Raw genomic sequence first — 57,237 nt, 5'->3', positions numbered from 1 at the left:
TCGTGGAAAATAATAGCGCAAACATTTATCGACAGGGCTCCCTGATGGCGATAGGCATATTCCGCTCGCTACACCGGGTGGATTTCATTGGTGCCGGGCTTTTTTCGATGACTTAAAAGGCGCGCTCCGTCACAGCGTCTATACTTGCAGCTGATGTAAAACAACCGGAGAACAACAATGACCATTCATAAGAAAGGACAGGCACACTGGGAAGGCAATATTAAGCAGGGTAAAGGCACGGTTTCCACCGAAAGCGGTGCGCTCAGCCAGCAGCCCTATGGATTTAATACCCGTTTCGAAGGCAAGCCGGGTACCAATCCTGAAGAACTCATTGGCGCCGCACACGCCTCCTGTTTCTCGATGGCGCTTTCACTTATGTTGGGCGATGCCGGATATACGCCGGAAAGTATCGATACCACGGCCGATGTCTCACTGGATAAGGTGGACGGTGGTTTTGCCATTACTAACGTCGCGCTGCAAAGCAAGGTGAAGCTGCCGGGGATTGATACATCCACCTTTGATGGCATCATCCAGCAGGCAAAAGCGGGGTGCCCAATATCTAAACTGCTTAATACCGAAATTACCCTCGACTACCAGCTGGAAAACTAATCCTCGTCCGGGGAGATGAGGCAACGTATCGGGTAAGCAAACCGTTAAGACTGTGAAAAAAACGCGTTAATTTCCCTGCTTTCGGACTTGAAGAGATAGGGAATGATTGTGCTATCCCCGATAGTGGTCTTGCGGCAGCCAGAAGGCCGTGGGCTAAATGAGGATTTCACGATGAAAAAAATAATGCGGGCAGCCATGATTGGCGTTTTCACAGTAAGCAGTTTGTTTATTAACCTGTCTTATGCGCAAGGCCCCGGTGATGGCCCGGACTGGTCGAGGCACCAGCAGCAGGACAGACAGGATGACCGTGGTGGCGATCGCCACTTCCACGGTCACGGGCATGATGATCGGGGAGACCGCGGTGAGCGTAATCATTTCACCTGGCGAGGCGATGATTTTCGCCGTGGGCATCCGGCTCCCCCGCGCTATCGCGGCAACGACTACCGTGTTTACGACTGGCGCGAACGCGGGCTGGACATGCCTCCCCGCGGTGCGCACTGGGCTTACGTTGACGGCAACTATGTGCTGATAGCGGCGGCCACCGGAGTGATCACCGCTATCATCATCGGCAACCTGTTAGGTCAGCACTAAACTCTCTCCCGCCGGTGGCTTCCGCTGCCGGCGTTTTTTTATTTTCCTCAATCCCAGAATCACGCCGAGTAGCTCGACTTACTCGTTCAATTATCATTACTTTCAGCGAGTTAGTTTTCACGTCGTTACATTCCATTTCTTCGGCACAGGCCGAAGAATTTCGCCTGTGTCTGGCTTGTTCATTCCTCATCCTCTCAATTATGATTACCCACGTCGGATCGCATAATTAGTGTGCAAACGTAAACCTGACTAAGGACGGAACATGGAAAGTCGCATGGATAAACTGGAAGGGCATCTTGGCCTGTTACAGACCGATGTCGGCATGTTAAAAACGGACGTAGGGGGGCTCAAAATTGATGTTGACCGCTTGAAAGACGATGTCGGCACGTTGAAAGACGACGTGGGTAAGCTGAAGGATGATGTCGGCATCCTGAAGATTGATCTGGGGGTAATCAAGTCTAACTATGCGACCAAAGAGGATTTCTTCCGGCTTGAAGGTAAAATGGAGAGCCTGCGTAGCGAGCTTCACCAGTCTTTGGCCGCACAAACCAAGTGGTTTGCCACTTCGCAGCTCGGGCTGCTTGCGCTGGGTCTTGGGCTGGCGAAACTCCTTTTCTGAAAACCGGCGTGCCAAACTATCCTGCATTAATCCTTATGGACGTCTGGACATGTAGCCATCAACTTATGTAGCATGGCGACATCAGACTTTTCTTTACGGGAGCAGACCAATGACGCAGCAGATTAAGATCCTGGATGGGGGAATGGGGCGTGAACTGGCCAGAGTGGGGGCCCCCTTCCGCCAGCCTGAGTGGTCTGCACTGGCTCTGTATGAGGCTCCACAACGGGTACGGGAAGTTCACGATAGCTTTATTTCCGCCGGGGCCGACATCATTACCACCAACAGCTATGCCATCGTTCCCTTCCATATCGGTGAAGCGCGTTTTAAAGCGGATGCTGAGCGCCTGTCTACTCTGGCAGGTCAGTTGGCGCGTCAGGCTGCTGAAGCTGCCGCACATCCGGTGCAGGTGGCGGGCAGTTTGCCACCGGCTTTGGGCTCGTATCGACCAGATCTGTTTGATGCCAGAGAGGCGCTGAAAATCTATCAGATTCAGGTGGCGGCGCTGGCTCCTTACGTTGATATTTGGCTCGGGGAAACGATCAGCTCCCTGGCTGAAGTGCAGGCAATCCACCAGGCGGTAGTAAACCAGCCTCATCCTTTATGGCTGTCGTTCAGCCTGCATGATGATCCTGACCAGACGCGACAAAACAGCACCCTGCGTTCGGGTGAAAGTGTTTCTGATGCCGTTGCGCTGGCGGTGGAGAAAGGCGCGGCCACTATTCTGTTTAACTGTAGCAGTCCGGAAGTGATGCTCTCAGCGGTGCAGCAGGCTGCGGCCACCTTGGGTCGCCTGGGCTCCAGTGCTGGCATTGGCGTTTACGCCAATGCCTTTGAGCAAGGCAGCAACGAGGGGGGGGCCAACGAAGGGCTGAGCGGTATCCGTCAGGATACCCATCCAGAAGGGTATTTAGGCTGGGCGCAGGAGTGGGTGGCGGCAGGAGCCACTCTGATAGGCGGCTGTTGTGGCATTGGCCCCGAACATATCCAGCGTCTGGCAAGCGCGCTGAAATAAATATCCTTTACTCAACCGCGCCGCGGAAAAAAAATAAAAACCAGGAAACACAACATCATGAATCGTCGCAACTTTATCAAAACTACCGGTGCCTTTTCGGTTGCTGCTGCCTGCGGCGGCTGGCCTTTATCCTCGCTCTGGGCAGCTGAAGCTGCACCGGAGACCGCTAAAAAGGGCGGTCACCTGATCGTTGGCATCGATAATGCGTCCAGTACCGACCGCCTGGACCCGGCGTTCTGGTTTGAATCCTATATGTATTTCGTTGGTTCGCAGCTGTTTAACTGTCTGGTCGAGGTTGATGAGCAGGGAAAAATTATCCCCTCACTGGCGGAAAGCTGGGAAGCTCATGACGGCAGTAAAACCTGGATTGTGAATATCCGTCAGGGCGTACAGTTTCATGATGGCCGCACCTTAAGTGCGAAAGATGTGGTTTATTCGCTTAATCATCATCGCGACGAAAAATCCAGTTCTTCTGTCAAAGGCTACCTGGAGCCGGTGATATCTCTTGAAGCCGCCACGGCAAATCAGGTGGTCATCAAGCTGAAAGAGCCAAATGTAGAGTTTATCGCGCTACTCAGTGACGTTCATTTCGCCATTACGGCCGAAAATGAGAGCTTTGATAAAGGCATTGGCACTGGTGCTTTTATTCTTGAAAACTTTAAGCCCGGCGTGCGTACGCTGGTGAAGCGTAATCCTAACCACTGGAACCCGGCTCGTGGTCATGTTGATTCTGTTGAAACGTTGGCGATGAATGATTCCACTGCCCGCGTTGCTGCTCTGGCCAGCGGTTCCGCGCACCTGATTAACCGCGTCAACCCGCGTATTGTCGATCGTCTGAAAAAGATGCCGACCGTTCAGCTGCTGCGTTCACGCGACAGTCAGATCTTTACCTTCCCAGGCCTGGCCAACGCGGCCCCCTTTAATACGCTGGATGGACGCCTGGCGCTAAAATACGCTATTGATCGTCAGCAGATTATCAGCACCGTCCTCAGCGGCTACGGCACCGTGGCCAATGACAATCCGATTTTCCCATCGAGCCCGTACTTTGCTAAAGACATTCCGCAGCGGCCCTATGACCCGGAGAAAGCCAGGTATCACTGGAAGAAAAGTGGCTTTGATGGGCCTCTGGTGCTGTCGGTGGCCGAAGCCGGTTTCCCTGGAGCGGTTGATGCCGGGCAGCTATACCAAAACTCCGCCGCCCGTGCCGGTATTCCGCTGAAGGTCGAGCGCGTGCCGGACGATGCTTTTTGGGATAACGTCTGGATGAAGAAGCCCTTTGTCTCCTCCAACTGGGCGCTGCGCCCAACGGCGGATGCGCTGCTGTCGCTGGTATTTACCAGTAACGCCCCGTGGAATGAGTCACAGTGGAAAGAGCCCGCCTTCGATCTGCTGGTCAAAGCGGCGCGCGCTGAACAGGATGAGCAGAAGCGCCAACAGATTTACCATGATATTCAGGTAATGCTGGTGGAAAAAGGTAGCGAAATCATCCCGCTGTATGCCGATGCGCTGGATGCAGCCAGCAGTAAAATCCGTGGTTTCGTTGCCATTCCGGGCTTTACAATGAGCGGCAACCGCGCGGCGGAAAAAGTGTGGTTTGCATAATCTCCCATGAGTCTATTTTATGCACCTGGAATAAAAGGGCACTTTCCCCTGCTTAAACTGATCGGTCTGCGTCTGCTGGCTGGGCTGGCTATGCTGCTGGTGGTCTCAATGCTGATTTTCATCGGCATTCAGCTGTTGCCGGGCAATGCAGCAACCGCAATTTTGGGGCAAACGGCCACGCCGCAGGCTGTGGCGGCGTTAAATCAACAGCTGGGATTAGATCAGCCAGCGCTAAGCCGTTATATTGCCTGGCTGACTGGCGTATTACAGGGCGATTTCGGGCAAAGTTTCACCAGCCGTGAAGCGATTGCTCCGGTACTGCTCGACCGGCTGGCCAACACACTGTCACTGGCCTTCTTTACCGCGATTGTCGCGGTGCCGCTGGCGCTGGTAATTGGGTTTATCTCCGCACGTTACCACGGCAGCTGGATCGACCGGCTGCTTAACCTGTTTACGCGCGCCGCCGTTTCTTTACCGGAATTCTTCTCCGGCTATCTGCTGATCCTGATTTTCTCCATCACGCTATTCTGGCTGCCCAGCAACAGCAGTATTTCTGACGATATGCCGCTCGGCGACCGACTCCAGGCCGTTGCCCTGCCTTGTATGACGCTGATTCTGGCTATTCTTGGGCACATGAGCAATATGACGCGCGCGGCACTGGTCAGCGCGCAGAACGCCGCCTGGGTCGATACGGCCTTGATGAAAGGGCTGTCGCCTTCCGCGATCCTGTTCCGACATGTGTTGCCTAATGCCTGGGGGCCGATTATCAATGTGATTGTGCTCAACCTGGCATGGCTGATGGTGGGCGTAGTCATTGTCGAAAACGTCTTCGTTTATCCCGGTCTGGGCCAATATATGGTGGACAGCATCAGTAAACGCGATGTCCCGGTGATCCAGGACTGCGCGCTACTGCTGGCAGGTATCTATATTCTGCTGAACCTTCTGGCAGATGTGGTCGCCCTGTTGGCTAACCCGCGTTTGCGTCACGGCCGCTAACCAGCGGCGTGTTTTTTTATCTTGGGGCCTGACACGGGGCGCCGGGATGTTACCAGGAATTGTTGTGGATGTTGAGAGTAAAACTTGCCGTACTCCCCGGCATTATCGGGCTGAGTCTGTTTATTTTAGTGGCGCTGTTTGCCCCGTGGCTGGCCCCCTGGGCACCTGACCAGGTGGTCGGCAGCGCCTGGAGCGAGATGACGCCGCAAAACTGGCTGGGAACGGATAATCTTGGCCGCGACCTGCTTTCCCGGCTGATTTGGGGGACGCGTACCTCGCTGTGCGTCAGCGCACTGGCAACGCTACTGGCTTTTGTCATCGGTATTTTCCTGGGTTTTTTGGCCGGCTACGCCGGTGGATGGGTGGACACGCTGATTTCACGCATCAACGATATTCTGATGGCCATTCCGACCCTCATCCTCGCTTTAGTGATTTTGGCAATGCTGCCGAAAACCATGCCGGTGATTATTGCTGTACTGGGGATTCTGGAGTCAACCCGCGTGCTGCGCGTTGCGCGTTCTCTGGCGCTGGATATTTCGGCCCAGGAGTTTATTGAAGTGGCTCGCCTGCGCGGTGAACGGCTGGGCTGGGTTTTGTGGCGGGAGATCCTGCCGAATGCGTTCACCACGCTGGTCGTGGAGTTCGCCTTACGTTTTATCTTCATTCTGCTGTTTCTGTCGGCGCTTTCGTTCCTGGGGCTGGGGATCCAGCCGCCTACCGCCGACTGGGGGGGGCTGGCGCGGGATAACAAAGACGGCATCCTGTTTGGCGTATGGGCATCTCTCATCCCGGGCGCGGCAATTGCCCTGCTGGCGCTGGCGTTAAACAGCGTGGCCGACTGGCTGTTGAGCCAGCATACCCGTAGCTGGCAGGAGTAGAATATGAGCGAGCAACCGTTGTTAAGCGTGAAAAATCTGCGGGTGACCGCAGGGAGCGCAGTGCTGGTCGATGATGTCTCTTTTGCTCTGCGTAAAGGTGAGGTGCTGGGACTGATAGGCGAGTCCGGCGCGGGGAAATCCACCATAGGTCAGGCCATCCTCGGTCACTGCCGACACGGCATGACGTTGAGCGGAGGGCAGATCCTCTTTTCCGGCGGCGAGCTGACCGCGCTGTCAGAGCGGCAGTGGCGCAAGGTTCGTGGGGCAAAAATTGCCTACGTGGCGCAGTCAGCCAGCGCGGCGTTTAACCCGGCGAAAAAAATCGGTGAGCAGGTGATTGAAAGCGCCGTTCGTCACCGATTGCTGGGACGCCGTGAGGCAATCCGTCGCGCCATTGAGATTTTCTCCCAGCTACGGCTACCGCAGCCGGAGAGCTTCTTCCACCGTTATCCGCATCAGGTTTCCGGCGGTCAGCTACAGCGCGCCATGATTGCTATGGCGATTTGCGCCGGGCCAGAGCTGATCATTTTCGATGAGCCCACCACCGCCCTTGACGTGACCACCCAGCTGGAGGTGTTGAAGGCCATCCAGCAGGTTATCCAACAAACCGGCGTGGCCGCGCTTTATATCAGCCACGATCTGGCGGTTGTTGCCCAGCTCAGTCAACGTATTATGGTGCTGCGCCGTGGGCGACAGGTGGAAACGGGCGCAACGAAGGCGCTGTTGGCCCAGCCGCAGCAGGAATACACCCGCGAACTGCTGCACAGCCACGGCGAACCCCATCAGCCGCGTAGCGTTACGCCGCCGATACTGAAAGCCCAACAGGTCAGCGTTGAGTATCATGGCGATACGGTGCTGCATACGGTTTCTCTGGCCATTGGGCGCGGGCGTACGCTGGCGTTGATCGGGGAGTCCGGCGCGGGAAAATCAACGCTTGGGCGAGCGGTGTGTGGTCTGGTTGCCCCGTCTCATGGAGAAATTCATTTTAACGATCGGCAGCTCCCCCCCGTGCTGCGTCAGCGCACGCGCCAGCAGCTGCAAAGAGTGCAGATGATCCATCAGCATCCCGATACCGCGCTCAATCCGCGTTTAACCATCCGTCTGCAAATTGAGCGGGCGATGGTGTGCCTGACCGAACTCTCCGCGTCACGGCGGCAGACGCGTGTTGATGAACTGCTGGTGAAAGTGGGGCTTTCACCTTTGCTCGCTGACCGCTATCCTCACGCGCTGTCTGGCGGCCAGAAGCAGCGCGTCTGCATTGCCCGCGCGCTGGCGGTGGAGCCGGAACTGATCGTTTGTGATGAGCCAACCTCGGCGCTCGATCCGCTGGTTGGGCGTGAGGTGCTTATCCTGCTGAAAAAAATACAGCAGGAAACCGGCGTTTCCCTGCTGTTTATCACCCACGATCTGCATGTTGTGAAGGCCGTTGCGGACGAAGTTATGGTATTGCGTCATGGCAACGTGGTGCGGCAGGGGGGGCTGGAGCAGGTGTTCAGCGCTCCGCTTGATGATTACACCGCCCGGCTACTGAAATCGGTGCCGCAAATGCGCCCCGGTTGGCTACAGGAAGTCAGTGCTGACGATATATGAAAATAAAGTTCCTCGGAGGCTTTAACAGACTGATAAACCTTAGTTTCTACATCTGATGACCATCCTGGGGCCATGAATCAAACTCCTTTTGGGCTTCCCCTTGCCGTATGGCATTTGACGGACTGTTTGGGGTAGCTTAGAGGGAGTGGGGTAGGCTGGGCCTTAGGGTAAAGTATCTTCACTCAGTTTTATTTTTTTTCGACCTGCTGTAGGAGTGAGATAAAGCTGCCGCTTTAAGCCCCTTTATCAAGGGGGGAGTCGGATGAAATAATGTTACCCGACGGGTTTAATGCAAACTGTCTGAAATACGGCTGTTCACCAACGTCATGATTTGTACCACAGCGTCAAAATAGCTGCCACCGTTGGCAAACATTCAGTTTTATTTATTAGCTCTTTGAGTCAGCGTACCGGGGATGTACCGTCTTCCCCCTGCCATGAGCAAGTCAGCGTATTTTCGCCGCTATGCGGCCAGGCCAGGTTTTGCCTGTCCCCTTCCAGGTAATACTGCCCTCTGTCAGCCACTCAATAATGTCAACGCGTTGTGAATTTCTATCCTTCAGCTGAATTTCCGTTTTTTCACCCAGCACAACATCGACAAGATCGATTGGCTGGCGGATGAGACTCAACCGGGAGGCATTATCACTTAGTTGACTAATATCAGTAGGATGGTTGCTGCCAGCTTGGTCAATTCACTCTGGGATCCCATGCTTTTCATCTGTTCATTAGTTATGCCGGTATAATTGCAGATCAAACTAATGATTTTCTTGCATGATGATAAAGGCGAGAAATGAGTAATTTTAGAGCAATTTGTCAGCCCTGTTTGTTTCAGGTTTGGAGCTGTATTAACGCCTTCAATATTCGTCAATGCCTCGCAGTAAGATCAATTAATACGGCCAGGTTGGGAAGGTTAGTTGTTTTACTGAAAAAGGTGAGTGAATAGCTTGAGCCCAGGAAAAGCTACTGGAGTGAGGATAAGTCACTCAGCTTAATCATCTCCTCCATATGAATATCAGGATTAGAGAAAAGCCAGGGCGATAGAAATTGTCGAGACTTTCAACGGCTCCAAAGACGAACTGTTATTCTCAGGCAATGTCAGGATTTACAGGTTACTGGTATACCCCAGGCCAGATAGGTCGGTCATGTCTTTCCTCTCGGCCCGGAGAATCGTCAATTCCAGTATATCTCCATTAGTCACTTTTTCATTGTTTCCTAAATTTAATTTCTCCTTGATGATAGCTCCATGATGTTTATCATTGAATTCGATATTCTATTCTAGGTTTAAAAGGTAAGCAGCGTTTTTAGTATAGTCTGAAATGAAAAGTTCTTTATCTATTATGATGTATTCATTTCTTGAATGAGATGTGAGTTTTCCTTCCGTTAAAAATATAAGAGGCAAGGTGATTGGAGTAATGGATGTATTTAAATTAACTCATCATACTCTATTCATAACGAGTTAATTTTTCATTTTATATTTTATCAAATAGATGTCTCTGCCATGAAATACGATTATTAGAAAGAGGATCTTGGCACCGCGAGCGGCGGTGCCCGACGATCAGAATGGCGTTTCTACCACACCGCCGTCTACGCGTAGCGCCGCGCCAGAGGTGGCAGAAGAGAGCGGAGAGCAGACGTAGATCACCATGTTACTGACTTCCTCAACGCTGGCGGCGCGTTGGATCACCGAGGTGGGGCGGTTGGCTTTGACAAACTCAACCCCGAGATCTTCCAGCTTAGCTCCTTCCGCAAGCTGCTGTTTGTGGGTATCGGCAAAGCCGTCAGAGAGTGTTGGTCCCGGTAGTACGGCATTCACCGTTACGCCGGTTCCCGCTGCGGCTTTCGCCAGGCCGCGTGATAGCGCCAGCAGGGCGGTTTTACTCACGCCGTAATGGATCATATCTGCCGGAATATTGATGGCAGATTCGGAAGAGAGAAACACCACGCGCCCCCAGGCGGATTTGATCATCTGCGGCATATACGCGCGGCTGAGCCGCACTCCAGACATCACATTGACGTCCCAGATTTTTTGCCACAGCTCATCATCCGTTTCAAAGAAGTCGCCGCCGGGAAAGATACCCACGTTATTCACCAGGATATCGCACTGCGGCTCTGCTTTCAGCAAGGCTTTACAACCGGCATCCGTTGCCAGGTCAAATGCGTAACCGCGCGCATCGCCACCGAGTTCTGTAATTAGCCCATCAACCTGCTGCTGGCTACGCCCGGTTATTATCACCGTTGCACCGGCTGCGGCCAGCCCCTGTGCGATGCCTTTACCGATACCTTTGGTTGATCCAGTTACGATGGCCGTTTTGCCATGAAGATCGATCTGCATTTTTTTCTCCTGTTTTGACTTGAGCAGGATAAGTGTAGACAGGATCTGACTGCGGATTATCTCAAAGGGGAAAGTAACCGGTGCTGGTCAGAGCCGCTTGCTGAAAGTACGGGGCAGAGGAAAGTAATAGCCTGGTCGCCGGGTGCGTTAATGATGCTGAAACGGCGACTGGAAATACGTTGTGCCAGCCAGCCATCGCGGGTGACCGCCGAAGGGACATATCGCTGGGGGTCGTTAGAATGTAAGGGGCCGCTGTCGAGTTTCAGTGGCGGCATGAAAACGGTAAAGGAACTGAAGCGGTCAATCACACTTCCCTGTAGTGTTCCCAGGGGCTGGCCACTCAATGTCTTAACCTCGCCGATACATTTTTCCCCCCGTTGTTCGGAGGAACAGCCGTTAAGGACTAACGTCAGAACGGCCAAGAGTAGCCGCTGAACGACGGCATGAGAGAGGCCATATAGCATTGGCCGATGTCCTGAGCAGCGCATAGAACGTCCTGTTAGATTTAATTCCATCGAGTATAGCGTATTGTCATCATGCCATTTGGTGACCGCGTGTGAATACCTGTCCCCAATGTTTTCATGGATATAACAGTAACTGAATCAATTCAGCAAAATCGTTAACACGAGTTCGCAAGCTCATTAATGAGTGCTACAATCGCCAGCATATTGAGATCTCCATTACACAATTTAAGCAGGAGATCCCCGGCGTGACGCACTTTCTGGGGAGCTGCCGCTTGTAACAAGAAATATAAATATGGTGTTTTTTTGTGCAAGATGTTGCATTGGTTATATACTTTTTTGCAGCTTTGCCGGTGGATCTCAGGGAAAGAGGGGAGCTTATTTAGGCGATGCCGGATAAGCTTTTTTGGGGTGCTAATCAGACTTATCGAATCATCTCTGTGAATAATAAAATCTTAAGTTTATTTCTGACGTTTTTTTCGCTAGCACCTGCTGCTGTCAGCCATGCACAAGCCCATTCGGCCAGCGGTCAGGAACCGTCCCTGATGGTGATAAAACAACGTGACGGATTGTCCGAGCTGGACACGCCTGCTGCGGTCAGCGTGGTGGACGGCGACGAGCTGCGCCGTGCCAGCGCGCAGGTGAATCTCTCTGAAAATCTGGGCAGCGTTCCGGGGCTGCAAATTCAGGATCGCCAGAACTACGCGCAGGATCTGCAGCTGTCGGTGCGCGGTTTTGGCAGTCGTGCGATGTACGGGGTACGCGGCGTGCGGCTGTATGTTGATGGCATCCCCGCGACGATGCCGGACGGTCAGGGGCAGACGTCAAATATTGATATCAATTCGCTGGGTAGGGTGGAAGTACTGCGTGGGCCTTATTCCGCGCTATACGGCAATGCCTCCGGCGGCGTGGTCAATATTGATACCCTTTCTGGCAGCCAGCCCACCACGCTGGAAGCGGGGACGTATTTTGGCAGCTACGGTTCGTGGCGTAACAGCATAAAAGCCAGCGGTGCAACCGGCGACGGCAGCCAGGCCGGAGACGTTAATTACACCCTGTCCGGATCGCGTTTTACCACCCACGGCTATCGCGACCACAGCGGCACCCAGAAAAGCCTCGGTAATGGCAAACTTGGCGTAAGGCTGGATGATGTCAGTACCCTGACGCTGATGTTTAACAGCGTATCGGTCGATGCCAACGATCCCGGCGGACTGACAGCAGAAGAGTACCGGGCCAATCCTCGCCAGTCACCGCGTGGCGATGCGTTTAATACGCGTAAAAGCCTCGATCAAACGCAGCTGGGTTTGCGCTATCAGCGCGAGTTCAGCGACAGCGATCGGCTGACGCTGACCACCTGGCACGGCGAGCGCCACACTACCCAGTATCAGTCGATTCCGCAGGGGCCGCAGCTCAACCCGGCCTATCCGGGGGGCGTTATTGTACTGGAGCGCAAATATCAGGGCATTGATACCCGCTGGCAGCATGATGGCCAGCTGGGCGCAGTACCTGTGACGCTGATCGGCGGGGTTGACTATGAAACCATGACCGAGCGCCGCCAGGGTTTCCAGAACTACAATCTGGTGGGCGGCGTTCCGGCGTTCGGTGAGAAAGGGGCACAGCGGCGCAATGAAAAAAATACCATGTGGAATCTGGACCCTTATGTGCAGACCAGCTGGCGGTTAACGCCGCAATGGACGCTGGACGCCGGGCTGCGCTACAGCACCGTCAGTTTTGATTCCACCGACTACTACATCACGACGGGCAACGGCGACGACAGCGGCAGCGCGCGCTACCACAAGCTGCTGCCGATGGGCTCACTAAGTTATGCGGTCAGCGACGCGTGGAATGTTTATCTCTCCGCCGGTCGCGGCTTCGAAACGCCAACGATCAACGAACTGTCCTATCGTTCAATTAACGGCAGCGTTACCGGACTGAACCTCGGATTGAAACCGGCCACCAGCGATACGATAGAACTGGGCAGCAAAACCCGCATTGGCTATGGCCTGCTTACCGCTGCCGTGTTCCAGACCGATACCGATAACGAGCTGGTGGTGGACCAGAGTCAGTTCGGCCGCAGCGTATACAAAAACGCCGGGGAAACGCGCCGTCGTGGCCTGGAACTGGGCTTTGACCAGCAGTTTGCCACGGACTGGCGTGTGAAGCTGGCCTGGACGCTGCTGGACGCCACCTATCGCAACGAAACCTGTAATGCGAAAAACGTGTGTACCCCAGCGGGTAACCGCCTGCCGGGTATTGCGCGCAATATGGGCTATGCTTCACTGCAATATGCGCCGGAAAGCGGCTGGCACGCCGGGGCGGATATTCGCTATATGAGCAACATTCAGGCCAACGACGCCAATGACGCTCAGGCCCCGTCTTATGCTGTAGCCAGCCTCAATGGCGGCTACCGCTTTAACTGGCAGCACTGGTCGCTGGATCTGTTCAGTCGCGTCGATAACCTGTTCGACCGCCAGTACATCGGCTCTGTGATCGTTAATGAAGGCAATAAGCGCTACTACGAACCGGCACCGGGGCGTAACTGGGGCGGCGGTGCCAACATAAGCTATCAGTTTTAAATTTTCGCCGGGGCAGCCCGGCAACAAATCCAGCAGGTGCCTGCCAGGGACGCCTGCTTCAGTACCGTAATTACAATACTGGATGGATAAGTAAGCATACATGCGCGTTTTTCACCTGCGCTTTACGCTTCAACGACGACTTTCAATTTGGATAAGGTTCACACTATGCATAGTAAAGCATCAAGAATACTGATCCTGCTAACGGTTATATTCGCCGCGCTAAGCGGCTTATATCTGTTAATCGGCGGTATCTGGTTGGCTAAACTTGGCGGTTCTCTCTACTACATCATCGCTGGTGTGGTTCTGTTGGTCACCGCATTCCTGCTGCACCGCCGTCGCGGTTCAGCGCTGCTGCTGTACGCGCTGTTCCTGCTGGGTACGACCGTCTGGTCGCTGTGGGAAGTGGGCTCTGACTTCTGGGCGCTGACTCCGCGTCTGGATATCACCTTCTTCCTCGGACTGTGGTTGGTATTGCCATTTATCTGGCGTGAGCTGAACGGCACAGGGTCATTCTCCCGCGTGGCCCTTTCTGCCGTGCTGGTCTTTGTCGTCGCGGTCCTCGCCTATTCAATATTTAACGATCCGCAGGAAATCAACGGGTCACTGAATGCTGAACAGGCGGAAGCGGTGCCGGCTGAAGATGGCGTCGCACCGGGCGACTGGCCGGCCTATGGCCGTACCCAGGGCGGGACGCGCTACTCTCCTCTGAAGCAGATAAATGATAAAAACGTGGGTGAACTGCAGGAAGCCTGGACTTTCCAGACCGGTGACCTGAAATCCCCAAGCGATCCGGGTGAGATCACCAATGAGGCCACGCCGATCAAAATCGGCAATGCGCTCTACCTGTGCACCGCGCATCAGCAGCTGTTCGCGCTGGATGCGGCCACCGGTAAGAAGAAGTGGATGTTCGATCCGAAGCTGAAGCCGAATCCAACCTTCCAGCACGTCACCTGTCGCGGCGTTTCTTATTATCAGACCCCGCAGGCGGCTGCGACGCCGGCCGGAACCGAACCGGCTCTCTGCTCACGTCGTATTCTGCTGCCGGTCAATGACGGCAGCATGTATGCGCTGGACGCAGAAACCGGCGCGCTGTGCGAACAGTTTGGTGACAAAGGCAGACTGAACCTGCAGAGCAACATGCCGTATGCAAAAGTGGGTTCTTACGAGCCGACTTCACCGCCGATCGTCACGGCCACCAGCATTGTAATGGCGGGCGCGGTTACCGATAACTACTCCACTAAACAGCCGTCTGGCGTGGTGCGTGGTTTTGACGTGAACACCGGCAAACTGCTGTGGGCATTCGACAGCGGAGCGAAAGATCCGAATCTGCTGCCGCATGACGATCAGAAGTATACGCCGAACTCACCTAACTCGTGGGCACCGGCAGCCTATGATGACAAGCTGGACCTGGTCTATCTGCCGATGGGTGTGTCAACGCCGGATATCTGGGGCGGTCATCGTACCCCGGAAATGGAGCGTTTCGCCAACGGCGTGCTGGCGCTGAATGCCACCACCGGTAAACTGGCATGGTTCTATCAGACCGTGCATCACGACCTGTGGGATATGGACGTACCTGCACAGCCGACTCTGGCCGATATCGACGACAAAGACGGACACAAGGTGCCGGTGATTTATATCCCGACCAAAACCGGCGATATCTTTGTGCTGAACCGCACCAACGGCCAGCCCGTGGTGCCAGCGCCGGAAATGGTGGTGCCGGGTGGCCCTGCTAAGGGCGATCGTCTTTCGCCGACCCAGCCATACTCTGAACTGAGCTTCCGTCCAAAAGCCCATCTGGCGGGTAAAGACATGTGGGGTGCAACCATCTACGATCAGCTGGTCTGCCGCGTTATGTTCCACCAGCTGCGCTATGAAGGTCCGTTCACTCCGCCATCCGAGCAGGGTACATTGGTATTCCCAGGCAACCTCGGTATGTTTGAGTGGGGCGGTATCGCGGTGGATGGCGATCGTCAGGTTGCCATCACTAACCCAATGGCGCTGCCGTTCGTTTCCCGCCTGATCCCACGCGGGCCGGGCAATCCCATTGAGCCGGATGAAAATGATAAGGGCGGCACCGGTAGCGAGAAAGGTATTCAGCCGCAGTACGGTTTGCCGTACGGCGTGACGCTGAACCCATTCCTCTCTCCGATCGGCTTACCTTGTAAGCAGCCTTCATGGGGCTATATTTCTGCGGTTGATCTGAAGACCAACGAAATCGTGTGGAAAAAGCGTATTGGCACCGTGCGCGACAGCTCACCGCTTCCGCTTCCGTTTAAAATGGGCATGCCAATGCTGGGTGGGCCAGTTGCCACCGCGGGCAACCTGTTCTTTATTGCGGCAACGGCAGATAACTACCTGCGTGCGTTTAACGTGACTAACGGCAAACAGCTGTGGGAAGCGCGCCTGCCCGCGGGTGGTCAGGCAACGCCAATGACGTATGAAGTTAACGGCAAGCAGTACGTGCTGATTTTTGCGGGTGGACATGGCTCGTTTGGCACCAAGCTGGGCGACTATGTGAAGGCCTATGCACTGCCGGACAGCAAGTAAACGCTGACGGATGATAAAGGGCGACCCGCAGGGGTCGCCCTTTTTTTATGCCAGCGCTTTGAGCGCGTCGATCTGCTCGCGCCAGCGCGCCCTGGCGGCGGCTTCATCCTGCAGACAAAAAGTTAAGCCGTTGACCACCGTGGCATAGGGAGCGCGATGGAAACGAACCCGTTTAACATCGGCCTGGAATACCGCCAGCCTTAACGCCGTCAGGGCTTCCGCACGCAAAGTCGCCAATGCCTGGATCTCCAGCACGGCACCGTCCAGCACCAGTGCCAGGGTGATTTTACCGTCGCGCTTCAGATTGTAGGTTGTGGTTGAGTCTGGCCAGATGGCAAACAGCAATTGGCGAGGGGATTGGGCGATGATCTCGCCCAGGCTGAGTTGTGCCGCATAGGGCCAGCCGTTTTCACCCACGCTTGAAAGACGGATAGCCTGATACAGGTGGCTGTCGGGCAGCGAACCGTCGAGCAGTTCCATCAGTCTGGCAGGCAGAATGTTGTTATCGGTCATATATCGTTCCTTGCGCAATGAGGTGACCAGTTTATCCTGTGATGAAGTGACTTCGCATCATTGATTGACCCGATCGAGCATTCGCTATATCCGTCTTTGACTGCTGCACTTATGGGCAATGTCCGGCGGGCACCGAACCCAATAATCAGCAGAAAATGCAAGTTCAATCAAGGGTAAGGACCGCGAGAAGCCGAGGTCTGCCCGCATAAAATTAATGTTAAATTTTTTTTATAATTTAAGATTGTCCGCGCTCGACTGCCTGTGTATCTTCAGTATAGTTAAACAGCTATTAAACGATTTCGTAGTTTTTATTTGCCGAACCCAAAATCTTAATTTTTCCCTAAGCAATTTCATTTAGGCTACATATAACAGAATATTGCTAACCTGAATGGGTTAAATTTGGCTCTTATGCTGGAGGGATGCTCTTTTTATGCGCAGCATGAGGCAGGGGGGAGAATTTCCTCCTAACGGAATTGTTGTTGTCTTTTTCAGCACGAACAATTGAGAGCAGCAGAAAACCACTCTCCGTAAATGCTTTTAAATCTTTAAAAAGGTTAATTAATGTCGGAATTTTTGCCTTTCTCGCGCCCGGCGATGGGTTCAGAAGAGCTGGCCGCAGTCGAAGAGGTACTGCGGTCGGGCTGGATTACTACAGGTCCTAAAAATCAACAGCTTGAACAGGCGTTTTGTCGCCTTACCGGAAATCGCCACGCGATTGCCGTTTGCTCGGCAACGGCCGGTATGCATGTGGCGCTGATGGCCCTGGGGATTGGTCCAGGCGATGAGGTGATTACGCCGTCACTGACCTGGGTATCAACCCTGAATATGATTGCATTATTGGGGGCGACCCCGGTGATGATCGATGTTGACCGCGACACGCTGATGGTCACTCCAGAACTCATCGAGGCGGCGATCACCGAGCGCACGCGTGCGATTGTACCGGTGCATTATGCGGGGGCTCCGGCGGATATTGACGCTGTCCATGCGTTGGGTAAAAGGCACGGTATCGCGGTAATCGACGATGCGGCACACGCGGCGGGAACGTATTACCGTGGCCGTCATGTTGGTGAAAGTGGCACTGCAATCTTCTCCTTCCATGCGATCAAAAACATGAGCTGTGCCGAGGGCGGCATGATAGTCACCGATGATGATGCGCTGGCGGACCGCATGCGTAGCCTGAAATTCCACGGGCTCGGCGTGGATGCGTTCGACCGCCAGACGCACGGTCGTGCGCCGCAGGCCGAAGTCCTGACGCCGGGGTACAAATACAACCTGGCCGATATCAATGCGGCAATTGCGCTGGTGCAGCTGGATAAGCTGGCTGCACACAATGCCCGCCGTGAGCAGATCGCCCAGCGTTATCTGAGCGAACTGGCCGATACGCCGTTTCTACCGCTGGCACGCCCCGCCTGGCCGCATCAGCATGCCTGGCATCTGTTTATTCTGCGCGTCGATCGCGAGTCTTGCGGCCTGAGCCGCGATGAGCTGATGCAGCAACTGAAAGAGCAGGGCATCGGCACCGGTTTGCACTTCCGGGCAGCACATACTCAGAAATATTATCGAGACCGTTTCCCGCAGCTATCACTGCCGGAAACGGAATGGAACTCCGAGCGGATCTGCTCGATTCCGCTCTTTCCCGGCATGAGCGATGGCGACTGCGATCGTGTTATTGCCGCCTTACGCACGCTGGCGGAACGCTGATATGACAGAACAATCGATTAAAAAAGTTTCGGTAGTGATCCCGGTTTATAACGAGCAGCAAAGTTTGCCCGAACTGATGCGCCGCACCGATGCTGCGTGTGCCCAGCTGGCGCTTGACTATGAGATTCTGCTGGTTGATGACGGTAGCAGCGATGATTCTGCCGCCATGCTGGTGGCCGCTGCTGAAGCCCCCGACAGCCATATTGTGGCCGTGTTGCTCAACCGCAACTATGGTCAGCACTCGGCGATCATGGCTGGCTTCAGTCATGTGAGCGGCGATCTGGTGATTACCCTGGACGCGGATTTACAAAATCCGCCGGAAGAGATCCCGCGCCTGGTGGAAACGGCGCAACAGGGCTATGACGTCGTGGGCACCGTGCGCCAGAACCGTCAGGATAGCGGATTCCGTAAAATTGCCTCGCGGGCGATCAACCATCTTATTCAGCGTGCTACCGGCAAAGCGATGGGCGACTACGGCTGCATGCTGCGCGCCTACAGACGCCATATTGTGGATGCCATGTTGAACTGTCACGAGCGCAGCACCTTTATTCCTATTTTGGCAAACACCTTTGCCCGTCAGGCCACGGAAATTCCGGTACTGCACGCAGAGCGCGAATTTGGCGACTCGAAATACAGCCTGATGAGCCTGATCAATCTGATGTACGACCTGATCACCTGTCTGACCACCACGCCGCTGCGCCTGCTTAGCGTCATTGGTAGCGTCATCGCCCTGATGGGCTTTGCTTTTTCCCTGTTGCTGATTGCCCTGCGCCTGTTTCTCGGCGCGGAGTGGGCGGGAGACGGCGTGTTTATGCTGTTTGCCGTGCTGTTTATTTTTATCGGTGCGCAGTTCGTCGGAATGGGGCTGCTTGGCGAGTATATCGGACGCATCTATAACGATGTCCGCGCTCGCCCCCGCTATTTTATTCAACGCGTTGTTAGTCGCGACGCAGACTCCACAAAGGATAAGAAATCATGAAAGCTGTGGTATTTGCCTACCATGACATTGGTTGCACCGGGATCCGTGCGCTGGCCGAAGCCGGTTATGAGATCGCTGCTATTTTCACCCATGCGGACAATGCCGCAGAAAACCACTTTTTTGCTTCGGTAGCACGTACTGCTGCCGAGTTGGGCGTGCCTGTTTATGCGCCTGAAGACGCTAACCATCCGTTGTGGGTTGACCGTATTCGAGGGATGAAGCCGGATGCGATCTTCTCGTTCCACTACAGGCATATGCTGAATGACGACATCATCAACAGCGCCAGCCTCGGTGCCTTCAATCTGCATGCCTCACTGCTGCCTAAGTATCGCGGCAGGGCACCGCTGAACTGGGTCCTGGTCAACGGCGAGCAGGAAACCGGCGTGACGCTGCATCGCATGGTGAAGCGTGCCGATGCGGGGGCCATTATTGCCCAGAATACGGTGGCCATCGCCGATCGTGACGACGCCCTGACGCTGCATCGCAAAGTCTGTGCCGCGGCGGGCGAACTGCTAGCCGAAGCGCTGCCGGCCATTAAGATCGGCGAGTTTAGCGAGCATCAGCAGGACGAGAGCCAGGCCAGCTATGTGGGTCGCCGTACCCCGGAGGATGGGCGTATTGACTGGCATCTTCCTGCCCAGCGCGTCTACAACCTGGTGCGGGCGGTGACCGATCCGTGGCCGGGCGCTTTTGGCTACGTGGGAACCGGCAAATTTATTGTCTGGCAGTCGAAAATTCACTACGACCGTGCGGCCGCGAAGCCGGGGACGGTGCTCTCCGTTGCGCCATTCGTGGTAGCTTGCGCTGAAGGTGCGCTGGAAATCGTTACCGGACAAAGCGAAAGCGGCGTATATATGCAGGGCAGTCAGCTGGCGCAGACGCTGGGTCTGGTTGCTGGTGCCCGACTGTACAATCATCCTGCCGCCGTGGCGAAACGCCGTACCCGTGTTTTGATCCTCGGCGTGAACGGTTTTATCGGCAACCATCTGACCGAGCGCCTTCTGGTCGACGATAACTTTGAAGTGTTTGGCCTGGATATTGGTTCAGATGCTATCGGGCGCTTTATCGGCCATGAACGTTTCCATTTCGTCGAGGGGGATATCAGCATCCACTCGGAGTGGATCGAATATCACATTAAGAAATGTGACGTTGTGCTGCCGCTGGTGGCGATTGCCACGCCAATAGAATATACCCGTAACCCACTGCGTGTGTTTGAACTGGATTTCGAAGAAAACCTGAAAATCATTCGCGACTGCGTGAAATATAAAAAGCGTATTATTTTCCCTTCCACGTCTGAAGTTTACGGTATGTGCACCGACGCCAGCTTCGATGAGGATAGCTCTAATCTGGTGGTCGGGCCGATCAACAAACAGCGCTGGATCTACTCGGTATCCAAACAGCTGCTTGACCGGGTTATCTGGGCTTATGGCGATAAAGAAGGGCTGCGCTTTACCCTGTTCCGTCCATTTAACTGGATGGGGCCACGTCTGGATAACCTGAATGCGGCTCGTATCGGCAGTTCGCGCGCGATTACCCAGCTGATCCTCAATCTGGTGGAAGGCTCGCCGATCAAACTGATCGACGGAGGGCGTCAGAAGCGATGCTTTACCGATATCCACGACGGTATTGAAGCCTTGTTCCTGATTATCGAGAACAAGCAGAAAAACTGTGATGGGCAGATTATCAACATTGGTAATCCTGAAAATGAAGCCAGCATCAAGCAACTGGCTGAACAGCTGTTGGAAAGTTTTGAACGCCATCCGCTACGCGATCGTTTCCCACCGTTTGCCGGTTTCCGCGAAGTGGAAAGCAGCACTTACTATGGTAAGGGTTACCAGGATGTCGAACATCGTAAGCCTTCAATCCGCAATGCGAAGCAACTGCTGAACTGGCAGCCGACTATCGCGATGGATAAGACCATTGACGATACGCTTGACTTCTTTTTGCAAAGCGTTGAACCAGGGGACGCTGAAGAATGATCGATGTTGGCCTGCGTATCGATGTCGATACCTGGCGCGGTACGCGTGACGGGGTGCCAAACCTGCTTTCAATACTGCAACGTCAGCAGACGCGCGGCAGCTTTTTCTTTAGCGTCGGGCCGGATAATATGGGCCGCCATTTATGGCGGCTGTTAAAACCGCGATTTCTGTGGAAGATGCTGCGTTCAAACGCCGCCTCGCTGTACGGCTGGGATATTCTGCTGGCCGGCACGGCCTGGCCCGGACGGCGTATTGGCCAGGGGCAGGCTGAGGTGATCCGTGCAACCGCACGGCAGCATGAGATTGGATTGCATGCCTGGGATCATTTCGCCTGGCAAACCTGGGCAGGGGTTTGGCCCGCTGAACGCCTTAGCGCAGAGATTCGGCGCGGCGTGGAGGCATTGGCCGACATCGTGGGTCAGCCGGTTGATTGTTCGGCGGTAGCGGGCTGGCGTGCCGATGGTCAGGTGGTTGCAGCCAAGCAGCCGTTTGATTTTACCTACAACAGCGACTGTCGCGGCGTTCGGCCGTTTCGGCCGCAGTTGCCGGATGGCAGTCTGGGTACGGTACAAATCCCGGTGACTTTGCCGACATGGGATGAGGTGATCGGCAGCAGCGTGACGCGCGAGGGTTACAACGATTTCATTCTTGATCAAATCACTCAACATCAGGGCGTGCCGGTCTACACCATACATGCAGAGGTGGAAGGCATTGTGCTCAGCGAGATGTTTGAGCGTTTGCTGGTCGAGGCTGGACGGCGGGGCATTCGCTTTTGCCCGCTGGGCGAATTATTGCCGCAGGACGTTACGCAGCTGCCGGTGGGTAAAATTGTACGGGGTCATAACCCTGGTCGAGAAGGTTGGCTTGGATGCCAGCAACTATCCTGAGTAATTGAGAATGAAATACACCCGCTATGCTCTTTTATTTTCACTTTTCTATGCGCTGTATTACTTAATTCCGCTGGAATTGCGTGCGCTGTGGCAGCCAGATGAAGTTCGCTATGCCGAGATCAGCCGTGAAATGTTGGTCAACGGTAACTGGGTCGTACCGCACTTTCTTGACCTGCGTTATTTCGAAAAGCCGATAGCCGGCTACTGGATTAACAATATTGGGCAGTGGTTGTTTGGCAGTAACAACTTTGCCGTGCGTATCGGCTCGGTATTTTCTATCACGTTGAGCGCGCTGTTGGTTTACTGGCTGGCGCTGCGTCTTTGGCAACAGCGCAGCACCGCACTGCTGTCAGCGGTGGTGTTTCTGACCTGTCTGCTGGTCTATGGCGTGGGCAGTTATGCCGTGCTCGATCCGATGGTCACGCTGTGGCTGGTGGCGGCAATGTGTAGCTTCTGGCTTGCGGCGCAAAGTGCCAGCAGGCTTCAGAAGGTATCGGGCTGGCTGTTGCTTGGGCTGGCCTGTGGCATGGGGTTGATGACCAAGGGCTTCCTGGCGCTGGCTGTGCCCGTGGTGGCTATTGTGCCGTGGATGATTTGGCAACGGCGCTTTAAAGAGCTGCTGCTGTTCGGGCCGCTGGCGCTGGTTAGCGCGGCGTTGATCACTGCACCATGGGCAATCAGTATCGCTCGTCAGGAGCCCGATTTCTGGCATTACTTCTTCTGGGTGGAGCATATTCAGCGCTTTGCGCAGAGCGATGCACAGCATAAGGCGCCTTTCTGGTACTACCTGCCGATGCTGCTGGCCGGGGCGCTGCCCTGGGTCGGTCTTTTGCCGGGGGCCCTTCAGCGCGCCTGGCGCGAGCGTAGCGAAAACAGCGGTTCGCTCTATTTGCTCTGCTGGACGGTCATGCCGCTACTGTTTTTCAGCCTGGCAAAAGGCAAGCTGCCGACCTATATCCTGCCCTGCTTTGCGCCGTTAGCGATATTGCTGGCACATCACGGCATTAAAATCGCGGGCACCGGAAGTAAAGCGTTAAAAGCTAATGCGCTAATCAACGTTGCTTTCGGCGTGATAGCGGCACTGGCGGTGATACTGGTGCTTGCGCCGTGGGGATTGGTCCATCATCCGCTGTATGCCAAGTCGGAAATCTCTAAGGTCCTGTTGGGGGCGAGCGCGTTTCTGTTCTGGGCGGCGGTCGGTCTGGCCTGTCTGGTCGCTGGCGCAAAGCATTGGCGGCTGGCGGCGCTGTGTCCACTGGGACTGGCATTGTTAGCTGGCGCGGTTATTCCTGATAAGGTTATCGACTCAAAGCAACCACAGTCGTTTATTAGCGCTGTCGATAACACTCTTAAGCACAGCCGCTTTGTGTTGGCCAATGAAGTTGGCCTGGCTTCAACTCTGGCATGGGAGCTGAAACGCAGTGATATCCAGCTTTTCGATCGTCATGGCGAACTGGAATATGGGCTCAGTTATCCTGATGCGAAAGGGCGGTTTATCAACCTCAATGATTTTAGCCGCTGGTTGAGTGAGCATCGCCGCGAAGGCAGCGTTTCTCTGGTGATGAAGCTGTCTGATGATGACCAGTATATTGATGAGCGTATACCGGTGCCCGATCAGAAGTATCATCGCGGTCGGCTGGTGCTCTGGTACTATTCGCAGCAGCCATGAACATCCTGCTGATTATTCTCGCCAGTCTGTTCAGCTGCGCCGGGCAATTGTGCCAAAAGCAGGCGACCACCGTAAGCGGTGGTCGCCGCCCTCTGCTGCTGTGGTTGGGGGGCAGCGTGCTGCTGCTGGGAATGGCCATGCTGGTGTGGCTGCGGGTATTACAGACGGTGCCGGTTGGCGTAGCCTATCCGATGCTGAGCCTCAATTTTATCTTCGTGACTCTCGCCGCACGCTGGTTATGGCGTGAAACCCTGTCACTGCGCCACGCGTTGGGGGTGATACTGATCGTCGCTGGCGTAGCCATCATGGGGAGCTATACCTGATGGGGCTATTGTTTGCGTTAGGCAGCGTCGTGCTGGTGAGCGCCGCACAGCTGTTACTCAAATGGGCGATGATCCAGCTGCCGGATATCAGCCAGCTGCCGCAGTTTCTTTCATCATTAAGCCAGTTTCCTCTACCGACGGCGGCCCTGTTCCTGGGGTTGCTGGCCTATGCGCTGTCGATGCTTTGCTGGCTGCTGGCGCTTAAGCGCTTACCGCTAAGTCGGGCTTACCCGTTACTCAGCCTGAGCTATCTGCTGGTGTGGCTGGCCGCGCTTTGGCTGCCTGGCCTGAACGAAGTCTTTCGCTGGGGAAAGTTGGCGGGAGCGGGTTTGATCGTCAGCGGGCTGCTGCTGATATGCTGGCCTGCGGCAAAAACGCGCTGAAAATGGTACTATCCTACCTTCAACCACCAGGATTAAGTGGCAACAAATGAATGCTCCTTTCCCTCTCCTGCAGGTCAGAGAGGCCTCTTTTATCCAACAGGGAAAGCGCCTGTTGGCACCCGTCTCGTTAACTCTGAACAAAGGCGAACTTCTCTGGCTGACCGGGCCTTCCGGTGCAGGAAAAAGCACGTTGTTGAAGATTATCGCTTCCCTACTCAACCCTTCATCCGGTGACGTTTGCTTGAACGGGCAGCGCGCGTCCGGAATAAAGGCAGAAATCTGGCGTCAGAGCGTATCCTATGTATTTCAGACGCCACAGCTGTTTGGCCGCACGGTCTTTGACAACCTGGCGTTTCCCTATGAGATCCGTCAGCAGCCTGTCGAGCGACGGAAATTATATGACTGGCTGGAAAAGCTCAATCTGTCGGCAGAGATGCTCGACAAGCCGGTTGACCAGCTTTCGGGCGGTGAAAAACAGCGCGTGGCGCTGCTGCGTAATGTTCAGTTCTCGCCGCAGATTTTGCTGCTGGATGAAGTGACCAGCGCCCTGGACGACGCGAATAAACAGGCGGTGCAGCAGCTTATTGAACAACAGTTGCAACAGGGGGTTGCTGCTATCTGGATAAGTCATGATGGCCATCAGATCAGCAGCAGGCATCGCGTGCTGACTCTGGCCCCCGTTGCTAACAGGAGGGATGATGGATCAGCATAATATCAGTAATCAGTCTCTTGGGATGGCGCTGGCGCTGGTGCTGATTGCGCTGGTGCTCAGCAACCGTGAGCGTCTGGGGCTGGAAAAAGATATCGTCTGGGGTGTGCTGCGGGCGGTCGTTCAGCTGGTCATCGTCGGCTACGTGCTGAAGTCTGTTTTTGACCTCGATAACCGCTGGCTAACGCTGCTGATGGTGCTGTTTATCTGCGTGAATGCGGCGCTGAATGCGAAAAAGCACAGCAGGGCCATCGACAAGGGCTTCCTTATTGCCTTTATTGCTATCACTCTGGGCACGACCCTGACACTGACAATCCTGCTGCTGACTGGCTCCATTGCCTTCATACCGATGCAGGTGATCCCGATTTCAGGAATGATAGCGGGTAATGCCATGGTGGCGGTTGGTTTATGTTTCACGCATCTCAATCAGCGCGTCAGCGATAATCGCCAGAGAATTGAGGAGATGCTAAGTCTTGGAGCCAGCCCCCGGCGTGCATCGGCAGCGATCGTGCGTGACAGTATTCGTGCCGCCCTGATCCCAACCGTCGATGCGGCCAAAACCGTTGGTCTGGTGAGCTTACCGGGCATGATGTCCGGACTTATTTTCGCCGGTATCGACCCGGTTAAAGCCATTAAATATCAAATTATGGTGACTTTCATGCTGCTGGGCACCGCCAGCCTGTCGACCATGATTGCCGGCTATATGGCGATTAAGCGTTTTTTCAATTTGCGGGCGCAGCTTCAACAGCGCTAGCCGAGCGTTATAAAGAAAATGAGGAAAACGATCCCCGCCGGATGTCGGGTAAAAAAGGCAAAAAAAAACGCCCGTAAGAGGGCGTTTGGTGTCATAACGTTTTAAGCTTAACGGCGACCAAGCAGTTTAGCTGCCAGGAAACCTACGCCTGCGGCGATAGCCAGCGAAACCAGCGGTGCGTTCTGAGTTTTACTCTTAACACAGTCCAGCGCGTCATCAACGGCATAGGAGGCTTTCGCCGCGTGCTGGCGTACTTTGCCTTTAAGTTCATGCTCTGGCGAGTCTACGGCTTTACCCAACTCTTCCTGACCTTTGCCGACGGCTTCTTGTGCTTTATCGTTAGCTTTATCAAACAAACTCATGGTCTCTCCTTAAATGGCATGACTTCTTCAATTCAGAACTATAAGCGTAGACCACTGAAGGAATTTTGCCGCGCGGTTTTGTGTAAAAATATGAATAGATAGGAAAACTTCGGTGGTCGGGCGAGTTGTTGCAGGGAAATATCGTGGCAGAAAAAAGGCAGACCTTGCGGCCTGCCCCATAACAATCAGTGATAGCCTTCGTCAGGCTTAATTTTGCCCCGGAACACGTAGTAGCTCCAGAAGGTGTACACCAGGATAACCGGAATGATCAGCAGCCCACCCACCAGCATAAAGCCCTGACTCTGCGGCGGGGACGCGGCATCCCAGATGGTGATGACCGGTGGAATGATAAACGGCCAGATGCTGATGCCCAGCCCGGTAAAGCCGAGAAATACCAGCGCCAGCGTCAGCAGGAACGGCGTATAGTGCGCGTGGCGCTCGAGCGCGCGCCACAGCCCCCATGCTGCCGCCAGTACCAGTACCGGCACCGGCATAAACCAGAACAGGTTGGGGCGGCTAAACCAGCGCTGCATAATCTCCGCGTGCGCCAGCGGCGTCCAGATACTGACGACGGCAATCACCACCAGCAGAGCGATCAGCAGGGGTTTGGTGAGCGCGGTCATTTTACGGTGCAGCTCATTTTCCGTTTTCATGATCAGCCAGGTACTACCCAGCAGGGCATACGCCAGTACCAGGCCCACGCCGCAGAACAGGTTAAACGGCGTCAGCCACACCAGCTCCGGGCCGCTGTAGGTGCGGTCCGTGACTTCCAGACCATTAATGACGGCACCTAATACGATACCCTGGCTGAAAGTGGCAACAAAAGACCCGCCAATAAAGGCTTTATCCCAGAAGGGACGGTGCTCTTCGGTGGCCTTAAAACGAAACTCAAATGCCACGCCACGGAATATCAGGCCTATCAGCATCATCGTCAGTGGGACGGCCAGCGCGTCGGTGATCACCGCGTAGGCCAGCGGGAAAGCGCCAAACAGCGCTGCACCGCCGAGGATGAGCCAGGTTTCGTTACCGTCCCATACCGGAGCAACGGTATTCACCATCATATCGCGCTCGACCGGATCTTTGTTGAATGGAAACAGAATACCGATCCCGAGATCGAAGCCATCCATGATGATATACATCAGGGTGGCGAAGATGATGATAGTAAACCAGATAACTGAGAGATCGATGCCCACTTTACTTATCCTCCTGCGGCGAATTTAATTTTTCCTGCACCGCAGATAGCGGGCGTGAAGGGGTATGGGAAGTACCTGGACCACCTTCTGGCGTGTGCTCACCTTCGCCTGCCTGCGGCCCTTTTTTGATCAGGTTAGCCAGGTAGGTGTAGCCGACACCGAATACGCAGAAGTAGACCACCAGGAATACGATCAGGCTGATGGCCATTTGCAGATCGCTGTGCAGGGATACGGCATCCCGGGTGCGCAGCAGGCCATAAATGACCCACGGCTGACGGCCTATCTCGGTCGTTATCCAGCCTGCTACCAGTGCAATCAGACCCGATGGCCCCATCAGCAGCACGAACCAAAGGAAAGGACGCGATGTATAAATGCGTTGACCACGGCGCATCCACAGGCTAAGTACCCCGACCAGGATCATCAACATTCCCAGGCCGACCATGATGCGAAACGACCAGAACACCACGGTAGAGTTGGGACGATCTTCTGGCGGGAAGCTTTTCAATGCCGGAACCTGCTTATCCAGGCTGTGGGTCAGGATCAGACTGCCCAGATACGGGATCTCCAGCGCGTACTTGGTGCGCTCTTCCTTCATATCCGGCACGCCAAACAGGATCAGCGGAGTGGGTTCACCCGGTGGGTTCTCCCAGTGGCCTTCGATTGCCGCGATTTTCGCCGGCTGATGTTCAAGCGTGTTCAGGCCGTGAGCATCGCCCACCATCGCCTGAATGGGGGCGACGATCAGCGCCATCCATAAAGACATTGACAGCATCTTACGCACTGCCGGCGTATCGTTTTTGCGCAGCAGATGCCATGCGGCAGAGGCTCCGACAAAGAAAGCGGTGACCAGGAATGCCGCAATCGACATATGGAACAGGCGATACGGGAAGGAAGGGTTGAAGACAATGGCCAGCCAATCAGTCGGTACCACGATGCCGTTTTGCAGGGCATAACCCTGGGGAGTTTGCATCCAGCTGTTCGATGCAAGTATCCAGAAGGTAGAGATAATGGTGCCGAGTGCCACCATGCAGGTAGCAAAGAAGTGCAGGCCACGGCTGACACGGTTCCAGCCGAACAGCATAACGCCGAGGAAGCCGGCTTCAAGGAAGAACGCGGTAAGCACTTCGTAGGTCAGCAGCGGCCCGGTAATGCTCCCGGCAAACTGTGAGAAACCGGCCCAGTTGGTGCCGAACTGATAGGCCATCACCAGCCCTGAAACCACCCCCATGCCGAAGTTGACGGCAAAGATTTTCGACCAGAAATGATAGAGGTCGCGATAAACCTCATTTTTCGATTTCAGCCAAAGACCTTCCAGCACGGCCAGAAAGCTGGCAAGGCCGATGGTGATGGCCGGGAAGAGAATGTGGAAGGCCACAGTGAAACCGAACTGTATCCTGGCGAGATGAAACGCATCTAATCCGAACATTGCTTACCTCGTTCTAACATAAACAGCCTTTTATTTTTTTTACCCACGATTAACAAATATATGACATATTCAGCACAAGCAGGGTTATTAACCGGGGGCTTCTCATCGAAGTTCCGATCCTAAAACTAAAGACGGTGGAGAAGTAGCTACAATAATATTGATTTTAGGTATAACAGTAGTGATTAATACAGATAATTGTTTCGCTTACAGGTTAAATCTGCGCTCGGTCGTGTTAACGCAATTTTCTTTTTTGATGGCTAAATGTAATGAATTTGTGTGGTCAGCGTGTTTAAACTGGAAATTGCATCATCAATTAAACTCTTTTCATCCTATGCAGCGCTGATGATTTCTAAGTCTTTTCCGTGAAGCTTATTCTCTTTTGAGTCTGTAAGTTATTAAAACCGAATGCTAGCGCCAGAATGATATATTTGCCCGGTGATTTATACTTTTTTATGGCAATCGTGTAGCGTAGTTGTTAATTTACGGCGATAAGAAATAGCATTTTCATTTTTACCTCTCCCTTCTGATCAAAATTCATTAATACGCCGGTTTTACCAGGAATGAGCCTTAAAATGTTAAGGTTGTAATAAATCAAAATGTGTAATTAGAATCACTTTGTTACAAATTAATCGAAGCTATTCAAGCTTTTCCTGTTGGAAATCAAAAATTATCATCTGGCATTATCCTGTGGCGCGGCGACTTCCCGCCAGGTCACCAGTGGTTCGCCATGCCGGCGTTGCGTGTGTTTAGCCGTTACGTACCACGGCCAGATTGAAGCTGCTCCGCTGCTGCCGAGCTGTATGGCGTGCTGAAGACGTCCACTTAATACACATGTGCTGCATATGATGCGCAGTAAATAATCAATGGGCCTTTTATTGCAGGGATATTGCTAATTCTGGTCAATAATATGTATATTATCTTATTGAAATTATTGCGTTTTTTGACTAAAGTCAAATTTTAACCTGGTTAAAAGACGCGCTGCCAGGATAAAAAAGCAGTATGGAAAGTGAAGAAAACACAAGTACGCCGGCTCCATTACTGGATTTAACCGCCATTCCGGATGATATGCTGCTGCTTGGCAGGCGGCTGGCAGACACGAAATTTCAGATCGACCTGCTGGGGAAAAAGGGCTGGGGAGAGCTGACCGGCAATCTGCACGGCCTTGAGGCCAGCGGTGAGTGGAATGGCCCGGACGATGCGCTCACCTTCTTTAGCAAAATTTTCCCTTTTGTTTCTCTGCCCGCAGAAGCTGCCCCTGTGGGCGTCTGGCAGGTGCCCACTGAACGGGTTATTGGCCGCAGCTGGCGCTGGTGGCCGGAGCATCTCTCTGCCAGTAGCGAAGAGAAGTTGCGGGATTATCTCTCCTCTGGCAGCGCGGCCGAGGGCACCTGTTATTATTTTATTTCAGCGCTTGGGCTGCTGCTGGCGGCGCAGGGGCAGGGGCGGGTAAATTACTGCCGACAGCGTGATATCCCCTTTATCACCGCCAGAGTCACAGAGCTGCCTTATCCCCCGGCCGATCGTTTTAAGCTTTATCACGTATCGAAAGGCGCCACGCGACAAAGTTGGGTGGTGCTGAACGATCGTTATCTGCAGGTGGTTCAATGGCCGCGTATCACTCTGCCTGCACTCGCCCGCTATGGCGTTCACAGCACCAGCTGGCCGCTGATATTCCCTGCCACTGACCTCATTTTTGCCGAGCTGCATAACCCGCAGCCTGTGAAGGATTTCATGATGCCCTGCATTGATTTAGATGCGCTGCGGCAGAAGATTTCTGCCGAACAGCAGGCGGCCAGGCTGGCAGCGAAGCCGGCCAGAATGGCAATAGCTGATATGAATATTATCAATCTCGGCGTGGTGAAAATCACGTTGATGTTCTTTTTTCTGCTTTCGCTGGTGGCTGGCGGATTGATGGCGGGAGAGGGCTGGGCAGGGTTGTTAAGTCTGCTGGTGTGTGCGGTATCAGGCAGTCTGCTGCTGCTGCTGGTCGCCCCGATATTCCGCATAGCAACCCCTTCAGCTAGCCGGGATGTAGAGCCAGAGCAGGATGCCTCAACGGGATCGACGACGCCGCCAAAAGACATTGCCTAAGCAACGGCTGTGAATTGTCAGCCTGGGAAGGTTTTGCGCTCGACGTTTTTGTTCATTGCCGTCGACTGGCGGTTACATCGGTGCCGGGGAGAGTGAACCGCCCGTCCAGGAGGAAAATAGCGCCCGGCACCCGTTATTGCTAACCATTATCAATGCGGTTGTGTGAATCCCGCATCGATCATTTTTTCCCGTATCGCGTTGGCAATGAGGCTATTACCGCCGGTCACCGGAAAGATGACGTTATTGATAACGTCGTCCAGGTCGTACTCACTGAACTCCTGGCGCGTCAGCTGAGTACCTCCTTCGTCATTGATGGCTATCGATCCCTGAATATGGTCGCCGACATTATCCGCTTTGATACAGTAACGCCCCATACTGGTATTGATCGTGTTCATAGAATGTCCTGATGACGTTTCCGTCAAAGTCGCAACACACTGCAAATGGGGTCCACCATCCCCCTGTTAAATTAAGCTCCTTAGCTCACATTTCTTTCATTATGCGCGGTAAAAAAAGAGAGGATTTTGACCGCTGTCGCATAAATATTTTTTATTGCGCGGCCTGGATAAATTATCCGGCAAGCGTGACCTCAAATTTATGTTTTTTCAGCTCCTGTTGCGCGCTGTCAGGCAGATGGAAATCGGTGATGACGTGATCGAAATTCGCCAACGGCAGGGCGAGGAACGTGGCTATTTTATTATATTTTGAACTGTCGGCCAGCAGCACGCGTTTGCTGCTGATATCACTCGCCGTGCGCTTGATGGCTACCTTATCTTCATCGGGCGTAAATATACCTCGTGGGCTCCAGCAGGAGGCGGAGATAAACGCAATATCCAGCGACAGCCCACGTAATGTTTGCGCCGCTGCCTCCCCGATGCAGGAACGATTGTCCCGACATACTTTGCCCCCGGTATGGATCATTTGGCACTGACTATGATCAAGCAGGAAATGGGCAATGACAAAGTCATTGGTGACGATCAGCAGGTCGTCACGCATTCCCAGCTCACGTGCCAGCGCCAGAGTGGTGGTCCCGGCATCAAGATAAATACAGCTATTGAGCGGAATATTGAGCGCGGCGGCGCGGCCAATTGCCTGTTTTTCCAGGCCACACATGCTGGTTTTGTCCTGATGCGAAGGCTCGCTTGAGAGCCGTTCGGTAGAGCGTACTCCGCCGGAGACCAGCTGCACGATCCCCTGTTCTTCCAGTTTTTGCAGATCGCGACGGATCGTCATATGAGATACGGCCAGCCGATCGGACAATTCGGCAATACTTACCACGCCACGAAGCTGCACCAGCGCGACGATTTGTTGATGACGTTCAATCGGGATCATGACAACTCCTGAAAATTCGGCAGGGAAACAGAGTCAAAGTGTAAAGAGCCATCCTGCGTGGCGCATCACAATTTTTAGCTAATTGTCGCGCCTCCGTGCAGAAAACGATTAGCTGCTACAGCGGTACAGGTTCACTCGCGTGGGATCTCACCAGAAGACAATGTCATTGTGCAACGTTTGGCCTTGTTATTAATTGTGAAAAATTCTGTTACTCATCCATTATTGTGATTAGCGTCACCAATATCGGCTTATTATGCGGCTATAGTTAACAATACAAAACAAATATTCACTAAATTTAACGCGAGGGTCTATGTCAACATCAATGTCAGTCTGTGTGATTGGGCTTGGATCAATGGGAATGGGGGCGGCGCAATCCTGTATTCACGCTGGCCTGAAAACCTGGGGCGTGGATCTTAACCAGCAGGCTTTGCAGACGCTACGCGACAGTGGGGCGCAGGCTGCGGATACGTGCGCCGATGAATTTGCCGCCGAACTTGATGCGGTGCTGCTGCTGGTCGTGAATGCAGACCAGGTTAAACAGATCCTGTTTGCAGAAAACGGTCTGGCAGCGCGATTAACCCCAGGAACGGCGGTGATGGTTTCTTCGACTCTCTCTTCCCTTGACGCAAAAAATATTGAAAAACAGCTCAGTGCCTATCGGTTGATTATGTTGGATGCCCCGGTATCCGGTGGGGCCGCGAAAGCGGCAAGGGGCGAAATGACGGTGATGGCATCAGGCAGCGATCGGGCCTTTGCACTGTTACAGCCGGTGCTGAATGCGGTGGCGGCTAAGGTCTACCGTATCGGCGATGAAATCGGACAGGGCTCGACGGTGAAGATTATTCACCAGCTGCTGGCCGGTGTCCATATCGCGGCCGGCGCGGAAGCGATGGCGCTCGCTGCCCGTGCCGGTATTCCGCTTGAGACCCTGTATGAAGTGGTGACGAATGCGGCCGGCAATTCCTGGATGTTTGAAAATCGTATGCGTCATGTCGTCGATGGCGACTATTCGCCCACCTCTGCGGTGGATATTTTTGTGAAGGATCTTGGGCTTGTGGCCGACACGGCTAAGGATCTGCGTTTTCCTCTGCCGCTGGCATCAACGGCTTTAAACATGTTTACCGCGGCCAGCAATGCCGGCTACGGACGTGAAGATGACAGTGCGGTCATCAAAATTTTCAGTGGGATCGCCCTGCCATGTAAACAGGAGCGTGAATAATGCGTTTGGGTGTAATAGCCGATGATTTTACCGGAGCGACTGATATTGCCAGCTTCCTTGTGCAAAACGGGATGTCCACGGTGCAGCTTAATGGCGTGCCTGCTGAAACTCGTCCGCTGAGTGCGGACGCTTTGGTCGTCAGCCTGAAATCACGCTCCTGCCCGCCGGAAATGGCGATAGCCGACTCGCTTCTGGCGCTAAGCTGGCTGCAACAGCAGGGGTGCGATCGCTTCTATTTTAAGTACTGCTCGACATTTGACAGCACCTCTGAGGGCAATATTGGGCCGGTAACCGATGCCCTGCTGAAAGCGCTCGGCGAATCACAGACCGTTATCTCTCCCGCATTACCGGTTAATGGGCGAACGGTTTACCAGGGGCACCTGTTTGTGATGGACAGGCTGCTGTGTGATTCGGGTATGCGCCATCATCCGGTAACGCCTATGACGGATAGCAGTCTGATACGCCTGATGGAAGGCCAGGCCAGCGGCAAGGCGGGATCGATTGGTTTTCAGACGATCGAGCGGGGAGCGACGGCGGTCCGAGCGGCCCTGAAGGAGCAGGCAAAGCAGGGCATAAACTATGTGGTTCTTGATGCACTTCATGAACAGCATCTGTTAATCCAGGGCGAAGCGCTGAAAGATATGCGGCTGGTCACCGGGGGATCGGGCCTGGCGATCGGGCTGGCCCGTCAGTGGGCGAAGGCTGGGCAAGAGGGGGATGTTACGCAGGCCGCAGGTGCGCCTCAGGGGCAATATGCCGTGGTCCTGTCTGGCTCGTGCTCGGAGATGACGCAGCGCCAGGTCGATCGCTATTGTCAGCAGGCGGCAGCGCAAAGTATCGACGTTGAACGCGCCCTTTACCAGCACGAGTGCTATGTGCACGAACTTTGTGACTGGGTTGCGCAGCATGAACAGGATGCGTTAGCGCCCCTGCTGTATGCCACCGCCGCGCCGGACAGGCTGCAGTCCGTCCAGCAGCGTCACGGTGCCCAATGCAGCAGTGACGCGGTCGAACGGCTGTTTGCCGCCGTTGCGTGCGAGTTACAGCGGCGTGGCTGGCAGCGTTTTATCGTGGCCGGGGGAGAAACCTCAGGCGTGGTGGCGCAGGCGCTCGGCATTGATGCTTTTCATATCGGCCCGGCTATCTCACCCGGCGTACCCTGGGTGCGTGCGGTGCAGCAGCCAATATCACTGGCGCTGAAGTCTGGAAACTTTGGTGATGAAGATTTCTTTGCTCGTGCACAAAGGGAGTTCTCCGTATGACTGAACAGCAGGCACGCGAAGAGATGGTCAGGCTGGGCGTCTCTTTTTTCCAGCGCGGGTACGCCACCGGCTCGGCCGGCAATCTCTCAATGCGCCTTTCTGACGGCACGTTGTTGGCAACGCCAACCGGATCTTGTCTCGGTGAGCTGGTGGCGCAGCGGTTGTCAAAGGTGACTGAGCAGGGGGAGTGCCTCTCTGGTGATAAACCGTCAAAAGAGATGAGCTTCCATCGCGCCATCTATATGAATAATCCCGCGTGCGGGGCAATCGTCCATTTGCACTGTCACTATTTAACCGCGCTCTCCTGTCTTCAGGGGGTGGATCGTGAAAACTGTATTCGCCCGTTCACGCCCTACGTGGTGATGCGCGTTGGCGCAGTGCCCGTTGTGCCCTATTACCGTCCGGGCGATAAACGTCTTGCCGACGATCTTGCGCAATTGGCCCCTCATCATAAGGCTTTTCTGCTGGCCAATCATGGCCCGGTGGTGACGGGAAGAACGCTGCGTGAAGCGGCGGATAATGCCGAAGAGCTGGAAGAGACGGCCAGACTGATATTTACCTTGGGCGATCGCCCAATACGCTACCTTAACCATAACGAAGTGGCCGAATTACGGAGCTGAATATGCCTAAGTTTGCTGCCAATCTATCAACCCTGTTTAATGAAGTGCCGTTTCTGCAACGTTTCGATGCCGCGGCGAAAGCCGGGTTTCGCGCGGTAGAATTCCTGTTTCCCTATGAACATGAGCCGGCAGACATTAAGCAGGCGTTAACCCGTAATCAACTTGAACTGGTGTTGTTTAATACCGCCCCCGGCGACAGCGATGCGGGAGAATGGGGGGTTGCCGCTATCCCCGGTCGTGAAGCCGATGCGCGACGTGATATTGACCGCGCGCTGGAATATGCCCTTGCGCTCGACTGCCGTCAGGTACATATCATGGCAGGTGTGATTCCGGTAGCCGCAGATCGAGAAGCGTACTGCCGAACCTTGATCGACAACGTACGCTATGCGGCAGAGCGCTTTGCCCGACACGGTATCGGCATTTTGCTTGAGGCGCTCAATCCCGCAACCAAACCAGACTATCTTTACTCCAGTCAGTATCAGGTGTTGGAAATGATAAGACGTATCGATCGTCCGGGCGTTTTCAGCCAGCTCGATTTGTACCACGCACAGCTGGTGGACGGTAATCTGACTCACCTGATCGCTGATTATATTGGGCAGTATCGACATATCCAAATCGCTTCTGTGCCCGCTCGCCACGAGCCGGATGAAGGTGAAATTAACTATCCGTGGCTCTTTGAGCTGATCGATCGCAGCGGATATCAAGGCTGGATTGGCTGCGAGTATCTTCCGCGTACCACCACGCAGGCGGGATTAGGGTGGTTATCCGCATTTAATTAAAAAGACGATGACGTGATGTGACGTGACGGGCTTTGGCTCGTGGCGCGGATTTTTGCGGCCTGAATCAGGCCACCACACCGGGAAACGGGCCCTCAATCAATGCGCCCCAGGCGCGAAAACAATAAAATCCGAAGAGGATAAATACTATGTCTACCGCCCTGTTGTTAACTATCGCCGTAGCCAGCGTGCTGATATTGCTGCTGCTGGTGATCAAGGCCAAAGTTCATCCTTTCGTTGCTCTGCTGGTGGTTAGCCTGCTGGTTGCCCTGGCAACCGGTATCCCGACTGATAAAATCATGTCGACCATCGTTGCCGGTATGGGCGGTCTGCTGGGTTCTATCACCATTATTATTGTGTTGGGCGCAATGCTGGGAGCCATCATCGAGTCTTCCGGCGGCGCAGAATCGCTGGCACAACGCCTGAATCAGCATCTTGGTGAGCAACGTGGCGTTGCGGCGCTAACGATAGCCGCATTTATTTTGGGAATTCCCGTCTTTTTCGAAGTCGGGTTTATCATTGTGGTTCCGCTCATTTATGGTTTTGCCAAAGTGGCACGCGTTTCCCCCCTCAAATATGGGCTTCCTATGGCGGGCGTCATGCTGATCGTACACGTTGCTCTCCCCACTCATCCGGGAGCGGCGGCGGCGGCAGGGTTGCTGCACAGCGATATGGGCTGGCTCATGTTGTCAGGGATAGCGATTTCCATCCCGGTTGGTGTGGGGGGCTATGCCATCGCGCAGGTCATGAATCGCCGCCATTATCAGCTGTCGGTCGCCGTGTTGGAACAGCTGCAGCTCGCAAAACCAGACGACGTTTGCCAGCGGCGGCAACCTCCATCTGCGTGGCTGATCTCATCGCTTATCGTGGTGCCGATCGTCCTTATCGTGCTCGGCACGCTGGCTCACAGCGTCTTGCCACAGTCCAATGCTCTGCGCCAGCTGCTCACGCTGATCGGCACGCCGGCCATTGCCTTATTGCTCGCCCTGGCGCTGTCTGCCTGGTTGCTGGGGCTGCGCCGTGGGTGGAGCAAAGACAAGCTGAGTGAATTGTTGGATCGCGCCATACCCGGTTCAGCCGGCGTTATTCTGGTCGCCGGCGCGGGGGGCGCATTTGGTAAAGTGCTGGTCGAGTCGGGCGTGGGAAAAGCGTTGGTTTTGTCGCTGGAAAATATTCATCTACCGCTTATCCCGGCCGCGTTTCTTTTGTCTCTGGCGTTACGCGCTTCACAGGGGTCTGCTACCGTGGCGATACTGACGACCAGCGGCCTGCTGGCCGAGGCGGTGAGCGGTATCAGTGAATGGCAGCTGGTGCTGGTCACGCTTTCAACCTGTTTTGGCGGTCTGGGGCTGTCACACGTTAATGATGCGGGGTTTTGGGTGGTGACGCGCTATCTCGGCCTGTCCGTTGCCGATGGGCTCAAAACCTGGACCGTGCTGACCACGATGATGGCACTGAGCGGATTCGCGCTAGTGTGGCTATTATCTTTGCTCACGTAGAGCCAGTGGCGGCAGAAAAAAGCAATTGAGCAAAATGCTATTCTTCTTCTACACTTAGGTGACAACACCGTGGTGGCTTTTATTTAATTGGGGTTATGAAATGAAGATCTTCCTGTGGATTATTGCGATTATTTTTATTGTAGGCTTGCTGACAATTACTGGCGTATTTAAACTTATTTTCTAATGCTGATGCGGGTGGCCCGTTATGCCGTAACCAGGCCTAACCCGCATTTTCGCTGCTGCAAAACGTCCGTTTTTTCAAAACTGAGCCAGGAATGAGCTCGCAGCGGTGCATGGCGTCACCGTGGGTGCTGTGACTTAGTTGTGCCGCAGGCGTTTCTGATGAGCACGGTTTCTTTATTGCAGTCGTTTGCCGTCGTTCCCCTGGCGAAAACAGAAAGGTCACAGGTCTTCAGTCGTTTATGGCAGGCTGCACAGACGGCACCGTGATGTTCACCATATTTATCACCGCGTATCGTGAAAACAAACCTGCGACACCCACATCTGCTACACCTAAGCATTTTATCACCCTCCTCATCCTGAGAACTATTTCGTTAGAATTATCTTAACAAAAATTGCATGGATATCCATAAATAACGTTAACCAAATAAATTCCTTTAGGTCCACCCTAATTCCATGTTTATAAAATGGTTTTCAAAAGGAAAGGAATATTAATGCTTAATATTGGTAATGTTTAGCATGAAAAGCGTGGGGTTTCATGATCGGGATCAATCGAAATGTACAGGTGGTTAGCGCAAAAAAGGGCCATTTTAAGAAGATAAATATGTCAATAATTTGAATCTTTTTTCTGATGGTTTAAGATTATAACGATATCGTATTTTTAATGTTTGTTAGGTTTTACATGCTGTTAACGAAAACTTGATAGATTTATCACCAAGCGGCACGTTTAAAACAGTCTCAAAAAAGACTATTTAACGGCTGTTTAAGTAAAACTTTTATAATTGATTCTTTAGCCCACCGTAATGGGCTGACCATTTCAGTTGCGGTATGCCGCACGTTAATCAGGGAGCTGTGAAACCGACCATGAGACTTAAACTCATCTTGTATTTTCTAATTTTGTCTTGCTATTTGGGAATAGGAAGTGCGCGTGCGGCCACTTTGATGCATGGCGTTGCCAACACCTGGAACAGCTTCAGCGATAACGTTAGTCAGACGTGGAATGACCCGCAAACGTTCGACCTGTACGTTCCTGCCGTTACCTGGCATAACCGCTGGACATACGATTCAGATAAAATCGATAAATATAATGAACGCCCTTGGGGGGCTGGCGGCGGCATTTCACACTACGATGAAAAGGGAAACTGGAACGGCATCTATCTGATGGCCTTTAAGGATTCCTTTAACAAGTGGGAGCCGATAGGGGGTTACGGTTGGGAAAAAACGTGGCGGCCGTTGGCTGATCCTGATTTCCACCTCGGGCTAGGCTACACGGCCGGAGTAACGATGCGCGACAACTGGAACTATATTCCTATTCCGGTGCTTTTACCCCTGGCTTCAATAGGTTATGGTTCAGCAACATTCCAGATGACTTACATTCCAGGAACGTATAATAACGGTAACGTTTATTTCGCCTGGCTACGCTGGCAGTTCTGACGTCACGAAGTGGCGTGAAGTTAATGTCTGACAAAAAAAAACGATATTTATCACTTTTTCGCCCCTGGCGACTGGACAAAAGCCTTCGCAATTGCTGTACTAACCCTCGACACAGTTTAGTGTCCATTTTTCATGTAAAGGTAATATAGATGTCTAAGATCAAAGGTAGCGTTAAGTGGTTTAATGAGTCCAAAGGTTTCGGTTTCATTACTCCTGAAGATGGTAGCAAAGATGTGTTCGTACACTTCTCTGCCATCCAGAGCAACGGTTTCAAAACTCTGGCTGAAGGTCAGCGCGTAGAGTTCGAAATCACTAACGGTGCCAAAGGCCCATCTGCTGCTAACGTTGCCGCTATTTAAGTTATCAGACAGAATTCTTAAAACCCGCCTTGTGGCGGGTTTTTTTTATCTGAAATTCGTCAAACGGTGTCTGCCAGCGTCAGCCTGTCCGTCACCTTACGTTAGCGGCTAAAGAAGAGCACCAGCCAGCTAACCGTTGCAGCACACGTTATGATCACCGCGAGAAATTCGTTAAGTCCACGGGGAAGCCAGGTCATCTTTCTTGTCCTTTTTGCGTCAAATGGCAATCAGCTTACGGCGACAAGATTAAGGAAACATTAAAGTGATATATGAGCCGGCTGGGTGCTTTTCAGTGCATGGGACAGGGCGGCGGGCGACTCAATCCAATAAGCACGGCAGGGGAGATGAGTGATGAAAGTGGCCCTAGGACAGTTCGCGGTTAATCGCGAGTGGCAGAAAAATGCCGATACTTGTATCGACCTGATGGATCGCGCCTGCCGACAGGGGGCGCGCTTACTGGTATTGCCGGAGGCGGTTTTAGCTCGTGATATCGCCGACCCTGAATGGGGAATAAAGGCCGCTCAGCCACTGGATGGGCTTTTTCTTAGTTTGCTCCTGACCGCCAGCCTGCATAATACCCTGACAACGGTATTCACTCTTCATGTGCCGGACGATCGGGGGCGCGTTTGCAATGCGCTTGTTGTCATTCGTCAGGGTGAAATTATCGCCCGCTACGATAAGCTGCATCTGTATGATGCTTTTACCGTTCAGGAATCGCTTCATGTTACTGCGGGCGATAGCATCCCCCCGCTGGTGGATGTCGACGGGATGAAGGTTGGTCTGATGACCTGTTATGACGTCCGTTTCCCGGAGTTGGCGCGCCGCCTGGCGTTGGACGGAGCCGATTTGCTGGTGCTGCCTTCTGCCTGGGTCAGAGGGCCGCTTAAAGAGATGCACTGGCAGGTGTTGGTTACCGCACGCGCGCTGGAAAATACCTGTTATGTGGTGGCAGTAGGGGAGTGCGGGCCGCGCAACATCGGTAACAGCATGGTGGTTGATCCGTTGGGCGTGGTTATTGCCAACGCTGCGGAGGGGCCGGCATTGTTGCTGGCTGAAATTGATGTCGAACGTATTGCCGAAGCTCGTCGCGCCCTGCCTGTTCTGGCCAACCGGCGTTTTGCCCCACCACAGCTTTAATCAACATGTTTTGTTACAGCATGCGCTTGAATTGCACCCTGAAGCGGGCGTTAATACAGTACGTTTGAAGATCGCATTGCGGTCAGGTTGATGACAGAAGGTAAAGATGGAAGGTATCAGTCTCGCTAAATTGCTGATTGTGGGTGCACTTATCGTGCTTCTCTTTGGAACCAAAAAATTGCGTAGTCTTGGTGGAGATCTGGGATCGGCGATTAAAGGCTTCAAAAAGGCGATGAATGACGACAGCGACGCTACGAGTAAAACCGCGTCAGAAGATAAAAATGCCGGGCAGGCTGTTCATAAAGAGTAGTGGACAAGAAAAAACGGATGACTGGGTCATCCGTTTTTTTTTATGGCGCGGGCTATTTGACTTCCAGCCCTTTCGCCTGCATATCGGCGTGGTATGAGGAGCGTACAAACGGTCCGCAGGCGGCGTGAGTAAAGCCCATGTCCATGGCCGCAGCTTTCATTTCATCAAATTCCGCCGGGCTGACGTAGCGCTGAACCGGCAAATGATGGCGGCTTGGCTGCAAATACTGGCCGAGTGTCAGCATGGTGACGCCATGACGACGCAAATCGCGCATCACTTCTACAATTTCAGCATTAGTTTCACCCAGGCCAACCATCAGACCCGATTTGGTTGGAATTTCCGGATGGGCTTCTTTAAACCGCTCCAGCAGCTTCAAAGACCAGTCGTAGTTTGCGCCCGGGCGCACCTGGCGATAAACGCGCGGCACGTTTTCCAGGTTGTGGTTAAACACGTCTGGCGGCGTGGCATTGAGTATTTCAAGCGCACGATCCATTCGCCCACGGAAATCTGGAACCAGGGTTTCAATTTTGATCGTCGGGCTTTTTTCACGAATGGCGCTGATACAGTCAGCAAAGTGCTGGGCACCACCATCACGCAGGTCATCACGATCTACCGAGGTAATGACCACGTAACGCAACGCCATATCGGCGATGGTTTGTGCCAGTTTACCCGGCTCATTGGCGTCCGGCGTCGTCGGGCGGCCGTGTGCCACGTCGCAGAATGGGCAACGGCGGGTGCAAATGGCACCGAGGATCATAAAAGTAGCCGTACCGTGGTTGAAACACTCAGCAAGGTTAGGGCAGGAGGCCTCTTCGCAAACGGAGTGCAGACCGTTTTTACGCATCGCAGCTTTAATACCCTGGATACGGCTGGAGTCGGCAGGCAGCTTGATCTTCATCCACTCCGGCTTACGTAATACTTCCGTACGCTCGGTGACCACGGTTTTCACCGGGATCAATGCCATTTTGTCTGCATCGCGGTATTTAACACCGCGTTCCATCACGATAGGTTTACTCATATTCTTGTTAGTTCCAGGTTGGAATGCGGTCGTCGCTCGCTTTAAAAAGATGCAGCCGCATGACACTCAATGAGTTGGTAATTTTCAACTTCTTTTGGTAAAGCGCGCAAATTATATCATCTCCTCGCGGCAGATTCAGCCTGCCCTTGCGAGAAAGGGTTACAGAATTGTAAAACAGCTTCAATGCCGTAGCGATGAGAACGGAAGCGACGGATCTTCGCGCCAGTCAATGTCGGTAATGGCCAGGTGATGGGCAAAATGGGCAATTAACAGCGGCTGCACCGCGGCCAGCGTTGCTCCCGGATGCTGTTGCGTGAGCTGCGTCATCTCCAACCCGGCGTAACCACAGGGGTTGATACGCTGAAACGGAGAAAGATCCATGTCCACGTTGAGCGCCAGGCCATGAAATGAACAGCCCTGACGAATGCGCAGGCCGAGCGAACAGATTTTTTTTCCATCCACATACACGCCTGGCGCATCGCTGCGTGCATTGGCGCTGACGGAAAAAGCAGCCAGCGTATCAACCACCGTCTGTTCAATCGCGGTAACCAGCTGACGCACGCCAACCCTGCGCCGTTTCAGGTTGATCATGACATACATGACCTGCTGCCCGGGGCCATGGTAGGTGACCTGACCGCCACGGTCGCTCTGCATCACGGGGATATCGCCGGGCATTAGCAGGTGCTCGCTTTTTCCCGCTTGTCCCTGGGTAAACACCGGTAGATGTTCAACCAGCCAGATTTCATCCGGCGTTTCATCATTACGCTGGTCGGTAAACTGGTGCATAGCGAGCGATACGGGGGCCCATGGCTGCAGGCCAAGCTGGCGGATAATCAGAGTATCTGGAGACAAAACGGGCGATCCGGTTGGATAAAGAGGGGGGCAGTATAACGTTGGTACGGGGCAAGAACCAGCTTGCCCCCTATTATCGGTTACAGCACCATGCGAACAATTTCGATGTTACCCAATTCTTCATACAGGGTTTCCACCTGTTCGATATGCGTTGCGTTAATGGTGATGGAAACCGAATGATAGTTGCCTTTACTGCTGGGTTTGACCTCTGGCGAATAGTCACCAGGGGCATGGCGCTGCACGACTTCAACCACCTGATCGACCAGCTCAGGCTGTGCCAGACCCATTACTTTGTAGGTAAAAGACGTAGGGAATTCGAGCAGTTCTTTAAGATTGGTTTTCATTTAGACTCCGGTAACACCACTTAGCCCCCCGCTTTAGCGGGAGTTGCAGATAATAAATTGGGATCGATAACATGTAATATGGGGACGGTGGCAATTCATTTCAAGAGATAACGCGGATGCTTAAACAGGGGCCGGTTGGCCCCTGTTTAAGCAAGTCGATTAACCAAACCAGTGGTGGAACATTAATTTGATGTAGTCAACGATGCGGCCAAAGAAGCCGCCTTCCGGCATATCGTTCAGCACCACAAGCGGATGCTGTTCAATGTTTTTGCCATCCAGCTGGAAGTTAATCGTGCCGACGACCTGATTTTTCTGTAGCGGAGCATGCAGCTCTGTGTTGCTCAGCGTGTAACTGGCCTTCAAATCTTTCATCCGGCCACGCGGAATGGTCAGATAAACATCGTTCTCCACGCCAAGCTGAACACGATCGCTGTTGCCGAACCAGACAGGCTCAGAAGCAAACTCTTTGCCCGCCTTCAGCGGAGCCACGGTTTCAAAGAAACGGAAGCCCCAGGTCAGCAGTTTTTTGCTTTCGGTTTCGCGGCCTTTATAAGTATGGCCACCCATAACGGCCGATATCAGGCGCATCTGCTGGCCTTCGGTCGCGGAAGCAACGAGGTTATAGCCTGCTGACTCGGTATGGCCCGTTTTGATGCCATCAACGTTCAGGCTGGTGTCCCATAACAGACCGTTACGGTTCATCTGGCGGATGTTGTTAAAGGTGAACTCTTTCTCGTGATACACGGCGTATTCATCCGGCACGTCACGAATGAGCGCACGGCCGATCAGCGCCATGTCGCGCGCAGAGCTGTACTGACCTTCAGCATCTAGGCCATGTACCGTCTGGAAATGCGTATTTTGCAGGCCCAGCGCCTTAACATAGTTATTCATCAGGCCAACAAAGGTGTCCTGGCTGCCGGCAACATAATCGGCCATTGCCACGCAGGCATCGTTACCTGATTGCAGCACGATGCCGCGTGTCAGCTGAGAAACCGGCACCCGGTCACCCGGCTTAAGGAACATCAGTGAAGATCCTTTAAATACCGGATTACCGGTAGCCCAGGCATCTTTACCCACGGTAACAATATCGTCCTGATGGATTTTACCCGCCTTGATAGCCTGGCCGATGACATAGCTGGTCATCATTTTCGTCAGGCTCGCCGGGTCGCGGCGCGCATCGGCATTCTTCTCTGCCAGCACTTTTCCCGAGTTATAATCGATCAGAACATAGGCTTCAGCGTCAATTTCCGGTACGCCTGGGATCATGGTTTTGATGTTGACATCGTCGGCATAGGCGACAACGTTGAGGCTGAGAGCAATCAGCGAGCCTAGGGTCAGGCATTTAAGCAGTCGGGACGGATTTAAAGTGTTCATGTTGAGGACGATAACATCCATTGGCCAGGTTAATAAAAGTGACTCACTATAGCAAAATCATCCATTTCCGACCTGCCTAAATCGTGCAGGCCGGGAGAATTACATTGCGGCAGGTGCGACGGTGATAAACGATTGTTGCTGTGCCTCATTCGCCAGCCGCTGCTGTAGGGCGGCAGCCTGCTGACGTGAGCTGAAACGCCCGAGCTGTACGCGATAAATGTTGCCATGGCCATCTACCGCACCCTGAACACTAAACCGCTTGCCTAAACGGGTTGCCAGCTCATGAGCCTTGTCGGCATTGCTAAGGGCGCCAACCTGAACCACATAGTTTCCGCCTGACGCCGCCGCCGCAGCAGGGGCTGCGCTCGCTGCTGGCACGTTGGGCGCTGGCGCAGGGATTTCTGGCTTGCTGCTCTCAAGCACGCCGCTTTTTAGCGGCTGCTGCGCACCGAGGAAACCGCTGCTGCGCACCGGTGCCCCCATTGTGTCATCGCCACCATTTAGGGTTGAGTTGTCAACCGGGCGCGACGCTACCGGCTGCAAGCCCGCATCCTGCTGCGGTTGTGACGCGGGTACAGATACCGCCGCGCTGCTGCCCATGGCCGTCATGCCGCCACCAATATCCGGGCGCGGTGGCAAGGCATAGGTCTGTTTCGCCACGGTAGTACCGATAGTGCCGGGGCCGGAGAGCGTACCGTCCGGCGCAACGTTGATATAGTCGACGCGCACCCGGGTATTATTAGAGGTATTGAGGCGGTCCGCTGCGGCACGCGACAGATCGATAATACGTCCCGGTGTATAAGGGCCACGGTCGTTGACGCGCACAACGATCATACGGCCGTTGGCCAGATTGGTGACGCGCACGTAGCTTGGTAACGGCAGCGTTGGATGCGCCGCCGTCAACGCATTGGCATCAAACAGCTCACCCGTGGCGGTCTGGTTGCTGCCCATCTCTTCACCGTAGGTGGTGGCGAGGCCTGTCTGGCTAAAGTTTGACGGGTCTTTAACAATCTTCCAGGTTGTGCCTTTGACCGTATAATCCTGCGACGTCGCCGGATTATACGGTTCATAGCGCGGTTCCGCACCGCCGATCTCTACCACCGGGCCATTATAAGCCGGCTGCTGCCGTGTGACGGGCGCCTGCCGATCGTTGTCGGTCGTCGTACAGGCCGTCAGCAAAGCTGATGCCAGCGCAATGCAAAGCCAATCCTTACGCATATTTATGCCTCTTAAACGCTCTTTGACAACAGTTTTCGATGGGTGTGAATCGACATGATGATGCCAAACCCGGCCATCAGGACGATAAGCGCCGATCCCCCGTAACTGACTAGCGGCAGCGGTACTCCGACCACCGGTAAAATGCCGCTCACCATGCCGATGTTAACAAAAACATAGACGAAGAAGATCAGCATCATACCACCGGCCATCACGCGACCAAAAGTGGTCTGCGCGCGTGCCGCCATGACCAGCCCGCGTAAAATTAGCAGGACGTACAGTATTAGCAGGACCAGCACGCCGACCAATCCTAATTCTTCCGCCAGTACGGCAAAGATAAAGTCGGTATGGCGCTCCGGTAGAAATTCCAGCTGGGATTGGGTGCCGTGCAGCCAACCTTTACCGCGCAATCCGCCAGAACCGATAGCAATCTTTGACTGGATAATATGATAACCGGCTCCAAGCGGGTCGCTTTCCGGATCCAGCAGCATCATCACGCGGTCACGCTGATAGTCGTGCATCAGGAAGAACCACAAAATAGGGATAAACGCCGCGACCAGCAGCACCGCCACCGCAATCAGTTTCCAGCTCATTCCCGAGAGGAAAAGTACAAACAGGCCTGAAGCTGCAATAAGAATAGAGGTTCCCAAATCAGGCTGCGCCGCAACCAGCAGGGTCGGCATAAAGATCAGTATCAGGGCGATAGCGGTATTTTTTAGCGTTGGCGGGCATACATCACGGTTGATGAAGCGCGCCACCATCAGCGGTACGGCAATTTTTGCAATTTCCGAAGGCTGAAAACGTACCACGCCAAGATCCAGCCAGCGCTGGGCGCCCTTACTTATATGGCCAAAGGTATCAACCGCAATCAGCAGGACAACACACACGATGTACAGATAGGGGGCCCAGCCTTCATAAACCCGGGGGGGGATCTGCGCCATCACCAGCATGACGACAATACCCATACAAATCTGAACCAGCTTACGTTCCATCATGCCCGGGTCCTGCCCGCTGGCACTCCACATCACCAGCGCACTGTAGACAAGCAGCGCGGCGATAATAAGACAAAACAGGGGATCAATGTGGATGCGGGTCCAGATTGTTTTTTTCTGATGGCTACTATTCATAACCGGTTATTCACCCTCGTAGCCTGGCGGCGTTGGCGGCGCGACAGGTAGGTTGGTATTATTATCGCCAAGAATAATATGGTCGAGGATCTGGCGCATAATGGTGCCGACAGCAGGGCCCGCTCCGCCGTTCTCAAGGATTATGGCTACCGCCACACGCGGCTGATCGTAAGGGGCATACGCGGTCATTAGCTTATGGTCACGCAGGCGCTCGGTCAGTTTATGGGCGTTATAGGTTTCATTCGCTTTTAAACCAAACACCTGCGCCGTACCTGACTTGGCGGCAATTTTATACGGTGCATCCGCAAAGCTCTTACGTGCGGTGCCGTTAGGGCGGTTTGCCACGCCATACATCCCGTCTTTAGCCATCTCCCAGTAACCGCTATGCACGTCTGCAACCGGGGCGATCTCAGGCTGACGCCAGGGGACTTTATTTTCACCCCGCATGGTATCCATCATCAGATGCGGGGTTTTGACGATGCCGTCATTGATCAGGGTCATCAGCGCCTTGTTCATCTGCACGGGGGTAGCGGTCCAGTAGCCTTGTCCGATCCCAACCGGAATGGTGTCACCCTGATACCAGGGTTTCTTGAAGCGCTTCATTTTCCATTCGCGGGTGGGCATGATACCGGGCGTTTCTTCCGTCAAATCGATGCCGGACAGCTGCCCATAACCAAACTTGCCCATCCACTCACTTAAACGATCGATCCCCATGTCAAATGCGACCTGGTAGAAGAAGGTGTCAGCGGACTCTTCGAGTGATTTCGTCACGTTGAGGCGACCGTGGCCCCAGTGTTTCCAGTCGCGGAAGCGTTTTTCAGAACCGGGAAGCTGCCACCATCCGGGATCGAAAAGGCTGGTATTACGCGTGATCACCCCGGCGGTCAGGGCGGAAACGGCAATATAGGGTTTCACCGTTGACGCCGGAGGGTAGGCCCCCTGGGTCGTACGGTTAATCAGCGGGCGGTTTTCATCGTTAATCAAAAGGTTATACTGCTTGCTTGAGATGCCGCCAACGAATGGGTTGGGATCGTAGCTAGGCATAGAGACCATCGCGAGGATTTCGCCATTACGCGGATCGGTCACTACCACCGCAGCACGACTGCCTGCCAGCAGGGTTTCAATGTACTGTTGCAGTTGAAGGTCGATAGTCAGGTGAATATCACGCCCGGCCTGGGGTGCTTGCTCATGCAACTGGCGGATAACGCGGCCACGGTTGTTAACCTCAACCTCTTCATAACCCGTTTTGCCATGCAGTACATCTTCGTAGTATCGCTCGATACCCAGCTTGCCAATATCATGGGTTGCCGCGTAATTTGGCCACTTACCTTCTTTATCAAGGCGTTCGACGTCACGGTCGTTAATTTTCGACACATAACCCAAAACGTGGGTCAGCGCAGAACCGTAGGGATAGTAACGACGCTGATAGCCTTTCACCTCCACGCCGGGGAAGCGATATTGATTGACCGCAAAGCGCGCAACCTGAACTTCGGTCAGACTGGTTTTTAGCGCAATAGAGGTGAAGCGGCGTGAGCGCTTACGTTCTTTTTGAAACGCATCAAGGTCATCATCGGTCAGGTCGACAACGGACTTAAGCTGTTGCAGGGTGTCTTGCAGGCTGTCGACCTTTTCTGGCACCAGCTCAAGCTGATAGATGGTGCGGTTTTGCGCCAGTGGAACGCCGCTGCGATCGTAGATGATACCCCTGCTTGGGGCCACCGGTACCAGTTTAATCCGGTTGGCGTTAGAGCGCGTGCTGTAGTCGTTAAAGCGGATAATTTGCAGGTGGTAAAGATTGGCCACCAGGATACCGGAGAGCAGTAAAATGCCAAAAAAGGCGACAAGCGCCCGGCGAACAAACAGCGTCTGCTCGGCAGTGTAGTCACGAAAGGAGTTACGTTGTAATTTCATCCGCTGTCTGTGTCGGTCCGGTTGACCTTATCCGCTATTCTCTATGATAAGGATGATTCGCAGTAATGCTCCATGCACGATACAAACTCTCTGCAACCAACACGCGTACCAGCGGATGGGGCAGGGTTAGCGCTGAGAGTGACCAGCTTTGCTCCGCCGCTGCCTTGCAGGCGGGTGACAAACCTTCCGGGCCGCCGATCAACAGACTGACGTCACGGCCATCCTGTTTCCAGCGCTCCAGCTGGCTGGCAAGCTGTGGCGTTTCCCACGGCTGGCCGGGTATATCCAGCGTGACGATGCGATTGCCTTTACCGGTGGCAGCCAGCATCATTTCGCCTTCTTTCTCCAGGATGCGCTTGATATCTGCATTCTTTCCACGCTTTCCAGCGGGCACTTCCGTGAGTTCAAAAGGCATATCTTTCGGAAAGCGCCGCAGATACTCCATAAAGCCAGTTTGTACCCAGTCAGGCATTTTGGTGCCAACGGCAACCAGTTGCAGCTTCACGGCTTAACTCCAGAGCTTTTCCAGTTCGTACAGCTGACGGCTCTCTTCCTGCATCACATGAACGATCACTTCGCCCAGGTCCACGACCACCCAGTCAGCGGCGGCGCGGCCATCAACGCCGAACGGGCGTAAACCGGCGAGGCGAGCTTCCTGAACCACATGTTCGGCAATGGATACCACGTGGCGGGTAGAGGTGCCGGTGCAGATCACCATACAGTCGGTGATGCTGGATTTACCATGAACATCGATAGTCACGATATCCTGGCCTTTTAAATCGTCAATTTTATCAACAACGAAGTCTTGGAGTGCTTGACCTTGCAAAAGGTTCCCCCTTGGGATTTAAGTCTGCGGGGTTATCTCATATTCGCATCGCGAGATGAAATGATAACCGTAACATTGTGTGTTTAGGGGCTGAAGATGCCCCGGAAAAATCAGCGGCGCAGTATATCATGCCGTTCAGGGTTGCGATATAAACCCTCGCGATCGATATATGCACTGACCGACGGTGGCAGCAGATCGGCATCGGATTCTCCCCGATGACGCCGCGCGCGGATCTCCGTGGCGGAAATCGCCACCAGCGGGGTGGGTGCCATAAACACCCTACCTGCGGGAACATGCCGCAGTTCATCAGGGGAGTCCGTCTGATGACTGCTCAGCCAGCTTTGCAACTCTGCGGTTTCCATCGCGCTGCTATATCCAGGTCTCTGGCAAACCAGCAGGTGACACAGCGACAGAATATCCTGCCAACGATGCCATTTATGTAGGTTCAACAGTGAGTCCTGACCAATAATAAAGGCGAGCGGTTGCCGGGCCCCTCGCTCGGCGCGCACGGCTGCCAGCGTGTCGATAGTGTAGGAGGGCGTGTCACGCTGCATTTCACGCAGGTCGAGATCAAAAAGCGGATTATCGGCAATAGCCAGCCCGATCATATCAGCCCTTTGAGCCGGCGTTGCTTCCGGCTGTGGACGGTGTGGTGGCACGTTGTTCGGCAGCAGAGTGACCTTTTGCAGTCCAGCCATGGCAGCCATAGCTTCCACCGGACGCAGATGACCGTAATGAATGGGGTCAAACGTGCCGCCAAACAGCGCATGCAGTGCATTGTGGTCACACATCACAAAAACTCGCCGGAAAAGAGGGAAGACATAATATGAGCGTCAGCGTCTCCAGTTCTGCCCAGACCGACTGACCGTAGTCCTGCTTCAACGTCAGTTCTGTCTGAGTCAGCAGGCGTAACGCCTGTGCCAGCTGTGGGGCGCTGATACGTTGCAGGGCATCGCCAAATAGCGCCCTGCGGTTTTGCCAAACCCGATGCTGATCGAACAGGGCACGCAGCGGAATCTGAGTCATCTGACGCTGTAAAGTCAGCAGCAGTAGCAGGTCGCGTTGCAGCGTGCGCAGCAGGATCACCGGCTCACCGTCTTCAGAACGCATTTGGCGGAGAATGTGCAGCGCACGCTTGCTTTTGCCCGCCAGCAAAGCATCCACCCAGTGGAAGGGAGTGAAATGAGCCGCGTCGTTGACCGCCTGCTCAACCCGTGGCAACGTCAGTTTGCCATCTGGCCACAGCAGAGAAAGCCGTTCGAGCGCCTGGGAGAGCGCCAGCAAATTACCCTCGTAGCAGTAACACAGCAGCTGATTTGCCGCATCATCCAGCGTCAGGTTGAGCTTTTTAGCCCGGTTAGTGACCCAGCGCGGAAGCTGTGCGTGTTCCGGGGTTTGGCACGGAACCATGACTGCGTTGGTGCTGAATGCTTTGTACCAGGTGCTGTTTTCCTGCGCTTTGGTCAGTCGGGTTGCGCGCAGGATCAGCAGAATATCGCTGTGTAACAGGGTGGAAAGGGTGAGCAGCTGCTCGCTCATCGCCGCGTTTGGGCCATTTTCGGGCAAAATGAGCAATAGCGTCTGGCGGCTGGAGAACAGGCTCAATGCCTGACAGGTCGAGAATATCTCCTGCCAGTCTGTTCCGGCTTCCAGCGCCACGCTGAAGTGTTCGGTAAATCCCTGCTGCTGGGCGGCAGTGCGGATGGCATCGTGCGTTTCCTGCAGCAGTAACGGTTCATTACCGCTCAATAAATAACAGGCGCGCAACCCCTCACGAAGTTGTGCGCCGAGTTGTTCAGGGTAAATCCTGATCATCGTTTGTAGGAGCTGTCCGAGATCGTATTCGCATCTGCGGGCAGGCGATCGACGGCTGACGGTGTGTGGTCAAGCGTATTGATTGCCGGGTTTGCTTCAGCAACGTGGACCGTTAACAGCTGACGCACCAGCTTCTCTACGGCCTGCGTACGCATTTCTTTGACGATAATATCCTGTTCGGAATCTTTCGCCAGCGCAGCCTGCGAGTTGTCGAAGAAGGAACGATATACCGTGGCACCGATTGGATAGATACCTTTATTTGGCACCAGCACCTGAGCACGCACAACCATCATCATGGAGTATTCCGCCGTCTTACCGTCCTGGAAAATAGAGGCGGTATCACGGCTCACGGTTTCCCCCTGCAGGCGCAGCGAAGGCACGTCCTGACGGATTCCCGGTTTGTCGAGGATCGTCACGTTATTCAGCCGTAACTGCTCACGCACCGCGCGATTGAGCGGGCCATAGGGGTCTGATGTATCTACAATCAGCGTTTTCATTTCGGGCGGCACCGAAGTGGTGCCGCGCAGATGATAACCACATCCGGCGGTGATCAGCACCGCCATACTAAGTAACAGAGAGACTATCGGATGTCGCACAATTCCTCCTGACATCAACCAACAACCAGGTTAAGCAGCTTGCCCGGTACAAAAATCACTTTACGAATGGTGACGCCATCAAGATATTTGGCCACCAGATGTTCCTGCGCAGCACGAGCCTGCACCTGTTCCTGAGTCGCGTCAGCGGCAACGGTAATTTTCCCGCGCACTTTGCCGTTAACCTGAACCACTACCAGCAGGGAATCTTCCACCATCGCGGCCTCTTCCGCCTGCGGCCACGGTGCATTATCGATTTCTCCCGCGCCGCCCAGAGCCTGCCAAAGGACAAAACTGGCGTGTGGGGTAAACGGGTTAAGCATACGAACTACCGCCAGCAACGCCTCCTGCATCAACGCACGGTCCTGCTCTGTTTCCTGTGGCGCGCGCGCCAGCTTGTTCATCAGCTCCATAATTGCGGCAATTGCGGTGTTAAAGGTCTGACGGCGACCGATATCGTCAGAAACTTTGCTGATGGTTTTATGCAGATCGCGGCGCAGAGCCTTCTGCTCATCGTTCAGCGCATCCAGGTCGAGGGCGACCGTCGGCCCTTTTTCAGTATGCTCAAAGGCCAGTCTCCACACGCGTTTCAGGAAGCGATTCGCCCCCTCAACGCCGGATTCCTGCCACTCAAGGGTCATTTCTGCCGGGGAGGCGAACATCATAAACAGACGCACGGTATCGGCACCGTAGCGTTCGACCATGACCTGCGGATCGATGCCGTTGTTTTTCGACTTCGACATTTTGCTCATGCCGGCGTAAATCAGTTCATTGCCGTCATTATCAGTGGCTTTGGTTATACGCCCTTTCTCATCGCGCTCAACGGAGACGTCAGTCGGGGATACCCAGTTACGCTCGCCATTACTACCGGTGAAATAGAACGCGTCAGCCAATACCATGCCCTGGCACAGCAGACGTTTAGCCGGTTCATCAGAGTTGACCAGGCCCGTATCACGCAGCAGTTTGTGGAAGAAGCGGAAATAGAGCAGGTGCATGATAGCGTGTTCAATACCGCCCACGTATTGATCGACCGGCAGCCAGTAGTTAGCCGCAGCCGGATCCAGCATGCCTTTATCATAATTCGGGCAGGTGTAACGTGCGTAGTACCAGGATGATTCCATAAAGGTATCAAAGGTGTCGGTTTCGCGCAGCGCAGGCTGGCCGTTAACGGTAGTTTTTGCCCACTCTGCATCGGCTTTAATCGGGCTGGTGATGCCGTCCATTACCACATCTTCCGGCAGAATAACCGGCAGCTGATCTTCCGGCGTCGGCATCACGGTGCCATCTTCCAGCGTGACCATAGGGATTGGCGCGCCCCAGTAGCGCTGGCGTGATACGCCCCAGTCGCGCAGGCGATAATTCACCTTACGCTCACCAACACCTTTATCTGCCAGCTTAGCCGCAATGGCGTCAAAGCCCGCTTCGTGCGACAAACCGTCGAATTCGCCGGAGTTAAACAGCGTGCCTTTTTCGGTCATTGCGGAACCGCTAAGATCCGGCTCGCTGCCGTCAGCCGCCAGAATAACCGGTTTAATCGGCAGGCTATATTTGCTGGCAAACTCCCAGTCGCGCTGGTCGTGTCCAGGCACGGCCATCACGGCGCCGGTGCCGTATTCCATCAGCACAAAGTTTGCCACCCAGACCGGCACCTTTTCGCCGGTCAGCGGATGTGCGGCAAACAGGCCGGTGGCCATGCCTTTTTTCTCCATCGTTGCCATATCTGCCTCAGCAACTTTGGTATTACGGCATTCTGCAATGAAGTCCGCCAGCGCCGGATTGTTCAGCGCTGCCTGGGCTGCCAGCGGATGCCCTGCTGCTACCGCCAGATAGGTAACGCCCATAAAGGTGTCGGGACGAGTGGTGTAAACGCTCAGCTTCTCTTCGCTGTTGAGAACCGTGAACTCAATTTCAACGCCTTCTGAGCGGCCAATCCAGTTCCGCTGCATCGTTTTAACCTGCTCCGGCCAGCTTTCCAGCTTGTCGAGGTCATTCAGCAATTCGTCAGCGTAGTCGGTGATTTTAACAAACCACTGTGGGATTTCTTTACGCTCAACTTTGGAATCGCAGCGCCAGCAGCAGCCGTCAATGACCTGCTCGTTAGCCAGTACCGTCATATCATGCGGGCACCAGTTCACCGCAGAAGTCTTTTTATAAACCAGGCCTTTTTCATACAGCTTGGTAAAGAACCACTGTTCCCAACGATAATACTCCGGTTGGCAGGTTGCCAGCTCGCGGTTCCAGTCATAGCCAAAGCCCAGCAGCTTCAGCTGGTTTTTCATGTAGTCGATATTGGCGTAGGTCCAGGGAGCGGGCGCGGTATTGTTTTTTACCGCTGCACCTTCAGCTGGCAGACCGAAGGCATCCCAACCGATGGGTTGCAGGACATTTTTACCCAGCATACGCTGGTAACGAGAGATCACATCGCCAATGGTGTAGTTGCGCACATGGCCCATATGTAGACGGCCAGAAGGATAGGGCAGCATCGAGAGGCAGTAGTACTTCTCTTTGCCTTCGTCCTCGGTCACTTTGAACGTTTGCTTCTCATCCCAGTGCTGCTGGACGTTGGATTCTATCTCTTCCGGGCGATATTGCTCTTGCATGGTAGCCAGTGGTCCTTTGTATAAATTCTTTATGTTCATTCAGATCCACATAGCATAGCCGATCCGTCCCCGGCGCAACAACAGGAAGCAGCCAGCTTGAAGGCATTTCTCTGTAAGCTGGAAGCACGCTGGCAATTATTGCTGCAAAATGACGAAACTTTTTTGCAGGCGCTACAATAAGTGAAACGCTTTCGTTATTAATTAAAGGAGTGTCTATGAACAAGGTCGCTCAGTCTTATCATGAGCTGGTGTCTTCGCTCACGGCGCGTCTTGAGCGCGGAGAGCGTGATATTGATGCTCTGGTAGAAAGTGCGCGTCAGCGTATGAATAACCGCGGGGAGCTAACCCAAAGCGAAATTAATGACGTCACGCGTGCGGTGAAACGCGACCTGGAAGAGTTCGCCCGCAGCTATGCGGAGCAGCAGCATGAGCTCGGGGAAAGTGTATTTATGCGAGTCATCCGCCAAAGTTTGTGGAAAGAGCTGGCGGATATTACAGACAAAAGTCAGCTCGAGTGGCGCGAAGTGTTTCAGGATTTGAACCACCACGGGGTGTATCACAGTGGAGAGGTGGTGGGGCTGGGGAATCTGGTCTGCGAACAGTGCCATTTTATTCGGGCCATTTATACGCCGGAGGTTCTGACGCGGTGCGCGCAATGCGGACACGACCGTTTTGCACGCCAGCCGTTTGAACCTTAGTTTTGCGCGATGCATCCCAGCGATGATCAACATCTCGTGTGGCCTGTGCGGAGAACATCCCTCGTACAGGCCACTCTTTTGTCGCTGTCTGCTGACGCTGTTGCTGGCAACGTTAATGCAGGATTTTCGCCAGGAAGTCCTTTGCGCGCTCTGACTGCGGATGATTAAAGAAGTTATCCTTTGGGGAATCCTCAACGATTTTACCTTCGTCCATAAAGATAACGCGGTTAGCAACCTTACGCGCAAAGCCCATTTCGTGCGTTACCACCATCATGGTCATACCCTCGTTGGCCAGTTCAACCATAACGTCCAGCACTTCGTTGATCATTTCTGGGTCGAGAGCGGACGTTGGCTCGTCGAACAACATGGCGATAGGATCCATACAGAGCGCGCGGGCAATGGCCACGCGTTGCTGTTGGCCTCCAGACAGCTGACCGGGGAACTTATTGGCGTGGGCGGCAAGACCGACGCGCTCCAGCAGTTTTAGTCCTTTGCTGCGCGCTTCCTGCTTGTCACGTCTCAGTACCTTCACCTGCGCCAGCGTTAAATTATCGACGATAGACAAATGAGGGAACAGTTCAAAATGCTGAAACACCATACCAACTTTCGAACGCAGCTGCGCCAGATTGGTTTTTTTATCGTTAACCACCGTACCGTTGACTTCGATCGTCCCTTGCTGAACCGGCTCCAGCCCGTTGACGGTTTTAATCAGCGTTGATTTGCCGGAGCCAGAAGGGCCGCAGACTACGACAACTTCACCTTTTTTTACTTCGGTTGTGCAGTCGGTCAGTACCTGAAAGTGACCATACCACTTAGAAACGTTTTTCAGGGTAATCATTTTAAACAGTCCTTTTTTTCTTTAAGTAGCTGACCAACAGCGATGCGCTAAGGCTGATAACAAAGTAAACCGCACCGGCAAACAGCACCATTTCAATCTCAGTGCCATTATTGACGCCGATGGTATCGGCCGTGCGGAAAAAGTCGGCGAGGCTTAAGACATATACCAGTGACGTATCCTGAAACAGCACGATACCCTGGGTCAGAAGGAGCGGAACCATAGCCCGGAACGCCTGTGGCAGGATAATCAGCTGCATTGACTGCCAGCGGGTCATGCCAAGCGCGAGGGCCGCATTACCCTGGCCGCGAGCGATACTAAGGATGCCGGCACGAATAATTTCGGAGTAATAGGCGGCTTCAAACAGTGAGAAGGCAACCATAGCCGAGATAAGACGAATATCGGTTTTGGGCGACAGCCCCAGCACCTGTTGCAGGAAGCTCGGTACTACCAGATAGAACCACAGCAGCACCATCACCAGCGGCACCGAGCGGAACAGATTGACGTAGATCTTGGCAAACCAGCTTATCGGCTTAAACGAAGACAGGCGCATAACCGCCAGCATAGTGCCCCATATGATGCCGAAAACTATCGCTGTAAAAGTAATTTGCAGCGTTATGACCATACCGTTCCACAGCCACGGCAGGTTAGGAACGATAGTACTCCAGTCGAATTGATACATTACTTACCTCCCGTGCCCGGCAGGCGCACTTTACGCTCCACCAGGCCCATCAGCAGCATAATTACCGCGTTGATGGCGATATAAGCCAGGGTAATCGCAGTAAATGATTCATAGGCATGGGCAGAGTAGTCGAGCAGCTTGCCCGCCTGAGCGGCCATGTCGACCAGGCCGATAGTGGAGGCTATCGCCGAGTTTTTTACCAGGTTAAGCATTTCCGAAGTCATCGGCGGTACGATGACCCGATAAGCATTAGGTAGCAGGACGTAACGGTAGGTTTGTGGCAGGGTTAACCCCATCGCCAGACCGGCATTTTTCTGCCCACTGGGCAGGGACTGGATGGCCGCACGTACCTGTTCGCAAACGCGGGCGGCAGTAAACAGGCCAAGGCAGAGTACCGAACAGGTAAAAAACTGAATATTCGGATCGATTTCCGATTTAAA

General features: G+C 54.0%; 56 protein-coding genes (1 of these 56 running past the window's edge). 31 read left to right on the top strand and 25 right to left on the bottom strand.

Annotation, left to right across the window (positions count from 1 at the left end):
* Positions 1–177 precede the first annotated feature (177 nt).
* The 8 genes from ETA_RS13155 to ETA_RS13120 all read left to right on the top strand — a co-directional run bounded on the left by ETA_RS13155 (position 178) and on the right by ETA_RS13120 (position 7,897).
* A complete protein-coding gene (locus ETA_RS13155; RefSeq protein WP_012442109.1) occupies positions 178–609 on the top strand; it encodes an OsmC family protein in 432 nt (143 codons plus the stop codon).
* A 171-nt stretch (positions 610–780) separates the two neighbouring features.
* Positions 781–1,200: an RcnB family protein gene (locus ETA_RS13150; RefSeq protein ID WP_042959041.1), complete on the top strand. Its 420-nt coding sequence runs from the start codon at positions 781–783 to the stop codon at positions 1,198–1,200.
* Between the two features lie 262 nt (positions 1,201–1,462).
* The gene (locus tag ETA_RS13145) at positions 1,463–1,819 is read left to right on the top strand and encodes a hypothetical protein (protein ID WP_012442107.1); all 357 of its coding nucleotides are present in this window, start codon (positions 1,463–1,465) and stop codon (positions 1,817–1,819) included.
* A 109-nt stretch (positions 1,820–1,928) separates the two neighbouring features.
* Positions 1,929–2,831, top strand: a complete 903-nt coding sequence (locus ETA_RS13140; protein ID WP_012442106.1) for a homocysteine S-methyltransferase family protein — start codon at positions 1,929–1,931, stop codon at positions 2,829–2,831.
* A 57-nt stretch (positions 2,832–2,888) separates the two neighbouring features.
* The gene (locus ETA_RS13135; protein WP_012442105.1) at positions 2,889–4,433 is read left to right on the top strand and encodes an ABC transporter substrate-binding protein; all 1,545 of its coding nucleotides are present in this window, start codon (positions 2,889–2,891) and stop codon (positions 4,431–4,433) included.
* A 6-nt stretch (positions 4,434–4,439) separates the two neighbouring features.
* Positions 4,440–5,429 (top strand): ABC transporter permease, encoded by a 990-nt coding sequence (locus ETA_RS13130; protein ID WP_012442104.1) that lies wholly within the window; start codon positions 4,440–4,442, stop codon positions 5,427–5,429.
* A 68-nt stretch (positions 5,430–5,497) separates the two neighbouring features.
* Positions 5,498–6,307, top strand: a complete 810-nt coding sequence (locus tag ETA_RS13125) for an ABC transporter permease (RefSeq protein ID WP_012442103.1) — start codon at positions 5,498–5,500, stop codon at positions 6,305–6,307.
* 3 nt (positions 6,308–6,310) lie between these two features.
* Entirely contained in the window at positions 6,311–7,897 is a 1,587-nt protein-coding gene (locus tag ETA_RS13120; protein WP_012442102.1) for an ABC transporter ATP-binding protein, read from the top strand.
* A 443-nt stretch (positions 7,898–8,340) separates the two neighbouring features.
* Here the strand turns inward: ETA_RS13120 and ETA_RS20450 are convergent, their stop codons facing one another.
* The 3 genes from ETA_RS20450 to ETA_RS13110 all read right to left on the bottom strand — a co-directional run bounded on the left by ETA_RS20450 (position 8,341) and on the right by ETA_RS13110 (position 10,690).
* Positions 8,341–8,523 carry a hypothetical protein gene (locus tag ETA_RS20450; protein ID WP_231853281.1) on the bottom strand — a complete coding sequence of 61 codons (183 nt, stop codon included), beginning with the start codon at positions 8,521–8,523 and terminating at the stop codon, positions 8,341–8,343.
* Between the two features lie 926 nt (positions 8,524–9,449).
* Complete coding sequence (locus ETA_RS13115) at positions 9,450–10,226, bottom strand: SDR family NAD(P)-dependent oxidoreductase (protein ID WP_012442101.1); 777 nt, start codon at positions 10,224–10,226, stop codon at positions 9,450–9,452.
* A 56-nt stretch (positions 10,227–10,282) separates the two neighbouring features.
* Positions 10,283–10,690, bottom strand: coding sequence for a hypothetical protein (locus ETA_RS13110; protein ID WP_049778757.1), 408 nt, complete (start codon positions 10,688–10,690; stop codon positions 10,283–10,285).
* A 386-nt stretch (positions 10,691–11,076) separates the two neighbouring features.
* Between ETA_RS13110 and pqqU the strand changes: the two genes are divergently transcribed.
* Both pqqU and ETA_RS13100 read left to right on the top strand, forming a co-directional pair.
* Positions 11,077–13,263, top strand: coding sequence for a TonB-dependent receptor PqqU (gene pqqU / locus ETA_RS13105; RefSeq protein ID WP_012442100.1), 2,187 nt, complete (start codon positions 11,077–11,079; stop codon positions 13,261–13,263).
* 165 nt (positions 13,264–13,428) lie between these two features.
* Positions 13,429–15,810: a glucose/quinate/shikimate family membrane-bound PQQ-dependent dehydrogenase gene (locus ETA_RS13100; protein WP_012442099.1), complete on the top strand. Its 2,382-nt coding sequence runs from the start codon at positions 13,429–13,431 to the stop codon at positions 15,808–15,810.
* A gap of 45 nt (positions 15,811–15,855) precedes the next feature.
* Here ETA_RS13100 and ETA_RS13095 read toward each other — a convergent pair whose 3' ends face one another.
* Positions 15,856–16,323, bottom strand: coding sequence for a PNPOx family protein (locus tag ETA_RS13095; protein ID WP_042959039.1), 468 nt, complete (start codon positions 16,321–16,323; stop codon positions 15,856–15,858).
* Between the two features lie 561 nt (positions 16,324–16,884).
* On the opposite strand from ETA_RS13095, the gene arnB reads away from it, so the two are divergent.
* From arnB to fetB, 9 genes are read left to right on the top strand one after another with little or no spacing between them, the layout of a single operon-like run.
* Entirely contained in the window at positions 16,885–18,024 is a 1,140-nt protein-coding gene (arnB, locus tag ETA_RS13090; RefSeq protein WP_012442097.1) for a UDP-4-amino-4-deoxy-L-arabinose aminotransferase, read from the top strand.
* A gap of 1 nt (position 18,025) precedes the next feature.
* Positions 18,026–19,003: an undecaprenyl-phosphate 4-deoxy-4-formamido-L-arabinose transferase gene (gene arnC, locus ETA_RS13085; RefSeq protein WP_012442096.1), complete on the top strand. Its 978-nt coding sequence runs from the start codon at positions 18,026–18,028 to the stop codon at positions 19,001–19,003.
* Positions 19,000–20,982 carry a bifunctional UDP-4-amino-4-deoxy-L-arabinose formyltransferase/UDP-glucuronic acid oxidase ArnA gene (gene arnA / locus ETA_RS13080; protein ID WP_012442095.1) on the top strand — a complete coding sequence of 661 codons (1,983 nt, stop codon included), beginning with the start codon at positions 19,000–19,002 and terminating at the stop codon, positions 20,980–20,982. Before arnC ends, arnA begins: the two co-directional genes overlap by 4 nt.
* The gene (arnD, locus tag ETA_RS13075; RefSeq protein WP_012442094.1) at positions 20,979–21,869 is read left to right on the top strand and encodes a 4-deoxy-4-formamido-L-arabinose-phosphoundecaprenol deformylase; all 891 of its coding nucleotides are present in this window, start codon (positions 20,979–20,981) and stop codon (positions 21,867–21,869) included. Before arnA ends, arnD begins: the two co-directional genes overlap by 4 nt.
* 10 nt (positions 21,870–21,879) lie before the next feature.
* Complete coding sequence (gene arnT, locus ETA_RS13070) at positions 21,880–23,541, top strand: lipid IV(A) 4-amino-4-deoxy-L-arabinosyltransferase (protein ID WP_012442093.1); 1,662 nt, start codon at positions 21,880–21,882, stop codon at positions 23,539–23,541.
* Positions 23,538–23,864 (top strand): 4-amino-4-deoxy-L-arabinose-phosphoundecaprenol flippase subunit ArnE, encoded by a 327-nt coding sequence (gene arnE / locus ETA_RS13065; protein WP_012442092.1) that lies wholly within the window; start codon positions 23,538–23,540, stop codon positions 23,862–23,864. Before arnT ends, arnE begins: the two co-directional genes overlap by 4 nt.
* Positions 23,864–24,247: a 4-amino-4-deoxy-L-arabinose-phosphoundecaprenol flippase subunit ArnF gene (arnF, locus tag ETA_RS13060; RefSeq protein WP_012442091.1), complete on the top strand. Its 384-nt coding sequence runs from the start codon at positions 23,864–23,866 to the stop codon at positions 24,245–24,247. Before arnE ends, arnF begins: the two co-directional genes overlap by 1 nt.
* A 46-nt stretch (positions 24,248–24,293) precedes the next feature.
* On the top strand, positions 24,294–24,959 hold the full coding sequence (fetA, locus tag ETA_RS13055; protein WP_012442090.1) for an iron efflux ABC transporter ATP-binding subunit FetA: 666 nt from the start codon (positions 24,294–24,296) through the stop codon (positions 24,957–24,959).
* Positions 24,946–25,710 carry an iron efflux ABC transporter permease subunit FetB gene (gene fetB / locus ETA_RS13050; RefSeq protein WP_042959037.1) on the top strand — a complete coding sequence of 255 codons (765 nt, stop codon included), beginning with the start codon at positions 24,946–24,948 and terminating at the stop codon, positions 25,708–25,710. Before fetA ends, fetB begins: the two co-directional genes overlap by 14 nt.
* 107 nt (positions 25,711–25,817) lie before the next feature.
* On the opposite strand, the gene ETA_RS13045 is transcribed toward fetB, so the two are convergent.
* From ETA_RS13045 to ETA_RS13035, 3 genes are all read right to left on the bottom strand, one after another.
* Positions 25,818–26,072, bottom strand: a complete 255-nt coding sequence (locus tag ETA_RS13045; RefSeq protein WP_012442088.1) for a CsbD family protein — start codon at positions 26,070–26,072, stop codon at positions 25,818–25,820.
* 185 nt (positions 26,073–26,257) lie between these two features.
* On the bottom strand, positions 26,258–27,265 hold the full coding sequence (gene cydB, locus ETA_RS13040; protein ID WP_012442087.1) for a cytochrome d ubiquinol oxidase subunit II: 1,008 nt from the start codon (positions 27,263–27,265) through the stop codon (positions 26,258–26,260).
* A 1-nt stretch (position 27,266) separates the two neighbouring features.
* Positions 27,267–28,691, bottom strand: coding sequence for a cytochrome ubiquinol oxidase subunit I (locus ETA_RS13035; protein ID WP_012442086.1), 1,425 nt, complete (start codon positions 28,689–28,691; stop codon positions 27,267–27,269).
* 999 nt (positions 28,692–29,690) lie between these two features.
* Between ETA_RS13035 and ETA_RS13030 the strand changes: the two genes are divergently transcribed.
* Positions 29,691–30,782, top strand: coding sequence for a hypothetical protein (locus ETA_RS13030; RefSeq protein WP_042959035.1), 1,092 nt, complete (start codon positions 29,691–29,693; stop codon positions 30,780–30,782).
* Positions 30,783–30,931: 149 nt separating this feature from the next.
* Here ETA_RS13030 and ETA_RS13025 read toward each other — a convergent pair whose 3' ends face one another.
* Complete coding sequence (locus tag ETA_RS13025) at positions 30,932–31,177, bottom strand: hypothetical protein (RefSeq protein ID WP_042959034.1); 246 nt, start codon at positions 31,175–31,177, stop codon at positions 30,932–30,934.
* 172 nt (positions 31,178–31,349) lie between these two features.
* Positions 31,350–32,111, bottom strand: coding sequence for a DNA-binding transcriptional repressor YgbI (gene ygbI / locus ETA_RS13020; RefSeq protein ID WP_012442083.1), 762 nt, complete (start codon positions 32,109–32,111; stop codon positions 31,350–31,352).
* A 310-nt stretch (positions 32,112–32,421) separates the two neighbouring features.
* Between ygbI and ltnD the strand changes: the two genes are divergently transcribed.
* The 10 genes from ltnD (at position 32,422) to tatE (ending at position 40,907) form a co-directional block, all read left to right on the top strand.
* Positions 32,422–33,330: an L-threonate dehydrogenase gene (gene ltnD, locus ETA_RS13015; protein ID WP_012442082.1), complete on the top strand. Its 909-nt coding sequence runs from the start codon at positions 32,422–32,424 to the stop codon at positions 33,328–33,330.
* Complete coding sequence (gene otnK, locus ETA_RS13010) at positions 33,330–34,592, top strand: 3-oxo-tetronate kinase (RefSeq protein WP_012442081.1); 1,263 nt, start codon at positions 33,330–33,332, stop codon at positions 34,590–34,592. Before ltnD ends, otnK begins: the two co-directional genes overlap by 1 nt.
* Positions 34,589–35,212 carry a 3-oxo-tetronate 4-phosphate decarboxylase gene (gene otnC / locus ETA_RS13005; RefSeq protein WP_012442080.1) on the top strand — a complete coding sequence of 208 codons (624 nt, stop codon included), beginning with the start codon at positions 34,589–34,591 and terminating at the stop codon, positions 35,210–35,212. The genes otnK and otnC overlap by 4 nt, the downstream gene beginning before the upstream one ends.
* 2 nt (positions 35,213–35,214) lie before the next feature.
* Positions 35,215–35,991 carry an HPr family phosphocarrier protein gene (locus ETA_RS13000; protein ID WP_012442079.1) on the top strand — a complete coding sequence of 259 codons (777 nt, stop codon included), beginning with the start codon at positions 35,215–35,217 and terminating at the stop codon, positions 35,989–35,991.
* 146 nt (positions 35,992–36,137) lie between these two features.
* Positions 36,138–37,487 carry a GntP family transporter gene (locus tag ETA_RS12995; protein WP_012442078.1) on the top strand — a complete coding sequence of 450 codons (1,350 nt, stop codon included), beginning with the start codon at positions 36,138–36,140 and terminating at the stop codon, positions 37,485–37,487.
* A gap of 100 nt (positions 37,488–37,587) precedes the next feature.
* Positions 37,588–37,671 (top strand): small membrane protein YohP, encoded by an 84-nt coding sequence (locus tag ETA_RS20750; RefSeq protein ID WP_023654377.1) that lies wholly within the window; start codon positions 37,588–37,590, stop codon positions 37,669–37,671.
* A gap of 860 nt (positions 37,672–38,531) precedes the next feature.
* Positions 38,532–39,101, top strand: a complete 570-nt coding sequence (gene pagP, locus ETA_RS12990; protein ID WP_042959032.1) for a lipid IV(A) palmitoyltransferase PagP — start codon at positions 38,532–38,534, stop codon at positions 39,099–39,101.
* A 149-nt stretch (positions 39,102–39,250) separates the two neighbouring features.
* The gene (cspE, locus tag ETA_RS12985) at positions 39,251–39,460 is read left to right on the top strand and encodes a transcription antiterminator/RNA stability regulator CspE (protein WP_004156612.1); all 210 of its coding nucleotides are present in this window, start codon (positions 39,251–39,253) and stop codon (positions 39,458–39,460) included.
* Between the two features lie 351 nt (positions 39,461–39,811).
* Entirely contained in the window at positions 39,812–40,597 is a 786-nt protein-coding gene (locus tag ETA_RS12980; RefSeq protein ID WP_012442076.1) for a deaminated glutathione amidase, read from the top strand.
* Between the two features lie 106 nt (positions 40,598–40,703).
* Positions 40,704–40,907 carry a twin-arginine translocase subunit TatE gene (tatE, locus tag ETA_RS12975; RefSeq protein ID WP_012442075.1) on the top strand — a complete coding sequence of 68 codons (204 nt, stop codon included), beginning with the start codon at positions 40,704–40,706 and terminating at the stop codon, positions 40,905–40,907.
* Positions 40,908–40,959: 52 nt separating this feature from the next.
* Here tatE and lipA read toward each other — a convergent pair whose 3' ends face one another.
* From lipA to leuS, 13 genes are all read right to left on the bottom strand, one after another.
* Positions 40,960–41,925 carry a lipoyl synthase gene (lipA, locus tag ETA_RS12970; RefSeq protein ID WP_012442074.1) on the bottom strand — a complete coding sequence of 322 codons (966 nt, stop codon included), beginning with the start codon at positions 41,923–41,925 and terminating at the stop codon, positions 40,960–40,962.
* A gap of 180 nt (positions 41,926–42,105) precedes the next feature.
* Positions 42,106–42,777: a lipoyl(octanoyl) transferase LipB gene (lipB, locus tag ETA_RS12965; protein ID WP_012442073.1), complete on the bottom strand. Its 672-nt coding sequence runs from the start codon at positions 42,775–42,777 to the stop codon at positions 42,106–42,108.
* Positions 42,778–42,857: 80 nt separating this feature from the next.
* Complete coding sequence (gene ybeD, locus ETA_RS12960) at positions 42,858–43,121, bottom strand: DUF493 family protein YbeD (protein WP_012442072.1); 264 nt, start codon at positions 43,119–43,121, stop codon at positions 42,858–42,860.
* 159 nt (positions 43,122–43,280) lie between these two features.
* Positions 43,281–44,495: a D-alanyl-D-alanine carboxypeptidase DacA gene (gene dacA / locus ETA_RS12955; protein ID WP_012442071.1), complete on the bottom strand. Its 1,215-nt coding sequence runs from the start codon at positions 44,493–44,495 to the stop codon at positions 43,281–43,283.
* Positions 44,496–44,594: 99 nt separating this feature from the next.
* Entirely contained in the window at positions 44,595–45,713 is a 1,119-nt protein-coding gene (rlpA, locus tag ETA_RS12950; protein ID WP_012442070.1) for an endolytic peptidoglycan transglycosylase RlpA, read from the bottom strand.
* A gap of 11 nt (positions 45,714–45,724) precedes the next feature.
* Positions 45,725–46,837 (bottom strand): peptidoglycan glycosyltransferase MrdB, encoded by a 1,113-nt coding sequence (gene mrdB, locus ETA_RS12945; RefSeq protein ID WP_012442069.1) that lies wholly within the window; start codon positions 46,835–46,837, stop codon positions 45,725–45,727.
* Positions 46,838–46,843: 6 nt separating this feature from the next.
* Positions 46,844–48,748 (bottom strand): peptidoglycan DD-transpeptidase MrdA, encoded by a 1,905-nt coding sequence (gene mrdA, locus ETA_RS12940; protein ID WP_012442068.1) that lies wholly within the window; start codon positions 48,746–48,748, stop codon positions 46,844–46,846.
* Positions 48,749–48,782: 34 nt separating this feature from the next.
* Positions 48,783–49,253 (bottom strand): 23S rRNA (pseudouridine(1915)-N(3))-methyltransferase RlmH, encoded by a 471-nt coding sequence (gene rlmH / locus ETA_RS12935; RefSeq protein WP_012442067.1) that lies wholly within the window; start codon positions 49,251–49,253, stop codon positions 48,783–48,785.
* A 3-nt stretch (positions 49,254–49,256) separates the two neighbouring features.
* Entirely contained in the window at positions 49,257–49,574 is a 318-nt protein-coding gene (gene rsfS, locus ETA_RS12930; RefSeq protein WP_012442066.1) for a ribosome silencing factor, read from the bottom strand.
* Between the two features lie 110 nt (positions 49,575–49,684).
* On the bottom strand, positions 49,685–50,365 hold the full coding sequence (gene nadD / locus ETA_RS12925; protein WP_012442065.1) for a nicotinate-nucleotide adenylyltransferase: 681 nt from the start codon (positions 50,363–50,365) through the stop codon (positions 49,685–49,687).
* Complete coding sequence (gene holA / locus ETA_RS12920; protein WP_012442064.1) at positions 50,358–51,389, bottom strand: DNA polymerase III subunit delta; 1,032 nt, start codon at positions 51,387–51,389, stop codon at positions 50,358–50,360. The genes nadD and holA overlap by 8 nt, the downstream gene beginning before the upstream one ends.
* A complete protein-coding gene (gene lptE, locus ETA_RS12915) occupies positions 51,386–52,000 on the bottom strand; it encodes an LPS assembly lipoprotein LptE (protein WP_012442063.1) in 615 nt (204 codons plus the stop codon). Before lptE ends, holA begins: the two co-directional genes overlap by 4 nt.
* The gene (gene leuS, locus ETA_RS12910; RefSeq protein ID WP_012442062.1) at positions 52,000–54,582 is read right to left on the bottom strand and encodes a leucine--tRNA ligase; all 2,583 of its coding nucleotides are present in this window, start codon (positions 54,580–54,582) and stop codon (positions 52,000–52,002) included. Before leuS ends, lptE begins: the two co-directional genes overlap by 1 nt.
* Positions 54,583–54,797: 215 nt before the next feature.
* Here leuS and ETA_RS12905 point away from each other — a divergent pair, with 215 nt between their 5' ends.
* On the top strand, positions 54,798–55,280 hold the full coding sequence (locus tag ETA_RS12905) for a zinc ribbon-containing protein (protein ID WP_012442061.1): 483 nt from the start codon (positions 54,798–54,800) through the stop codon (positions 55,278–55,280).
* A 112-nt stretch (positions 55,281–55,392) separates the two neighbouring features.
* On the opposite strand, the gene ETA_RS12900 is transcribed toward ETA_RS12905, so the two are convergent.
* The 3 genes in view from ETA_RS12900 to ETA_RS12890 are tightly spaced (at most 1 nt apart) and all read right to left on the bottom strand, a layout consistent with a single transcriptional unit that may run on beyond the window.
* Positions 55,393–56,118: an amino acid ABC transporter ATP-binding protein gene (locus ETA_RS12900; protein WP_012442060.1), complete on the bottom strand. Its 726-nt coding sequence runs from the start codon at positions 56,116–56,118 to the stop codon at positions 55,393–55,395.
* A gap of 1 nt (position 56,119) precedes the next feature.
* On the bottom strand, positions 56,120–56,797 hold the full coding sequence (gltK, locus tag ETA_RS12895; protein WP_012442059.1) for a glutamate/aspartate ABC transporter permease GltK: 678 nt from the start codon (positions 56,795–56,797) through the stop codon (positions 56,120–56,122).
* A protein-coding gene (locus ETA_RS12890; RefSeq protein WP_012442058.1) for an amino acid ABC transporter permease crosses the window boundary here: on the bottom strand, positions 56,797–57,237 show its 3' portion. It continues 297 nt past the right edge of the window; only the last 441 of its 738 coding nucleotides appear in the window; its start codon lies beyond the right edge, outside the window — the gene reads right to left on this strand; its stop codon occupies positions 56,797–56,799. Before ETA_RS12890 ends, gltK begins: the two co-directional genes overlap by 1 nt.

The organism is Erwinia tasmaniensis Et1/99 (assembly GCF_000026185.1).
Taxonomy (GTDB): Bacteria; Pseudomonadota; Gammaproteobacteria; order Enterobacterales; family Enterobacteriaceae; genus Erwinia; species Erwinia tasmaniensis.
The sequence above is the reverse complement of the archived record's forward strand: the minus strand, read 5'-3'. Positions and strand labels throughout refer to the sequence as shown.

Coding starts and splice junctions, on each gene's coding strand:
- ETA_RS13155 (WP_012442109.1), top strand. CDS start 178: ATGACCATTCATAAGAAAGGACAGGCACACTGGGAAGGCAATATTAAG.
- ETA_RS13150 (WP_042959041.1), top strand. CDS start 781: ATGAAAAAAATAATGCGGGCAGCCATGATTGGCGTTTTCACAGTAAGC.
- ETA_RS13145 (WP_012442107.1), top strand. CDS start 1,463: ATGGAAAGTCGCATGGATAAACTGGAAGGGCATCTTGGCCTGTTACAG.
- ETA_RS13140 (WP_012442106.1), top strand. CDS start 1,929: ATGACGCAGCAGATTAAGATCCTGGATGGGGGAATGGGGCGTGAACTG.
- ETA_RS13135 (WP_012442105.1), top strand. CDS start 2,889: ATGAATCGTCGCAACTTTATCAAAACTACCGGTGCCTTTTCGGTTGCT.
- ETA_RS13130 (WP_012442104.1), top strand. CDS start 4,440: ATGAGTCTATTTTATGCACCTGGAATAAAAGGGCACTTTCCCCTGCTT.
- ETA_RS13125 (WP_012442103.1), top strand. CDS start 5,498: ATGTTGAGAGTAAAACTTGCCGTACTCCCCGGCATTATCGGGCTGAGT.
- ETA_RS13120 (WP_012442102.1), top strand. CDS start 6,311: ATGAGCGAGCAACCGTTGTTAAGCGTGAAAAATCTGCGGGTGACCGCA.
- ETA_RS13115 (WP_012442101.1), bottom strand. CDS start 10,226: ATGCAGATCGATCTTCATGGCAAAACGGCCATCGTAACTGGATCAACC.
- ETA_RS13110 (WP_049778757.1), bottom strand. CDS start 10,690: ATGCTATATGGCCTCTCTCATGCCGTCGTTCAGCGGCTACTCTTGGCC.
- pqqU (WP_012442100.1), top strand. CDS start 11,077: ATGCCGGATAAGCTTTTTTGGGGTGCTAATCAGACTTATCGAATCATC.
- ETA_RS13100 (WP_012442099.1), top strand. CDS start 13,429: ATGCATAGTAAAGCATCAAGAATACTGATCCTGCTAACGGTTATATTC.
- ETA_RS13095 (WP_042959039.1), bottom strand. CDS start 16,323: ATGACCGATAACAACATTCTGCCTGCCAGACTGATGGAACTGCTCGAC.
- arnB (WP_012442097.1), top strand. CDS start 16,885: ATGTCGGAATTTTTGCCTTTCTCGCGCCCGGCGATGGGTTCAGAAGAG.
- arnC (WP_012442096.1), top strand. CDS start 18,026: ATGACAGAACAATCGATTAAAAAAGTTTCGGTAGTGATCCCGGTTTAT.
- arnA (WP_012442095.1), top strand. CDS start 19,000: ATGAAAGCTGTGGTATTTGCCTACCATGACATTGGTTGCACCGGGATC.
- arnD (WP_012442094.1), top strand. CDS start 20,979: ATGATCGATGTTGGCCTGCGTATCGATGTCGATACCTGGCGCGGTACG.
- arnT (WP_012442093.1), top strand. CDS start 21,880: ATGAAATACACCCGCTATGCTCTTTTATTTTCACTTTTCTATGCGCTG.
- arnE (WP_012442092.1), top strand. CDS start 23,538: ATGAACATCCTGCTGATTATTCTCGCCAGTCTGTTCAGCTGCGCCGGG.
- arnF (WP_012442091.1), top strand. CDS start 23,864: ATGGGGCTATTGTTTGCGTTAGGCAGCGTCGTGCTGGTGAGCGCCGCA.
- fetA (WP_012442090.1), top strand. CDS start 24,294: ATGAATGCTCCTTTCCCTCTCCTGCAGGTCAGAGAGGCCTCTTTTATC.
- fetB (WP_042959037.1), top strand. CDS start 24,946: ATGGATCAGCATAATATCAGTAATCAGTCTCTTGGGATGGCGCTGGCG.
- ETA_RS13045 (WP_012442088.1), bottom strand. CDS start 26,072: ATGAGTTTGTTTGATAAAGCTAACGATAAAGCACAAGAAGCCGTCGGC.
- ETA_RS13035 (WP_012442086.1), bottom strand. CDS start 28,691: ATGTTCGGATTAGATGCGTTTCATCTCGCCAGGATACAGTTCGGTTTC.
- ETA_RS13030 (WP_042959035.1), top strand. CDS start 29,691: ATGGAAAGTGAAGAAAACACAAGTACGCCGGCTCCATTACTGGATTTA.
- ETA_RS13025 (WP_042959034.1), bottom strand. CDS start 31,177: ATGAACACGATCAATACCAGTATGGGGCGTTACTGTATCAAAGCGGAT.
- ygbI (WP_012442083.1), bottom strand. CDS start 32,111: ATGATCCCGATTGAACGTCATCAACAAATCGTCGCGCTGGTGCAGCTT.
- ltnD (WP_012442082.1), top strand. CDS start 32,422: ATGTCAACATCAATGTCAGTCTGTGTGATTGGGCTTGGATCAATGGGA.
- otnK (WP_012442081.1), top strand. CDS start 33,330: ATGCGTTTGGGTGTAATAGCCGATGATTTTACCGGAGCGACTGATATT.
- otnC (WP_012442080.1), top strand. CDS start 34,589: ATGACTGAACAGCAGGCACGCGAAGAGATGGTCAGGCTGGGCGTCTCT.
- ETA_RS13000 (WP_012442079.1), top strand. CDS start 35,215: ATGCCTAAGTTTGCTGCCAATCTATCAACCCTGTTTAATGAAGTGCCG.
- ETA_RS12995 (WP_012442078.1), top strand. CDS start 36,138: ATGTCTACCGCCCTGTTGTTAACTATCGCCGTAGCCAGCGTGCTGATA.
- ETA_RS20750 (WP_023654377.1), top strand. CDS start 37,588: ATGAAGATCTTCCTGTGGATTATTGCGATTATTTTTATTGTAGGCTTG.
- pagP (WP_042959032.1), top strand. CDS start 38,532: ATGAGACTTAAACTCATCTTGTATTTTCTAATTTTGTCTTGCTATTTG.
- cspE (WP_004156612.1), top strand. CDS start 39,251: ATGTCTAAGATCAAAGGTAGCGTTAAGTGGTTTAATGAGTCCAAAGGT.
- ETA_RS12980 (WP_012442076.1), top strand. CDS start 39,812: ATGAAAGTGGCCCTAGGACAGTTCGCGGTTAATCGCGAGTGGCAGAAA.
- tatE (WP_012442075.1), top strand. CDS start 40,704: ATGGAAGGTATCAGTCTCGCTAAATTGCTGATTGTGGGTGCACTTATC.
- lipA (WP_012442074.1), bottom strand. CDS start 41,925: ATGAGTAAACCTATCGTGATGGAACGCGGTGTTAAATACCGCGATGCA.
- ybeD (WP_012442072.1), bottom strand. CDS start 43,121: ATGAAAACCAATCTTAAAGAACTGCTCGAATTCCCTACGTCTTTTACC.
- dacA (WP_012442071.1), bottom strand. CDS start 44,495: ATGAACACTTTAAATCCGTCCCGACTGCTTAAATGCCTGACCCTAGGC.
- rlpA (WP_012442070.1), bottom strand. CDS start 45,713: ATGCGTAAGGATTGGCTTTGCATTGCGCTGGCATCAGCTTTGCTGACG.
- mrdB (WP_012442069.1), bottom strand. CDS start 46,837: ATGAATAGTAGCCATCAGAAAAAAACAATCTGGACCCGCATCCACATT.
- mrdA (WP_012442068.1), bottom strand. CDS start 48,748: ATGAAATTACAACGTAACTCCTTTCGTGACTACACTGCCGAGCAGACG.
- nadD (WP_012442065.1), bottom strand. CDS start 50,365: ATGTGTGACCACAATGCACTGCATGCGCTGTTTGGCGGCACGTTTGAC.
- holA (WP_012442064.1), bottom strand. CDS start 51,389: ATGATCAGGATTTACCCTGAACAACTCGGCGCACAACTTCGTGAGGGG.
- lptE (WP_012442063.1), bottom strand. CDS start 52,000: ATGTCAGGAGGAATTGTGCGACATCCGATAGTCTCTCTGTTACTTAGT.
- leuS (WP_012442062.1), bottom strand. CDS start 54,582: ATGCAAGAGCAATATCGCCCGGAAGAGATAGAATCCAACGTCCAGCAG.
- ETA_RS12905 (WP_012442061.1), top strand. CDS start 54,798: ATGAACAAGGTCGCTCAGTCTTATCATGAGCTGGTGTCTTCGCTCACG.
- ETA_RS12900 (WP_012442060.1), bottom strand. CDS start 56,118: ATGATTACCCTGAAAAACGTTTCTAAGTGGTATGGTCACTTTCAGGTA.
- gltK (WP_012442059.1), bottom strand. CDS start 56,797: ATGTATCAATTCGACTGGAGTACTATCGTTCCTAACCTGCCGTGGCTG.